The organism is bacterium (assembly GCA_020440705.1).
In the GTDB taxonomy this organism is placed as follows: Bacteria; Krumholzibacteriota; Krumholzibacteriia; order LZORAL124-64-63; family LZORAL124-64-63; genus JAGRNP01.
In genome coordinates this window covers 1-57671 of record JAGRNP010000002.1, presented here as the reverse complement: position 1 = coordinate 57671, position 57671 = coordinate 1, and the positions used below count along the sequence as shown (strand labels likewise).

At 71.2% G+C, this 57671-nt stretch carries 50 protein-coding genes (1 of these 50 running past the window's edge); 24 read left to right on the top strand and 26 right to left on the bottom strand.

The features are described from left to right. From KDM41_00735 to KDM41_00725, 3 genes are all read left to right on the top strand, one after another. Positions 1 to 505, top strand: the 3' portion of a protein-coding gene (locus KDM41_00735; protein MCB1181937.1) for a methylated-DNA--[protein]-cysteine S-methyltransferase. 95 nt of this gene lie to the left of the window's left edge; only the last 505 of its 600 coding nucleotides appear in the window; its start codon lies off the left edge, out of view; it ends in the stop codon at positions 503 to 505. Between the two features lie 18 nt (positions 506 to 523). Further along, complete coding sequence (locus KDM41_00730; protein MCB1181936.1) at positions 524 to 2587, top strand: sodium:solute symporter; 2064 nt, start codon at positions 524 to 526, stop codon at positions 2585 to 2587. 87 nt (positions 2588 to 2674) lie between these two features. After that, complete coding sequence (locus KDM41_00725) at positions 2675 to 4000, top strand: hypothetical protein (protein MCB1181935.1); 1326 nt, start codon at positions 2675 to 2677, stop codon at positions 3998 to 4000. A gap of 36 nt (positions 4001 to 4036) precedes the next feature. Here the strand turns inward: KDM41_00725 and KDM41_00720 are convergent, their stop codons facing one another. From KDM41_00720 to KDM41_00710, 3 genes are all read right to left on the bottom strand, one after another. Continuing rightward, complete coding sequence (locus tag KDM41_00720; protein MCB1181934.1) at positions 4037 to 4564, bottom strand: DinB family protein; 528 nt, start codon at positions 4562 to 4564, stop codon at positions 4037 to 4039. Positions 4565 to 4772: 208 nt separating this feature from the next. Further along, positions 4773 to 5312 carry a peptide-methionine (S)-S-oxide reductase MsrA gene (gene msrA, locus KDM41_00715; protein MCB1181933.1) on the bottom strand — a complete coding sequence of 180 codons (540 nt, stop codon included), beginning with the start codon at positions 5310 to 5312 and terminating at the stop codon, positions 4773 to 4775. 220 nt (positions 5313 to 5532) lie between these two features. After that, a complete protein-coding gene (locus KDM41_00710; protein MCB1181932.1) occupies positions 5533 to 6156 on the bottom strand; it encodes a hypothetical protein in 624 nt (207 codons plus the stop codon). A 275-nt stretch (positions 6157 to 6431) separates the two neighbouring features. On the opposite strand from KDM41_00710, the gene KDM41_00705 reads away from it, so the two are divergent. The 8 genes from KDM41_00705 to KDM41_00670 all read left to right on the top strand — a co-directional run bounded on the left by KDM41_00705 (position 6432) and on the right by KDM41_00670 (position 15681). Next, positions 6432 to 7106, top strand: a complete 675-nt coding sequence (locus tag KDM41_00705; GenBank protein MCB1181931.1) for a hypothetical protein — start codon at positions 6432 to 6434, stop codon at positions 7104 to 7106. Positions 7107 to 7136: 30 nt separating this feature from the next. Then, on the top strand, positions 7137 to 7751 hold the full coding sequence (locus tag KDM41_00700) for a hypothetical protein (protein MCB1181930.1): 615 nt from the start codon (positions 7137 to 7139) through the stop codon (positions 7749 to 7751). Between the two features lie 185 nt (positions 7752 to 7936). Further along, a complete protein-coding gene (locus tag KDM41_00695) occupies positions 7937 to 8503 on the top strand; it encodes an RNA polymerase sigma factor (GenBank protein MCB1181929.1) in 567 nt (188 codons plus the stop codon). Further along, on the top strand, positions 8500 to 9318 hold the full coding sequence (locus tag KDM41_00690) for a hypothetical protein (protein MCB1181928.1): 819 nt from the start codon (positions 8500 to 8502) through the stop codon (positions 9316 to 9318). Before KDM41_00695 ends, KDM41_00690 begins: the two co-directional genes overlap by 4 nt. Positions 9319 to 9402: 84 nt before the next feature. After that, the gene (locus KDM41_00685; GenBank protein MCB1181927.1) at positions 9403 to 10575 is read left to right on the top strand and encodes a tetratricopeptide repeat protein; all 1173 of its coding nucleotides are present in this window, start codon (positions 9403 to 9405) and stop codon (positions 10573 to 10575) included. 116 nt (positions 10576 to 10691) lie between these two features. Beyond that, positions 10692 to 12530 carry a glutamine-hydrolyzing GMP synthase gene (gene guaA / locus KDM41_00680; GenBank protein ID MCB1181926.1) on the top strand — a complete coding sequence of 613 codons (1839 nt, stop codon included), beginning with the start codon at positions 10692 to 10694 and terminating at the stop codon, positions 12528 to 12530. Positions 12531 to 12817: 287 nt separating this feature from the next. Then, on the top strand, positions 12818 to 13402 hold the full coding sequence (locus KDM41_00675) for a sigma-70 family RNA polymerase sigma factor (GenBank protein ID MCB1181925.1): 585 nt from the start codon (positions 12818 to 12820) through the stop codon (positions 13400 to 13402). Next, positions 13399 to 15681, top strand: coding sequence for a serine/threonine protein kinase (locus tag KDM41_00670; protein MCB1181924.1), 2283 nt, complete (start codon positions 13399 to 13401; stop codon positions 15679 to 15681). Before KDM41_00675 ends, KDM41_00670 begins: the two co-directional genes overlap by 4 nt. 78 nt (positions 15682 to 15759) lie before the next feature. On the opposite strand, the gene KDM41_00665 is transcribed toward KDM41_00670, so the two are convergent. After that, on the bottom strand, positions 15760 to 17196 hold the full coding sequence (locus KDM41_00665) for an OmpA family protein (GenBank protein ID MCB1181923.1): 1437 nt from the start codon (positions 17194 to 17196) through the stop codon (positions 15760 to 15762). Between the two features lie 149 nt (positions 17197 to 17345). On the opposite strand from KDM41_00665, the gene KDM41_00660 reads away from it, so the two are divergent. Beyond that, on the top strand, positions 17346 to 18359 hold the full coding sequence (locus tag KDM41_00660; protein ID MCB1181922.1) for a 3'(2'),5'-bisphosphate nucleotidase: 1014 nt from the start codon (positions 17346 to 17348) through the stop codon (positions 18357 to 18359). 18 nt (positions 18360 to 18377) lie between these two features. On the opposite strand, the gene KDM41_00655 is transcribed toward KDM41_00660, so the two are convergent. Then, positions 18378 to 18845 (bottom strand): hypothetical protein, encoded by a 468-nt coding sequence (locus KDM41_00655; protein MCB1181921.1) that lies wholly within the window; start codon positions 18843 to 18845, stop codon positions 18378 to 18380. A gap of 110 nt (positions 18846 to 18955) precedes the next feature. On the opposite strand from KDM41_00655, the gene KDM41_00650 reads away from it, so the two are divergent. Beyond that, positions 18956 to 20194 carry an NAD(P)/FAD-dependent oxidoreductase gene (locus KDM41_00650; protein MCB1181920.1) on the top strand — a complete coding sequence of 413 codons (1239 nt, stop codon included), beginning with the start codon at positions 18956 to 18958 and terminating at the stop codon, positions 20192 to 20194. Continuing rightward, positions 20191 to 20634 carry an arsenate reductase ArsC gene (locus KDM41_00645; GenBank protein MCB1181919.1) on the top strand — a complete coding sequence of 148 codons (444 nt, stop codon included), beginning with the start codon at positions 20191 to 20193 and terminating at the stop codon, positions 20632 to 20634. The genes KDM41_00650 and KDM41_00645 overlap by 4 nt, the downstream gene beginning before the upstream one ends. Positions 20635 to 20686: 52 nt before the next feature. On the opposite strand, the gene KDM41_00640 is transcribed toward KDM41_00645, so the two are convergent. Both KDM41_00640 and KDM41_00635 read right to left on the bottom strand, forming a co-directional pair. Next, positions 20687 to 21193, bottom strand: a complete 507-nt coding sequence (locus tag KDM41_00640; protein MCB1181918.1) for a response regulator — start codon at positions 21191 to 21193, stop codon at positions 20687 to 20689. A gap of 225 nt (positions 21194 to 21418) precedes the next feature. Then, entirely contained in the window at positions 21419 to 23494 is a 2076-nt protein-coding gene (locus KDM41_00635; protein ID MCB1181917.1) for a S9 family peptidase, read from the bottom strand. Positions 23495 to 23616: 122 nt separating this feature from the next. Between KDM41_00635 and KDM41_00630 the strand changes: the two genes are divergently transcribed. Next, positions 23617 to 24669, top strand: coding sequence for a DUF481 domain-containing protein (locus KDM41_00630; GenBank protein MCB1181916.1), 1053 nt, complete (start codon positions 23617 to 23619; stop codon positions 24667 to 24669). Between the two features lie 23 nt (positions 24670 to 24692). Next, positions 24693 to 25238 (top strand): PaaI family thioesterase, encoded by a 546-nt coding sequence (locus KDM41_00625; protein MCB1181915.1) that lies wholly within the window; start codon positions 24693 to 24695, stop codon positions 25236 to 25238. Here the strand turns inward: KDM41_00625 and KDM41_00620 are convergent. Beyond that, positions 25235 to 25750: a MarR family transcriptional regulator gene (locus tag KDM41_00620; protein MCB1181914.1), complete on the bottom strand. Its 516-nt coding sequence runs from the start codon at positions 25748 to 25750 to the stop codon at positions 25235 to 25237. The two genes, KDM41_00625 and KDM41_00620, sit on opposite strands and share 4 nt — an antisense overlap. Before the next feature lie 356 nt (positions 25751 to 26106). On the opposite strand from KDM41_00620, the gene KDM41_00615 reads away from it, so the two are divergent. Beyond that, on the top strand, positions 26107 to 26925 hold the full coding sequence (locus KDM41_00615; protein MCB1181913.1) for a carbon-nitrogen hydrolase family protein: 819 nt from the start codon (positions 26107 to 26109) through the stop codon (positions 26923 to 26925). A 17-nt stretch (positions 26926 to 26942) separates the two neighbouring features. On the opposite strand, the gene KDM41_00610 is transcribed toward KDM41_00615, so the two are convergent. From KDM41_00610 to KDM41_00590, 5 genes are all read right to left on the bottom strand, one after another. Continuing rightward, complete coding sequence (locus tag KDM41_00610; GenBank protein MCB1181912.1) at positions 26943 to 27743, bottom strand: class I SAM-dependent methyltransferase; 801 nt, start codon at positions 27741 to 27743, stop codon at positions 26943 to 26945. Between the two features lie 43 nt (positions 27744 to 27786). Continuing rightward, on the bottom strand, positions 27787 to 28374 hold the full coding sequence (locus tag KDM41_00605; GenBank protein ID MCB1181911.1) for a hypothetical protein: 588 nt from the start codon (positions 28372 to 28374) through the stop codon (positions 27787 to 27789). Between the two features lie 112 nt (positions 28375 to 28486). Next, positions 28487 to 30466 (bottom strand): PAS domain-containing protein, encoded by a 1980-nt coding sequence (locus tag KDM41_00600; GenBank protein ID MCB1181910.1) that lies wholly within the window; start codon positions 30464 to 30466, stop codon positions 28487 to 28489. Between the two features lie 55 nt (positions 30467 to 30521). Next, the gene (locus tag KDM41_00595; protein MCB1181909.1) at positions 30522 to 31505 is read right to left on the bottom strand and encodes an alpha/beta fold hydrolase; all 984 of its coding nucleotides are present in this window, start codon (positions 31503 to 31505) and stop codon (positions 30522 to 30524) included. Between the two features lie 2 nt (positions 31506 to 31507). After that, entirely contained in the window at positions 31508 to 31948 is a 441-nt protein-coding gene (locus KDM41_00590) for a hypothetical protein (GenBank protein ID MCB1181908.1), read from the bottom strand. Between the two features lie 287 nt (positions 31949 to 32235). Here KDM41_00590 and KDM41_00585 point away from each other — a divergent pair, with 287 nt between their 5' ends. Next, on the top strand, positions 32236 to 33117 hold the full coding sequence (locus KDM41_00585; GenBank protein ID MCB1181907.1) for a hypothetical protein: 882 nt from the start codon (positions 32236 to 32238) through the stop codon (positions 33115 to 33117). 91 nt (positions 33118 to 33208) lie between these two features. Here the strand turns inward: KDM41_00585 and KDM41_00580 are convergent, their stop codons facing one another. After that, positions 33209 to 33346 carry a hypothetical protein gene (locus KDM41_00580; GenBank protein MCB1181906.1) on the bottom strand — a complete coding sequence of 46 codons (138 nt, stop codon included), beginning with the start codon at positions 33344 to 33346 and terminating at the stop codon, positions 33209 to 33211. Positions 33347 to 33583: 237 nt separating this feature from the next. On the opposite strand from KDM41_00580, the gene KDM41_00575 reads away from it, so the two are divergent. After that, complete coding sequence (locus KDM41_00575) at positions 33584 to 36301, top strand: PD40 domain-containing protein (protein MCB1181905.1); 2718 nt, start codon at positions 33584 to 33586, stop codon at positions 36299 to 36301. An 18-nt stretch (positions 36302 to 36319) separates the two neighbouring features. On the opposite strand, the gene KDM41_00570 is transcribed toward KDM41_00575, so the two are convergent. From KDM41_00570 to KDM41_00545, 6 genes are all read right to left on the bottom strand, one after another. Further along, on the bottom strand, positions 36320 to 37804 hold the full coding sequence (locus KDM41_00570; GenBank protein MCB1181904.1) for a serine/threonine protein kinase: 1485 nt from the start codon (positions 37802 to 37804) through the stop codon (positions 36320 to 36322). A 1-nt stretch (position 37805) separates the two neighbouring features. Next, positions 37806 to 38681 (bottom strand): DUF3365 domain-containing protein, encoded by an 876-nt coding sequence (locus KDM41_00565; protein ID MCB1181903.1) that lies wholly within the window; start codon positions 38679 to 38681, stop codon positions 37806 to 37808. A 179-nt stretch (positions 38682 to 38860) separates the two neighbouring features. Then, positions 38861 to 40861 (bottom strand): endonuclease, encoded by a 2001-nt coding sequence (locus KDM41_00560; GenBank protein MCB1181902.1) that lies wholly within the window; start codon positions 40859 to 40861, stop codon positions 38861 to 38863. Positions 40862 to 41162: 301 nt separating this feature from the next. Then, positions 41163 to 41471 carry an RNA-binding protein gene (locus KDM41_00555; GenBank protein ID MCB1181901.1) on the bottom strand — a complete coding sequence of 103 codons (309 nt, stop codon included), beginning with the start codon at positions 41469 to 41471 and terminating at the stop codon, positions 41163 to 41165. Between the two features lie 261 nt (positions 41472 to 41732). After that, positions 41733 to 42851 (bottom strand): DUF1624 domain-containing protein, encoded by a 1119-nt coding sequence (locus KDM41_00550; protein ID MCB1181900.1) that lies wholly within the window; start codon positions 42849 to 42851, stop codon positions 41733 to 41735. Positions 42852 to 42925: 74 nt separating this feature from the next. Beyond that, positions 42926 to 44374 (bottom strand): hypothetical protein, encoded by a 1449-nt coding sequence (locus KDM41_00545; GenBank protein MCB1181899.1) that lies wholly within the window; start codon positions 44372 to 44374, stop codon positions 42926 to 42928. A gap of 162 nt (positions 44375 to 44536) precedes the next feature. On the opposite strand from KDM41_00545, the gene KDM41_00540 reads away from it, so the two are divergent. After that, on the top strand, positions 44537 to 45589 hold the full coding sequence (locus tag KDM41_00540) for a DUF1028 domain-containing protein (protein ID MCB1181898.1): 1053 nt from the start codon (positions 44537 to 44539) through the stop codon (positions 45587 to 45589). A 1-nt stretch (position 45590) separates the two neighbouring features. Next, positions 45591 to 46592, top strand: coding sequence for a hypothetical protein (locus KDM41_00535; GenBank protein ID MCB1181897.1), 1002 nt, complete (start codon positions 45591 to 45593; stop codon positions 46590 to 46592). A gap of 24 nt (positions 46593 to 46616) precedes the next feature. Here KDM41_00535 and KDM41_00530 read toward each other — a convergent pair whose 3' ends face one another. The 4 genes from KDM41_00530 to KDM41_00515 form a co-directional block, all read right to left on the bottom strand. Further along, a complete protein-coding gene (locus KDM41_00530; GenBank protein MCB1181896.1) occupies positions 46617 to 47360 on the bottom strand; it encodes a hypothetical protein in 744 nt (247 codons plus the stop codon). Between the two features lie 74 nt (positions 47361 to 47434). Beyond that, complete coding sequence (locus tag KDM41_00525) at positions 47435 to 48679, bottom strand: MFS transporter (protein MCB1181895.1); 1245 nt, start codon at positions 48677 to 48679, stop codon at positions 47435 to 47437. A 64-nt stretch (positions 48680 to 48743) separates the two neighbouring features. Further along, positions 48744 to 49079 carry a hypothetical protein gene (locus KDM41_00520; protein ID MCB1181894.1) on the bottom strand — a complete coding sequence of 112 codons (336 nt, stop codon included), beginning with the start codon at positions 49077 to 49079 and terminating at the stop codon, positions 48744 to 48746. Then, positions 49076 to 49639, bottom strand: a complete 564-nt coding sequence (locus KDM41_00515) for a DinB family protein (protein MCB1181893.1) — start codon at positions 49637 to 49639, stop codon at positions 49076 to 49078. The genes KDM41_00520 and KDM41_00515 overlap by 4 nt, the downstream gene beginning before the upstream one ends. Positions 49640 to 49707: 68 nt before the next feature. On the opposite strand from KDM41_00515, the gene KDM41_00510 reads away from it, so the two are divergent. Further along, positions 49708 to 50127, top strand: coding sequence for a peptidylprolyl isomerase (locus KDM41_00510; GenBank protein ID MCB1181892.1), 420 nt, complete (start codon positions 49708 to 49710; stop codon positions 50125 to 50127). Positions 50128 to 50318: 191 nt separating this feature from the next. Then, the gene (locus tag KDM41_00505; GenBank protein ID MCB1181891.1) at positions 50319 to 54539 is read left to right on the top strand and encodes a response regulator; all 4221 of its coding nucleotides are present in this window, start codon (positions 50319 to 50321) and stop codon (positions 54537 to 54539) included. Between the two features lie 84 nt (positions 54540 to 54623). On the opposite strand, the gene KDM41_00500 is transcribed toward KDM41_00505, so the two are convergent. Together KDM41_00500 and KDM41_00495 are read right to left on the bottom strand one after the other, a co-directional pair. Next, complete coding sequence (locus KDM41_00500) at positions 54624 to 55547, bottom strand: hypothetical protein (protein ID MCB1181890.1); 924 nt, start codon at positions 55545 to 55547, stop codon at positions 54624 to 54626. A gap of 92 nt (positions 55548 to 55639) precedes the next feature. Further along, positions 55640 to 56563, bottom strand: a complete 924-nt coding sequence (locus tag KDM41_00495) for a GAF domain-containing protein (GenBank protein MCB1181889.1) — start codon at positions 56561 to 56563, stop codon at positions 55640 to 55642. 240 nt (positions 56564 to 56803) lie between these two features. Here KDM41_00495 and KDM41_00490 point away from each other — a divergent pair. Next, the coding region (locus KDM41_00490; GenBank protein ID MCB1181888.1) for a hypothetical protein at positions 56804 to 57671 on the top strand (868 nt) is incomplete at its 3' end.

Sequence of the window (57671 nt, the reverse complement as noted above, 5' to 3'; positions counted from 1 at the left end):
GTCTTCCGGCTCGTCTTCCGGAGTGTCTTCCGGAGTGGCATCCGAAGCGGCATCCGAAGCGGCGGCCGATGCAGCGGCCGCGGGCGGCGAGACCGCGCCCACGACCCTCCCGGTGCGCGAAGACCCGGCCGCCTTCGCCGAGCTGACCGACCAGCTCGCCGCCTATTTCGTGGGCCGCCGCACGGCGTTCGATCTCGCGCTCGACCTGCGGGGCACGGCGTTCCAGGTGCGGGTGTGGCGCGAGCTGCTGAAGATCCCGTACGGCAAGACGCGCACCTACGGCGAGGTGGCGCGGGCCCTGCAGCAGCCCAAGGCCACGCGGGCGGTGGGCCAGGCCGCGGGCCACAACCCCCTGCCCATCGTGGTGCCCTGCCACCGCGTCGTCGGACAGGACGGCACCCTGGTGGGCTTCGCCGCCGGCATCACCACCAAGGCCCGCCTGCTGCGGCTCGAGGGCCACACCCTGGGCGACAGCGCCCGTCTCGAGGAGCCGCGACTCTTCTGACATGGATCCGGACCCGCCATGACCCTCTTCGACTGGGCCATCGTCGTCGTCATGTACGCCGCGATCATCCTCGTCGTGCAGCGCACGCGTTCGCGCATGCGCGGTGTCGCCGACTACCTGGCGGCCGGCCGCCTCGCCGGACGCTACCTGCTGACCGTCGCCCAGGGCATCGCCGCGCTCGGCGCCATCACCGTGGTGGCCTACCTCGAGATGGGCTACGAGGCCGGCTTCGCCCAGTACTGGTGGGGCTTCACCACCGCCCTGGTGAACCTGGCCGTGATGGTGACGGGCTGGGTCACCTACCGCTTCCGCCGCACCCGCGCCCTGACCCTCGCCGAGTTCTTCGAACGCCGCTACTCGCGCCGCTTCCGCGTGGTCGCCGGCACCGTCGCCTTCGGGGCGGGCCTGATCAACTTCGGCATCTTCCCCGCCGTCGGGGCGCGCTTCTTCATCCAGTACCTGGGCCTGCCCGAGGTGTGGCATCTGGGCCCGCTGGCGCTGCCCGCCTTCCCCGCGCTCATGGCGCTGCTGCTGGCCACGGCCGTGTGGTTCGTCTTCGCGGGCGGCCAGGTGGCCGTGATGCTGACCGACTTCATCCAGGGCGCCTTCGCCAGCCTCGTCTTCCTGGCGGTGTCGCTGTTCCTGCTGTTGAAGATCGGCTGGCACGACGTGGGCGAGGTCATGGTGCAGGCGCCGGCGGGCATGTCGAAGATCAATCCGTTCGACACGGGCCAGGTCGGCGACTTCAACTTCGGCTACTTCGCCATCGGGGCCATCGGTCTGCTCTACGGCGCCATGAGCTGGCAGGGCACCCAGGCCTACTACGCCTCGGCGCGCACGGCCCACGAGGGCAAGATGGGCGGCGTGCTCTCCCTGTGGCGCATCCGGGCCCAGGAGACGTTCCTGACCCTCATCCCCATCCTCATCTTCACCGTGATGCACCATCCGGACTGGAGCGGCGTGGCCGAGCAGGTGCGCGCCTCCCTCGCCCCCCTCGACAACGACGCCGTGCGCAGCCAGATGCGGGGACCGGTCGTCCTGGCCACGCTGCTGCCCGCGGGCCTGCTCGGCGCCTTCGCGGCCATGATGGTGGGCGCCTTCATCTCGACCCACAACACGTACCTGCATTCGTGGAGCAGCATCTTCGTGCAGGACGTGGTGATGCCCTTCCGCCGCGAACCGCTCTCGCCGCGCGCCCACCTGCGCCTGCTGCGCGGGGCGGTGGTCGGCGTGGCCCTGTTCATCTTCGTGTTCAGCCTCTTCTACAAGCAGAGCCAGGCGATCATGCTCTTCTTCGCCCTGACCGGCGCCATCTTCGCGGGGTGGTCGGGCGCCGTGATCATCGGCGGCCTGTACACGAGCTGGGGCACCACGGCGGCGGCCTGGACCGCCTGCACCGCCGGCGTGACCCTCACCCTGACCGGCTTCGTGCTCGAGCAGGCCCAGCGCGTGTGGCGCGACGACGGGGTCGCGTTCTGGGGCCTGCTCGACGGGCTCGGCGCCGAGCGCGCCGGCGCGGCGGCGGCCTGGGTCGAGGCCCACCTGCCCAACGGCCAGGAGATGTGGGGCTGGTCCATGTGGGTGTGCTCGGCGCTGTACGTGCTGGTCTCCCTCGGCCAGAAGTACCTGGGCCGGCAGGAGCCCTTCGACCTCGATCGCCTGCTGCACCGCGGCGCCCACGAGATCGCGGGCGAGGTCGAGCGCGGCGCCGGCGCGGTGGCGCGGGGCTGGCGCGCCCTGGCCGTCACCGACGAGTTCAGCCGCCGCGACAAGGTGCTGTACGTGCTGACCTACGGCTGGAGCCTGCTGTGGGTGGTGGTCTTCGCCGTCGGCACGGTCTTCATGCTCTCGCGCCATGCCGCCGGCGCGGCCTGGGCGAACTACGACTCGGCCTGGCTCGCCTTCTGGCACACGAAGCTGTGGCTCGAGCTCGTCGTGGCCGCCGCGCTGCTGGTGTGGTTCACCTGGGGCGGCGTGCGCGACGTGCGGGCGCTGCTGCGGGGCCTGGCCGCCCGGACGGACGAGGATCCGGCCGCCCAGGACGACGGGTTCATTGCCACGGGCGATTCCGATTCCCTATAATCATCCCCGTGGAGCGTCCGGCTTCACGAAAGGGGATCGCTCATGTCATGCCGCCCGTTCGTGCGCCGTCGTCCCCGGACGTCTGGCGTGATCGTCTGCCTGCTGGTGGTTCTCGCCGGCGGAGCCGCCGCCTGGGACTGCGCCGTCTGGACGAGCGAATACGCCCCGACCGCCTGGACGATCCGCTCCTACGTGCATTGGCTGGACGAGCCGACGGCCCAGGTTTACGCCGCCGACCGCGCGATCATCGGCGGCTTCGACGTCAACGGCTGGGGCCCGGACTATCCCTTCCTCAGCATCTTCGGGCCGGAGACCGGGGGCAATCCGGTGCGGGAACTGCAGGCCCAGCTGGCGCTCGCGGTGTTTCCCGAGGCGATCGTGCTGGCCGGCGACGCGGCCTATGTGGCGGCCGGCCCCGGGGGCATCCTCGTGGTCGACCTGGCGAACCTGGCCGCTCCGGTGCTGGTCGCGACGCTCCCCACCAACGGCTCGTGCCGGGACATCGCCTGGGACGCCGAACGCGACGTGCTGGTGAGCGCGGAGTGGGATTCGATCCGCACCTGGTCGACGGCGAACCGCACCGCGCCCGAGCGCATCGGCGCCCTGCGCGTGGGCCAGGCCATGGCGGTGGAGCTGCGCGACGAGACGGCGTTCGTGGCCAACGGCACGCTGGGCCTGGCGGTGCTCGACCTGACCCTGCCCGAGGCGCCGACGCTGCTCGGCCAGGCGCCCGCCGGCGGGAACGCCTACGACGTGGCCCTGTGGGGCGACCAGGCCCTGCTCGCCAGCCCCACGGCCGGACTCGTGCGCATCGACATCACCGACCCCGCGCTGCCCACGTGGCGCAGCGTCTCGCCCCTTTCCGGCGAGGGCGTCCAGGTGCTCGTGCACGGCGACTTCGCCTACGTGCTGAGCGCGCGGGTCGAGCCGTTCGGGGTCGACTACCTCGACGACGTGCAGCTCTTCCAGCTCGCCGAGGGCCGCCGGCCGGTGCTGCTGGCCACGGTGCTGCACGCCCCCCTGCAGAAGCTCGCCAAGGCCGGCGACTTCCTGGCGGTGGCCAAGGGCGCCGACGTCCTGGGCCTGCCCTGGCGCTGCCCCATCGTCGTGCCCGTGCCCGACCAGCCCGCGTCCGGCGGGCTCGACCAGCCCTTCCCGAACCCCTTCAACCCGGCGGCGACCTTCCGCTTCGCCCTGCCCGCCGGCCACCGCGGTCGCGTCGAGATCTGCGACGCCCGCGGCCGCCGGATCACCACCCTGTGGCGGGGCGAAGGCGACGCCCGGCCGCACGAGGCGACCTGGCGGGGCACCGACGCGCAGGGGCGCGCGGTGGCCAGCGGCACCTACGTCTTCGTGCTGCGCGACGAGACCGACGGCACCACCCGGACGCGACGGGCCAGCCTCCTGAAGTAGGCCGGCCCGTCGTCGCGTCGCGGGAAGTCGCGGGGACTACATGCCCCACAGGGTCATGGTGTCGACCTTGCGCCCCATGAGTTTCAGGTAGTAGAAGAGCTGCGATTTGTGGCTGGCCAGATGCTGCACCATGATCAGCAGGTGATGGCCCAGGAGGCGGGTGTTGTCGGGCTCCCAGGGTGCGGCCGTCTCGAGGGTGTCGAGGTTCTGCTCGCCCGCCTTCTCCACCATCTGCAGGGCCACCTTGCGGTCGGCCTCGAGGGCCGCCCGGGCGGCGGCGACGCTCGTGGCGGCCGGGAGCTGCGCCGCCGTGGGCAGCTGGGGCTCGGCTCCCTCGGGCTTGTCGCCGCAGTCGTCCGGCATGCCCCAATCGCCGGTCACGAAACCCTGGCAGCACATGCCGCACGCGGTCTCGAGATGCTTGAGGAGTTGGCCGGCCGTCATCCAGTTCTCGCCGGTGGCCGGCTTCCAGCCGAGGTCGGCGTCGGTGAGCAGGCCCATCATCCGGTCGGTGGCGGCGTAGGTGGCGTTGATCTCACTGGTCAGAAGTGCGGTCCAGTTCATTTTCTTCGTCCTGTTTCCTGGGGAAGGCTCTCGCCGCGGCCGCCGGAAGTCGACGCGCCGCACCCCGCCAGGGGGCGGGGGTCGGATCAGGATAGCACAACCAATGGCGAAAACAAGGCGAAAATACTCCCGCCGCCTCAAACGGGAACGGCCCCTCCGCCGGGGAGGCGGAGGGGCCGTCCGGGGACGCCGCGCGGCGCGGTCCGGTCTACTTCAGCTTGTCGGCGAACTCCTTGCGGAACTTGGCCATCTTCGGCGAGATGACCGCCTGGCAGTAGCCCTGCTGCTTGTTGTTCCGGTAGTAGTCCTGGTGGTAGTCCTCGGCCGCATGGAAGCCTTCGTACGGCGCGATCTCGGTGACGATCGGCTTGTCGAAGACCTTCTCCGCCGTCAGGATCGAGATGGCCTCGGTGGCCAGCTTCTTCTGCTCGGCGTCGTGCACGAAGATGACGCTGCGGTACTGGGTGCCGCGGTCGGCGCCCTGCCGGTTCAGCGTTGTCGGATCGTGGGTGCGGAAGAAGACCGTCAGGATGTCGCGGTAGCCGATCTTCTCGGGGTCGTAGGTGATCTGCACGCATTCGGCATGGCCGGTCGTGCCCGAGCAGACGGCCTTGTAGTCGGCGGGACCGTCGCCGCCGGCGTAGCCGGACACGACCTTCTTCACGCCGTCGACCTCCTCGAACACCGCCTCGGTGCACCAGAAGCAGCCGCCGCCGAGGGTGGCGACCTCCGTCTTCGATCCGGCCATGGCATTCGTCCTTCCGAGTACGATCGCGGCGAGCAAGGCGGCCGCGAGCAGGTGGCGATTGCGATTCATGGGAGCGCCCTTTCCGGGTGGGGATGTCTCGTGTCTTCTGCCCTCGGATATGCGGGCGCGCGGCCGGCTGTGACAACCGGCGCGGCAGGGCACATGATAGGGTGGGGTCAGGGACCCGGCAATCGGTCCGGCGTCCGGCACGGCGACGGGATCAGGGCGATCCGTCGCCCGCCCCGGCCGCGCGCACCGGATGGGTGCGCATGAAGACCAGCAGCACGACGAGACCCATGAGCAGGTTCACGAGGCCGAGGCCGAGCGCCCAGCGCTTGAGGCCCTCGTAGGCGCTCGGCACCGCCATCAGGGAGCAGGCCACGCCCCAGCCCAGGCACACGACGACCAGGAACCAGTGGCGCGCGAAGCCGGTGCGCTGGGCCATGTGCACGAAGCCGCCCGAGCAGAATCCGGCCACCAGCAGCGGCAGCCACTTCATCCAGCTGCGCCAGCTCGTGATGTCGCCGAATATCCACTGGAACGAGGCCATGAGGAAGATCACCGCGGCCAGGTAGGCCAGCACGCCGCGGCCGAAGTCGGGCCTCTCCTCGCTGCGCAGCTTCACGTAGCCGATGCGCGGCCAGGTGATGCGCTCCTTGAAGAAGCGCAGGCCGAAGCGCATGGGAAAGACGAGCATGGCCGGCACCCAGGCCAGGTGCGGCGACTCGATGGACCGGGCCACGACGAAGAGCATCACGCCGGCGAGGAACTCGGTCAGGCCGTCCTGGGCGTCGTAGCGGAAGGCGCTGTTCGGCAACTGGTCGAGGTCGGCGGCGGCGTTCATGGCGGCTCCCTGGGTCCACGTCGAGTACCGGAGTGATTCGTCAGTCATATCGATCCGCGCGACAAACTTTCAAGCAAAAACGCGAGCAGGCCCGGCCGGCTGTCGCCGGCCCGACAGAACCCATTGCCTGGCAACACCTTGAGCTACAGGAAGCAAAAACGCGACAAAATCGCTCCCGCGGGAACTTTCGCAGCGTCCGGATTCGTTCTCCCTCCGATGCGACACGCCGCCCCGGACGGGCGGCGCACCCGAACCCCATCCGGAGGACACCGCGCATGACCTTTGTAACGCGCAAGATCGTTGTCCCGGCCCTGGCCCTCGTGGCCCTGGTGTCGGGCGCCGGCACGGCCCACGCCGCCGCCGTCGACTACGTCGGTTTCGCCTGGGAGACCGGCACCCTCGCCCCGAGCAACCCGGGCGACGTGCTGGCCGCGGCCGCCGTCGTCACCCAGATCGACCCCCTCTTCGAGGTCGACCTCGGCGGCGTCGAGGGCACCCTCTTCATCGACGGCCTGGTCAGCACCGGCGGCTACGTGGACGGCCTCGGCCGCACCGTCATCGGCTACGTCGGCGGCGGCATCAGCGTCTACGCCGACCCGGCGCACAACGCCGACTGGGGCGTCAACCCGGCCAACGGCACCGTCCCGGGCACCTTCGTCGACGGCGACCTGGTGTTCTCCGGCAACTTCACGAGCTTCACCCTGATCCTCGACCCGAGCGGCGGCGGCGTCTTCGAAGGCTACGTCGACGGCACCGGCGGTTCGGCCCTGGCCGGCCCGTGCTCGGGCTGCGCCTACACGTTCTCCGGCACCTTCGCGGCCCCGACCGGCGCCCAGATCCCCGCGGGCTACGACCTGCAGATCGACGGCGTCCTGGACGTCGAGTCGACCGTGTCGGTCGAGTCCATGAGCTGGGGCGCGGTCAAGAACCTCTACAACCCGGGCCGCTAGCAAACCGGCTTCAGATCAGGAGAAGACACCATGAAGAAGATCGTGATCGTTTCCGCGCTGCTGGCCCAGATCGCCTTCGCCGCGACCGCCGGCGCCGTGCAGCTCTTCGACTTCGACGCCCAGGCGATCCTGCCGGCCGCGCCCGGCGGCACCGCCGAGGTGTACGGCGTGATCGTCAACGGCACCGCCGTGGCCACGCCGATCCCCCTGGACTTCGGCGGCTTCCAGTACACCATCGTGGTCACGGGCCTGACGCTGGACAGCAGCGGCACCGTCAGCGCGTACTCGGGCGGCAGCGTCGCCATCTACGAGGACGCCGCGACGACCGCCGATTGGGCCCTGCCGGCGACCTTCGCCGACGGCACGGCCATCCTCACCGGCACCCTCGACCCGTTCCAGCACACGCTGTACACGGCGACCCTGGGCAGCGGCACCGGCTATGTGACCTGGACCGGAGGCACGCGCCTGAACGACCTGGCCCCCGCGGACCAGGCGGGCTGGCCGTTCCTGACGGGCATCTCGCGCGCGGCGACCCAGGTCGAGCCCGGCTACACCGAGCGCTGGGACGGCAAGATCGAGCCCACCGGCGAGGTCGTGGCCACCGAGCAGTCGAGCTGGGCCGGCGTAAAGGCCCTCTACCGGTAGTCCGGTGCGCGAGCGGAGCGGAGCCCCATGGGGCCTGGTCGGGATCCCTGCCCTGGGCAGAGGATGAGCAGCGGGGATCCGGCATCGGGTCCCGACCACCGTTCCCTCAAAATGACAGACAAAACCTGAAAATTGATGTAGAATTGCAGAAAGTCAGGATTCCCCCGTCGAAAGACTCTCGCCCGGTGTCTCCCCTTTCTGCAGCCGAGAAACGGCGTTTCGAGGCGGAAATCGTTCCGCATCTGGACCTGCTGTACCGGATGGCCCGCAGCGTGTGCTGCGACCTCGACCGCGCCGAAGACGTGGCCCACGAGTCGTTCCTGAAGGCCCTGCGGGGCTTCGGCGGACTCGAGCCCGACAGCAATGCCCGCGGATGGCTCGCCCGCATCGTCCACAACACCTGCCGCGACGCCTGGCGCAAGCAGGCCCGGCAGGGTGAAGTGGACTGGGACGACGACTTCGAAGCCATCGCCATCGAGCCCGTGCGCGAAGGCGAATGGGAGCCGGCGGTGGTGCGCGACGCCTTCGACGACGAGATCGAGGCGGCCCTGGCCGCGCTCCCTCCGCGCTGGCGGTCGGCGGTCCTGCTCGTCGACGTCGAAGGCTGGAGCTACGACGAGGCCGCCGCGAGCCTCGGGATCGCCGCCGGATCGCTGCGCTCGGCGCTGCATCGGGCGCGCAGGGTCCTCTACGGAAGCCTGCGGGACGCGGCCCGCCAACGGAACCTAAGACAGGGAGAATCGGCCAGTTGACCACCACCTCCGGCATGTGCCACGACGTCCAGCTCGACCCCCGGCAAGAGGTCTGGACCCCCGAGATGCACGACCACGTGGCCGGCTGCGCCGCCTGCCGTTCCTTCCTGGACGGCCTGCGCGAGATGGGCCACCGGCTGCGCGGCCTGCCCGGTGCCGGCCGCCCCATGCCCGACGCCATGCGTCAGCGGCTGCTGCAGGAACTCGAAGCCCCGGCCGCGGCCGCCGTGGTGCCCCTGGCCCGCCGCCGCGGGGCCGGCCTGATGAAGGTGCTCGTGCCCGCGGCCATGGCCGCGTCGCTGGTCCTGGGCGTGGGGCTCGAGAAAGCCTTCCACTTCGGCGCGCCGGCCCATCCGGCCGAGGTCGAGCGCAACATCGGCATGTACATCGAGGACGTCACCCACGACCACTACCTGCTCGAACGCATCGGCCGGCCCCTCGAGGTCGCCATGACCGATCCGGGCGAGCTCTCGGGCTGGCTCAGCCACTCCCTCGCCTTCGATTTCGAGGTGCCCGCCGCGACGGAGGGCCTGGCTCTCGAAGGCGGGCGCGTGTGGCACACGGTGGGCCGTCTGTCGGCCCTGGCGTCGTACCGCACCCCGACCGGCGAACGCGTGGTGCTCTTCGCCGTGCCGGCGGCCAACCTCGACCTGGCCGGCGCCGAGCGCACCGAGGTGGCCGGACACGAGGTCTTCCGCGGCACCGGCTGGGAGCGCGAGGCCCGGGTGTGGCTCGAAGGCGACCTGGCCCTGGCCCTCGTGGCCGCCGACGGCGCCCTGCCCGACGGCTGGGCCGGCAACTTCCTCGTCCACTGATCTCCCGGCGCACGTTTGCCGCCTCCGGTCCGGCGCCGTAGGTTGATGGTCCCCCGACGGCCCCCGCACCGGAGTCGTCCGCCCATGAAGTCGAGCCTCGTTCTCGCCCTGCTGCTCCTCGCGGCCCGGCCCGCCGCCGCGGGCGAAGCCGTGCGCGTCGATCCGCCGACACCCGACGTCACCAGCCACACGGGCGTGCTGCACTCGCGGATTCTCGCGGAGGAGCGCCCCTTCACCGTCTACCTGCCGCGGGGCTTCGACCGCCAGCCCGACCGCACCTACCCCGTGATGATCGTGCTCGACGGGGGCGCCTACGGCGGCCTGATGGCCGAGACCCTGCACCTGATGCGCATCCGGGGCGGTGCGCCCGCGGTGATCACCGTGGCCGTGCCCAACATCGACCGCCGGCGCGACTTCCTGCCCTTTCCGGTCGACTACCTGCCCACCAGCGGCGGAGCCGGTCCCTTCCTCAGCTTCCTGGCCGACGAACTGGTGCCCTGGATCGAGTCCGAGTACCGCGGCAACGGCTACCGCATCCTCTTCGGCCACAGCTTCGGCGGGTTGCTGGCCACCTACGCCCTGGTCTGCCGGCCCGAGGTGTGCCAGGCGGCGCTGGCCGCGAGTCCGGCCCTGTACTACGACCGCGGCCGCACCCTGCGCACCATCGAGAAGATCCTCACCAGCCGGCCTCCCGCGGGGCCGCGCTATCTCTTCCTGTCCATGGCCGACGAGCTGATCTACGCCGAATCGATCGACTTCCTGCAGGGGCGTCTGGACTCGCTCGCCACCGGGTGGCTGCGCAGGGACGAGATCCGCTACCCCGGGGAGTCGCACGTGTCGATGGTGCTGCACGCCCTGCCCGATGCCCTGGAGGGCCTCTTCGCGGGCTGGAACCTTCCCCCGGAGGTGGAAGCGCAGGGGCGCGAGCCGATCCGGGCCCACTTCGCGGAGCTGACGGCGCGGATGGGCTACGAGGTCGAGGTTCCGGAGGAGCTCGTCAACCGGCTGGGCTACGCGGCCCTCGGGCGGGGCGAGACCGACGCGGCGCTGGACCTCTTCCGCTGGAACACGGAGCGCTTCCCGGCCTCGGCCAACACCTGGGACAGCCTCGCCGAGGCGCTGCTCGCGGCCGGCGACCGGGACGGCGCCGTGGCCCGGTACCGGCAGGCGCTGGCGGTGGATCCGGACTTCGCGCCGTCGCGGGAGGCGCTGGCGCGGCTGGGCGCGGCGGGCGGAACGCCCGGGCCGGGCGGCTGAGCGGGGGGCGCGGCGGCGGCCTTGCCCCGTCGGGCCCCATCTGTTACATATCCCCCCATCCCAGCCCCGGAACGCCGGGTTCCGGGCCGCCCCCAACCCTCCACCGGGACGGTCCCATGTCGCAGCAGATCCACAATCACGACAAGATCGCGGTCGTCGATTTCGGCGGGCAGTACGCCCACCTGATCGCCACCAAGGTGCGCCGGGCCCACGTGCTTGCCGAGATCCGGCAGCCCGAGGACGCCACCGCGGACTTCGCCGGCTACAAGGGCGTCATCCTCTCGGGCAGCCCCGCCCTGGCCTCCTTCGGCGAGGACGACGACTGGAACAAGGGCATCCTCGACCTCGACGTGCCCGTCCTCGGCTTCTGCTTCGGCCACCAGGAGATCGCCAAGCACTACGGCGGCACGGTGATCAACGGCGCCCAGGAGTGGGGCCATGCCGACCTGCACATCGTGCGCGAGCATCCGCTGTTCAAGGGTCTGGGCCGGGTCGAGCAGGTGTGGATGAGCCACTTCGACTCGGTCACGGCGGTGGGGCCGGACTTCGAGGAGCTGGGCTACTCGATCCTGGGCGAAGGCGGCCAGCCGCACCGGTTCGCCGCGATCGGATCGGACAAACTCCGCCGCTACGGCTTCCAGTACCACCCCGAGGTCGACGACACCCTGCACGGCGACGACATGATCGCCAACTTCGTGCTGGAGATCTGCGGCTGCGCGCCCACCTGGACCATGGACAGCTACGTCGAGGAGCAGGTGGCCAGGATCCGCGCCCAGGTGGGCGACGGGTCGGTCTTCCTGCTGGCCTCGGGCGGCGTCGACTCGACGGTGGCGGCGAAGCTCTTCGCCGAGGCGCTCGGTCCGGACCGCCTGAAGCTGCTGCACGTGGACAACGGCCTGATGCGCAAGGACGAGTCCAGGGCCGTGGTCGAGATGTTCACGGACCTGGGCCTGGGCGGGAACTTCCACTTCATCGACGCCACGGACACGTTCCTGGCCGCGCTCGCGGGGAAGATCGAGCCCGAGGCCAAGCGGCGCGCCATCGGCGACACCTTCATCGAGGTCTTCGAGAGCGAGGCGCGGCGGCTGGGCATCACCGACCACCTGCTGGGCCAGGGCACCATCTACCCGGACACCATCGAGACCGGCGGCACCAAGCGCTCGGACACCATCAAGACCCACCACAACCGCGTGCCCATCATCGAGGAGATGATCGCCGCGGGGAAGGTCGTCGAGCCCCTGGCCGACCTCTACAAGGTCGAGGTGCGCGAGCTGGGCGAGATGATGGGCATCCCCCACGACATGATCTGGCGGCACCCGTTCCCGGGCCCCGGCCTGGGCGTGCGGCTGCTGTGCAGCGACGGCACGGTCGACGGCGCCGAGCAGCTGGCGGCCATCGCACCGGCCCTGGACGACGCCCTCGGGAAGCACGGGCTGCAGGGCGCCGCGTTGCCCATCAAGTCGGTGGGCGTGAAGGCCGACCTGCGCTCGTACGAGCATCCGGCGCTGATTCACGGCGAGGCCGACTGGGACACGCTGGCCGAGGCCTCGGGAACCGTGTTCAAGACCATCGGCGGGCTGAACCGCACGGTGTGGAACCTGGCGCCGGAGATGCCGCAGGCGTACCGGCCGCTGGCCGCCGGCATGACGAAGGACCGCCTGGACCTGCTGCGCGAGTGCGACTTCATCATGATGGACGCGCTGCGGCGCCACGGCTGGTACGAGAAGGTGTGGCAGTGCCCGACGGTGCTGGTGCCCCTGGAGATCGACGGCAAGGGTCGCGAACTGTGCATCCTGCGGCCGATCCAGAGCGAGCGGGCCATGACGGCCACGGCCTCGCGGCTGCCGCTGGAGATCCTGCACGAGGTGCGCGACCGCGTGCTGCGGCTGCCGGGGATCAGCGGGTTGGCCTACGACCTGACGTCGAAGCCGCCGGGAACGATCGAGTGGGAATAGGCGCGGCCGACCGACGCCCGGACCGAAGGCGGTCCGGGCGTTTTTTTTCGAGCCCGGAGCCGGCGCGGCGACGCTGGCCGGATTCCCCGCCGGAGCGCGCATGATCCGGGGAAACCCGTGACCAGGAGCGTGCCATGGCGAGAATCCCCGGTTGCCCCATCCCCCTGCGGCGACTCACCCGCGTTTCCCCGGCCCTATTGACGCTGATCGCGCTGGTGTGTCACAGTGGCGGGGTGGGGAACGCCCCCGACCGCCGCCATTTCGACCACCCACTGCCGGGAGACGCCATGGCCCAGGACGACCGCGGCGCCGACCGTCCCGCCGAGCAATCGCGCCCCGCGGCGGACGCGGGCCCCGAGCAGGTCGCCGCAACCGTCGCCGAGCTCTACGACAGCCTGCGCGCCCTGGCCGCCGGCTACCTGCGGCGGGAGCGCCCGGACCACACCCTCCAGCCCACCGCCCTCGTCCACGAAGCCTACATGAAGCTGTCGCAGCAGGACGGCCTGCGGTGGAACGACCGGCTGCACTTCTTCCACATCGCCTCGGCCCAGATCCGGCGCATCCTCGTCGACCACGCCCGCACCCGGGGGCGCCACAAGCGGGGCGGCCAGTTCGTGCGGGTCACCTTCGACGAGAACCTCGTCGGCGACGACGGCGGGTTCGATCTCGTCGACCTGGACCATGTGCTCGACCGCCTGGACCGGGAGTCGGCCACCGACCGCCAGATCGTCGAACTGAAGTTCTTCGGCGGCCTGACCGAGCCCGAGATCGGCGAGGTGCTCGGCATCAGCGAGCGCACGGTGCGCCGCCGCTGGCTCTTCGCGCGCACCTGGCTGCTGCGCGAGCTGTCGCGCGACGGGGGTCCGGCGTGAAGGGGCGCTACGAGCGCCTGCGCGAGCTCTTCGATGCGGCCGAGCCCCTCGGCCCCGACGAGCGGACCGCGTTCCTCGCCCGCGAGTGCGCCGACGATCCGGAACTGCAGCGGGACCTCACCGAACTCCTCTCCACGCGCGAGCGCGTGGGCGGCTTCCTGCAGCAGGGCGCCGTCGCGTGGTCCGGGCGGCGCATCGGCCGCTACGTGATCGAGGACGTCATCGCCGAGGGGGGCATGGGGCTCGTGCTGCGCGCGCGGCAGGAGAACCCCGACCGCCGGGTCGCCCTGAAGATCGTGCGCGGCGCCCTGGTCGGCGACCGCCTCAAGCAGCGCTTCGAGCTGGAGGCGCGCACGCTCGCCCGCCTCGGGCATCCCGGCATCGCCCAGATCTTCGAGGCCGGCACTTTCGACGCGGGCGGCGAGACGCAGCCGTTCTTCGCCATGGAACTGGTCGACGGGCAGCCGCTGACCGGCTACGTGCGCCAGGCGAATCTCGACCCCCGGGCCTGCCTGCGGCTGTTCATCCGCATCTGCGAAGCCGTCCACCACGCCCATCTGCGCGGGGTCATCCACCGCGACCTGAAGCCCTCGAACATCCTGGTGCGCCGGGACGGCAATCCCAAGATCCTGGACTTCGGCGTGGCGCGCCTGACGGACGTCGACGCCCGGCTGACGACCATCGGCGAAGAGACGGGCCGCATCGTCGGGACGCTGGCCTACATGAGTCCCGAGCAGGTGCGCGGCGACCTCGACGGCACCGATGTGCGCGCGGATGTCTACGCCCTCGGCGCCCTGCTCTACGAGACGCTGTCCGGACGGCTGCCCCACGAGATCGACGGCAGGGACTTCCTCGCCGCCGCCCGCATCGTCGGCGAGGAGACGCCCGGACCCATGGGGCGGCCGGGCGCGGCCCTGCCCGCCGATCTCGAGACCATCGTCGCCACCTGCCTGCGCCACGAGCCGGACCGGCGCTACGGCTCGGCCGCCGAACTGGCCGACGACCTGAAGCGGTTCCTCAGCGACGAGCCCATCGCCGCGCGGCCGCCGAGCACGGTCTACCATCTGGCCAAGTTCGCCCGCCGGAACCGCGGCGCGGTGATCGCCTCGACGGTCACCGTGATCGCCCTGGCGGCCGGGCTGGTGGTCTCGCTGCTGGGCTGGGCGGAGGCGCGCCGGGCCGGTCGCGCCGCCACCCTGGCGGCCGACGAATCGGAGGCCGTGACCGGCTTCCTCACCGACATCCTGACCGCCTCGGACCCCTACCACGACGGCACCGAGGTGCGCGTCGTCGAGGTCCTGGATCGGGCGGCCGAGCGCCTCGCGGACGAGTTCGCCGGACGCCCCGAGCTGGCGTCGCGCCTGCACGGCGTGCTGGGCGAGACCTACCGTGGCCTGGGCCAGTACGAGGCCACCGACCGCCAGCTGCGCCTGGCCGTGGCCCGCGCCGAGGAGACCGCAACCGGGCCCGACGATCCGGTGCTGGCCTGGCCCCTGGTGCTGCTCGGCGACCACCTGCTCGACGGCGACGACCTCGCGGCCGCCGACTCGACGGCGGCGCTCGCGGCCCGGGCGGCCGCCGGCCTGCCGTCCGACAGCCCCGTGATCTGCCGCATCCAGCTCCAGCGGGGCTTCATCGCCGAGTGGTCGGGCGACCTCGCCGGGGCCGCGGCGCTCTTCGACGAGGGCCTGACCCTGGCGGAGGACCGGCTCGATCCGGCCGCCGAGGTCCGCCTGGACCTGCAGGTCGCCCTGGGCAACGTGCTCGGGCAGCTCGGCGAGCTCGACCGGGCGCGCGACCTCCTGGCCGACGGCGTGGCCCGCATGCGCGCGAGCCTCGGCGCGGAGAACCCGACGGTGCTTTCGGTCCAGGGCAACCTGGCCGGGGTGCACGAGCAGCTCGGCGAGTTCGAGCGGGCGTTGGTCCTGCGGGAGTCCTCGCTGGCGATCAGGCGCCGGGTGCTGGGCGACGACCACCCCGACACGGCCGTCGGCGAACACAACCTCGCCCACCTGTACCGCGAGATGGGACGCCCCGCCGAGGCCGTGCCCCACCACGAGGCCGCCCTCGCGATCTTCGCCGACGCCGGACCGGAGCGGGCGGTGCTGACGGCCATGTTCCGGGCGGGATACGGCAAGACCCTCGTGGCCCTGCAGCGCGACGCCGCGGCCCTCGCCGAATTCGACGCCGCCTACGTCGTCCTGGAAGAGGCCTTCGGCGCGGACCACCCCCGCGTCCGGGCCATCGCCGCGGACCGGGACTCCCTCCGCGGGAACTGATTCCCTGCCCGGACGCCAAGGAGCCCGGACCGATCCCGGCCCGGGCTCCTTCGCATCGCCGACGGTCGACCGGGCCGGCTAGTTGGTCCGCACCAGTTCCACCCGCCGGTTCGCCGCGCGGCCCTCGCGGGTGCCGTTGTCGGCGATGGGCTGGCCTTCGCCGTAGCCCACGGCCGTCAGGCGGCTCGACGCGATGCCGCGGCCGACGAGGAAGAGGCGCACGGTGACGGCGCGCCGGCTCGAGATGTCCAGGTTGTACTCGGCCGAGCCCGTGCTGTCGGTGTGACCCTGGATCTCGATGTTGACCTCCGGGTACGCCTTCAGCGACTCGACCACCTTCTCGAGGACGGCGAACGACTCGGGCGTCAGCTCGTCGGAATTGGTGGCGAAGCTCACGCCCTCGAGCACCATCTCGGCCTTGATCTCCGCGACCACCGGGCAGCCGTTCGCATCGACCTCGACACCGGCGGGCGTGTCGGGGCACTGGTCGTCGGCGTCGAGCACGCCGTCCATGTCGTTGTCCGGATCGGGACAGCCGTCCTCGTCCTGGAAGCCGTCCATGTCCTCGGCCTGGTCGGGGCAGCCGTCCTTCGTGTCGATGATGCCGTCCATGTCGTTGTCGGGGTCGGGGCAGCCGTCGTTGTCCTGGAAGCCGTCGAGGTCTTCGGCGTCGTCGGGGCAGCTGTCGTCGGCATCCCACAGGCCGTCGCCGTCGTTGTCCACGTCGGGGCAGCCGTCCTCGTCACGGAAGCCGTCGAAGTCCTCGGCCTCGTTGGGGCAGTTGTCCACCTTGTCCTCGAGGCCGTCCTTGTCCGAGTCGCGCGAGCCGCCGAACCACAGGGTGCCGCCCAGGAAGAACTCCCAGCGGCCGGTGTTGATGTCGGCCTCGGCGGGGCCCCACAGGGCGCTGCTGCCCACGTTGTCGCGGTCCATGCCGAAGAGGAACGAGTGGCGGGCGCCCACCTCGAGGGCCACCGTGCGGGACAGGTGGTACTCCGCGCCGAGGGTCAGCGAGGCCAGCAGGCTCGTGCCCTCGAGGGGCACCGTGGCGCCGTTCTCGTCGGCCCCGTCGACCGTCGGGCCGCCGGGGAAGACGCCGAAGTCGCCGCCGTTCTCGTCGCGCACCTGCCAGTCCATGAAGCCGAGGCGGCCGCCCAGGTAGGGCACGAAACGGCTCTCGGGCGCCAGATGCCAGCGCGCCCCCGCGAAGCCCGTGAGCTGGGTGGTGTAGAAGGCGTGCACCGAGTCGAAGGTGAAGCCCGCGTCCTCGCCCTGCAGGGCGCCGGGGCGGGTCCAGCCGTAGTGGACACCCAGTTCGCCGGACCAGCGCGGCGAGAAGCCGCGACGCAGCCAGAGGCCGATGTTCTGGTCGACGTTGGAATAGTCGTGGTCGCCGCCGACCAGCTTCTGGATGCCGAGCTGGCCCCCGATGCCGGTGCGGCCGGTGAGGTCGTCGGCGGAGGCCGTCGCGGCGAAAGCGACGACGAGGAGGAACAGGACGATGGATCGCTTCATGGCTTTGTCTCCCGGACGAATCAATCCCCAAACGTTCGACTGCGGGCATCGGATGCGCTGATGAAGCCACAAGATCTTGCCGGTCCCGGCCCGGCTGTCTAGACTAACGCCCGCCGCCGATCCAGGCAAGCGACACCACAGGAGATCCCATGACGCCGTTCCGCACCGACCTGCCCCTCGCCGCCGAACTCGCCGCCGCCGTGACCGCCGTGCGCCAGGCCGCCGCCCTGTGCCGGGAGGTGCAGGCCGCCATCGACCCGGGGGCCCTGGCCAAATCCGACCGCAGCCCCGTCACCGTGGCCGATTTCGGCAGCCAGGCCCTGGTTTGCCGCATTCTCGGGCAGGCCTTCCCGGACGACCCCGTCATCGGCGAGGAGGACGCCGCCGCCCTGCGCGATCCGGCCCACGCGGCCCTGCGCGACCGGGTGGTCGGGCTGGTCGCGACGCAGACGGGCGACGCCGACGCCGCGCGGGTCCTGACGTGGATCGACCGCGGCGACGCCAAGGAGGCGAGCCCCCGTTTCTGGACCCTCGACCCCATCGACGGCACCAAGGGCTTCCTGCGGGGGGGGCAGTACGCCATCGCCCTGGCCCTGATCCTCGACGGCGAGATCGCCCTCGCGGCCCTCGGTTGCCCCAACCTCGGCGCGCGCCTGGACGGCCCCTGCGGCGACGGCACCCTGCTGTGCGCCGTCCGGGGCGAGGGCACCTGGGAGCTGCCCCTGCTGGGCGAGGGCGAGCCGCGCCGCGTGCAGGTGAGCGCCGAGTCGGCGACGGCGGGCATCCGGTTCTGCGAGTCGGTGGAGTCGGGGCATTCGGCCCACGGCGAGTCGGCCCGCCTGGCCGCGCACCTGGGCATCACGGCCGAGCCGGTGCGCCTGGACAGCCAGGCCAAGTACGCGGTGGTGGCGCGGGGCGAGGCCGAAGCCTACCTGCGCCTGCCGCGCGACGACGTCTATCGCGAGAAGATCTGGGACCACGCCGCCGGCGTGCTGTGCGTGACCGAGGCCGGCGGCCGGGTCACCGACGTGCTGGGCCGCGACCTGGACTTCGCCCGGGGCTACCGGCTGGAAGGCAACCGGGGCGTGGCGGTGGCCAACGGCCCCCTGCACACGCCCCTGGTCGAGGCCATGGCGGACCTGGGCATCGGCCGCTTCGCCTAGCCGCGGCCGCGGTCCCGCCTAGAAGAAGAATCCCAGCCGGATCGCGTAGAACTCGCCGTCGCCGGTGGGCTTGTAGCGGACCGAGAGGTCGATCAGGTCCTTGCGGAAGCCGGCGTTGGCCATGACGCCCCACTCGTCGATCTCGGTCCAGTAGCCGCCCTCGACGCCCACGTACAGGGCCTTGAGATCGAACTGCGGTCCGGCGGCGAACTCCCACATGGTGGTCGAGTCGGTCTCGATGTTGGTGCCCTCGATGAGCGTGATGCCCGAGAAGCGGTACCAGCCGAGCGAGCCGGTGATGTCGACGTAGCCCGTCATGGGATAGTCGAAGATGGCCGACAGGCCGTAGCCGTCGCCGACGAGCTTGTCGAAGAGCCCCTGGGGCGCGGCGTAGCTCAGGGCCAGGCCGCCGTGCTTCTCGACGGCCAGGGCGGGGCCGGCCAGGGCCAGGGTGAGGGCCAGGGTCAGCCACAGGGTCCGTTTCATGGCGCATTCCTCCGCGCGGTTCGGGTCGCATCCGTGCCGGGTTCGAATTGCCGGGATTTTTCCACGGCGGCGCGATATTCTCAAGCCTCGCTTCGCATCCGGGAGGATCCATGCTCGTCGTCATCGGAGGCGGGCCGGCCGGCTTCTTCGCCGCGATCCGGGCCCGCGAGATCGCCCCCGACCGCCCGCTCGTGCTGCTCGAGCGCGGCGGCCGCGTGCTGCGCAAGGTCGCCGTCAGCGGTGGTGGGCGCTGCAACGTGACCCACGCCTGCTTCGACCCGCGCGAGCTGGTGACCCGCTACCCGCGTGGCGGCCGCGAGCTGCGCGGGCCCCTGCACGGGTTCGGTCCGGGCGAAACCGTCGCCTGGTTCGCCGCCCGCGGCGTCGAGCTGAAGACCGAGGACGACGGCCGCATGTTCCCGGTGACCGATTCGTCGGCCACCATCGTCGAGGCCCTCGAGCGCGCCGCGCGCGAGGCCGGCGTCGCGGTGCGGACCCGCGCCGCGGTCGCGTCCCTGGCCGCCGACGGCCCGCAGTGGCGGGTCGAACTGGCCGACGGCGATCCCCTCGTGGCCGACGCGGTGCTGCTGGCCACGGGCGGGCAGGCCGCGGGGGCGGGTGTCGACGGGCTCGCCCTGGCCGCCGGCTGCGGGCACACGGTCGTGCCGCCCGTCCCGTCGCTCTTCACGCTGAACATCGCCGACCCCCTGCCCGGCGACCTGGCCGGCGTCAGCGTGCCGGCCGGACGCATCCGCGTCCCCGGCGCCAAGGCTCTGACCGAGACGGGGCCTATCCTCATCACCCACTGGGGGCTGAGCGGCCCCGCGGTGCTGCGCCTGTCGGCCTGGGGCGCCCGCCACTTCGCCGACCACGGCTACGAGCTCACGGTCGAGGTGAACTGGACCGGCGACCGCACGCCGGACGCCATGGACGCCGAACTGCAGGCGACGGCGCTCACCCACGGGCGCCAGGCCGTGCGCTCGACGCCCCTCGCCGGGCTGCCCCGCCGCCTGTGGGCTGCCCTCGCCGACGCCGCCGGCCTGGACCCCGAACGCCGCTGGGGCGACCTGGGCAAGGCCGAGCGCCGCGCCCTGGCCGTCCGCGCGACCGCCTGCCCGTTCGCCGTCGAAGGCCTGACGTCGTACAAGGAGGAGTTCGTCACCTGCGGCGGCGTGGCCCTGCCCGAGGTCGACTTCCGCAACATGGCCAGCCGGGTCGCGCCGGGGCTGTTCCTCGCCGGGGAGGTCCTCGACGTCGACGGCGTCACCGGCGGCTTCAACTTCCAGAACTGCTGGACGACCGGCTGGCTCGCCGGCGCCGGCCTCGCCTCTCATGGAGCGTCGACATGACCAGCGATCCCGCCGACCCGCGCGCGAAGGTGCTCTTCCTCTGCACCGGCAACAGCTGCCGCAGCCAGATGGCCGAAGGCTGGGCCCGGGCCCTGCGATCCGACGACATCGCCGCCTGGTCGGCCGGCGTCGAGACCCACGGCCTGAACCCGCGCGCGGTGCAGGTCATGGCCGAGGCGGGCGTCGACATCAGCGGCCACCGCTCCGAACTGGTCGACGACCTGCTGCACGTCCCCTTCGACCTGGTGGTGACGGTGTGCGGCCACGCCCACGAGAGCTGCCCGGTGTTCCCCGGCGGCGCGCGCGTGGTGCACCACGGCTTCGACGACCCGCCGGCCCTGGCGCGGCAGGCCACGAGCGAGGACGAGGTGCTGGCGTGCTACCGAAGGGTGCGGGACGAGATCAGGGCGTTCGTGGCGGCGCTGCGGGTGGGCGGCTGAGGACTTCGGCGACGGGGCGGCGCCGGAGCGCCGCCCCCGTCTTTCTCCCCGTTCAATCCCCGCTGGGAATCGTCTCACGGTCGGAGATCTGCGCCGATTCCTTGGCCACCGCGAAGATGTTGTCCAGGACCCGGTTCATGTCGAAGGGCCGGAAGATCTCGCTGCGGGCGCAGTCGAGAATGCCCGCGAGGCGGGTGATGAGCGTCGGCACGTGCACCGGTTTGTCGATGACGGCGTCGAGGCCCCGCAGACTCGTCGTCCCCTCGGCGATCCACGAGCCCGTGTCGACGAGCGCCACCAGCGGCAGGATGCCGCCGACGTGGTTCCGCCGCAGGGCGTTCACCGTGTCGGTCCACTCCGCCCGGCCGAGCCTGGCATCGATCAGCACGAGATCGAAGTAGTTGCGCCGCACCAGCCCGCGGGCCTCCAGGCCGGTGCCCACCACGGTCACGTTCAGGCCGTACTGGGCCAGCAGTCCGCGCATGTTGAGGGCCGAGACCGGATCCGGATCGACCAACAGGAACGTCTTGCCCACCAGGATTTCCGGCAGTCGCATCATGTTGCAACCTCGCTTTCGCCGCGATCCCCAAATTTCCCCCCGGGCTTGCGAAATCCGGGCCGGACGGTGCCATCCCCGTTATCGGCCCCTGTGTGGAAAACTTGAGTTATTATACGCTATCATGACGCATGAAACGCTACGGGCGATCTGCAGTCGGGCCGTTCGCCGGCCATGAAAAGGGGCCCCTGTGCGGGGCCCCGGGGTGGCGTTTCGCCCGGCCGGCGGCTAGTCGTCGAGCAGGCCCATCTCCGCGCTGAGGTCCAGCGGCGGCATCGCGCCGTCGCGCGGGTGGCCCTGCAGCAGGTACCAGTCGAACCAGGCCACGGTGCGCGCGAGGTAGTCGGCGCGGCCGAAACGCTTGCTGTTGCCGTGCCCCTCGCCCGGGTAGTAGATCAGGCGCACGGCCGGATGCCCCGCCATCTGCAGCGCGCGGTACATGACCTGCGACTGGGTGAAGTGCACGCGGTGGTCGCGGTCGCCGTGGAGGATGAGCAGCGGGGTCGTGCTCTGCGGCGCGTGGAAGACCGGACTGCGCTCGGTCATCAGCTCCCACTGCTCGCGCACGGGGCCGCCCATGTGCACCCACTCGTCCTCGTAGGGGATGTTGGTCAGGAAACGCTTGCTGATCTGCTCGCTCGAGCCGACGAAGCTGACGCCGGCGGCGAAGCGGTCGCTGGAGACCGTGCTCAGCCAGTTCGTGGCGTAGCCGCCGTAGCTGCCGCCCGTGACGCCGACCCGGTCGCCGTCGACGAGGCCGGCGGCGATCAGGTGGTCGACGCCGTCGACGATGTCGTCGAACTCGGCCCCGGCGGGATCGCCGTAGGCCAGGCCGGCGAACTCGACGCCGCGCCCGGTGCTGCCGCGGTAGTTCACCAGCAGGGTGCCGATGCCCAGGCCGGCCAGCACCTGTCCCGGCTCCGCGTAGCGGCTGTACCAGCCATTGGTCTCGTTCGACTCGGGCCCGCCGTGCACCTGCACCACGAGCGGGAAGCGCGCGCCCGCCGCCCAGCCGACGGGGTAGGTCAGCACGCCTTCGATGGCGAGGCCGTCCCGCGCGTTCCAGGTCACGACCTCCTGCCTGCCGAGTTCGACGTCGGCCAGGAAGGCGTTGTGGTGGGTGAGCCGCTCGGCGCCGCCCCGGGCCGGCCAGCGGAACAGTTCGGCCGGCATGGTCGGGGTGCTGCCGGCGAAGACGATGTCCTTCACGCCCGGCTGCGCGGCGAAGCCCGCGATGATCACGCCCGACTCGGCGCCGTCGATGAGCACCGTCCGCGCGGCGGCGCGCTTGCCGATCTTCTGGAGGCTGAGCTTCGGGTAGCAGCCCTCGTCCGAATTGTAGATCAGGGTCTCGGCGTCGCGCCAGGCCACGGTGCGGATGTGGCCGGGGAAGTCGGCCGGCGTGATGCTGGCGTTGTGGGAGCCGTCGAGGCCGCACTGGAAGAGGGTGCTCGTGGCGTGGTCCTGCCGGGTGGCGGCGCCGGTCCAGGCCAGGTACCTGCTGTCGGGGCTGATGGCGTAGTTGCCCAGCTTGCCCGGCGTGTCGACGATCAGCACGGGCTCGCCGCCCTGCAGGTCGAGCCGGTAGAGGTCCTGCATCACGTACTGCTCGTCGACGAGATTGCGCGCGCTCGCGCCGAACACGGCCCAGCGGCCGTCGGGGCTGATCTGCACGCTCCACACGGCGAGCCCCTCGACCAGGGTCTCGGCCTCGCCGGGCTCTTCGCCGCGCGCGAAGGCGACCCGGCGCAGCACGCGGTCCTTGAGGCCCTCCTCGAAGCCCTCGAGCAGCCAGCCCTTCTTCTTCAGCTTCTTTTCGCGGGCGTCGGGAGCGGCGGTGTCGATGTAGCAGAGCGACGCCCCGTCGGGCGCCCAGGCATAGTCGGCCACGCCGGTGGGGCTGGCCGTGGCGACCGTCGCCTCGCCGCCGTCGACGGGCAGCACCCAGACCTGGGACTTGGCGTCGGTGCCGCGGGTGGCCGTGAAGGAGACCAGGCGGCCGTCGGGCGAGAACCGCACGTGCCCCACCGTCGTCCGGCCGGACACGAACGGCCGGACGGTGCCGGTCTTCAGGTCGGCGACCTCGAGGCCCACCCACGCGCCCCCGGCCTCGTCGTCGAGGGTGCGGTTGCGGCTGACGGTGCAGGCGGCGAAACGGCCGTCCGGCGACAGGGCGACCGAGCGCACCTGCTCCAGGTCGAGCAGCTGCTCCTGGGTGAGGGGCGCGGCGGCGGCCGGACGGGGCAGCGCGGCGGCGGCCAGGGCCAGCACGAGGCAGGCAAAGAGCGGGGAACGGCGGGTCATGGGATCTCCTCGTCGGGTCGGATCTGTTCCGGGTGGATGCGGTCGGAACATGATACAGCCTCCGCCGGACCGCGGCCAAGGGCCTTGACCCCATCGGCGGGCGAATCCATCTTCACGGGACGATGCGTTCCCCCCACGGCATGTTCCGCCCGCTGCTGCCGCTGCTCTTCCTCTGGGTCGCGTTGGTGGCGGCCGCGCCCGTCCGGGCCGGCGACAAGACCGACGTGCTGGTCATCCGCAACGGCGACCGGATCACCTGCGAGATTCGCGAGATGTCCCTCGGCATGCTCAAGGTGAAGACCGACGACATGGGCACCCTCGCCGTGAAGTGGGACAAGGTGCACCGCCTGACGAGCACGGCGCCGTTCCTCGTGCGCCGCCACTCGGGCCGGGTCCATTTCGGCCCCCTCGGCGAGGCCGGCGCCGACGGCCGTCTGGTGGTGGTCACCGCCGCCGGCCCGGTCGAGTTGCCCATGGTCGAGGTGGCCACCCTGGAGGCGGTGCGCGCGGACTTGTGGGACCGGCTGAACGTCTCGCTCTCGGCCGGCTTCAACTGGACCAAGGCCAGCGAGACGAGCCAGGCCAACCTCAGCGGCGAGGTGCGCTACAAGGGGCGGGTGTACGGCTCGGGCGTGTACGGCACCGGCACCACGACCACCGAGCGCGACGGCCGCACGACCCGCCGGTGGGACGTCACCATCTACGGCTCGAAGGACGTTTCGGGGCGGCTGCTCGCCGAGGTCGACCTGGGCGCCGGACGCAACGACCAGCTCGGCCTGCGCCTGCGCAACGCCACCAGCCTCTCCCTGGGCTACCGCCTGCTCACGAGCCGGCATTTCGAGCTGAAGTTCAAGGGCGGCGTGGCGGGCAACCGCGAGTACCCGTCCGGCGACGAACCGCCCGTCAACTCGACCGAGGGCGTCGCCACGGTGAGCTTCACCTTCTTCCGCTACGACAGCCCCAAGTCGGACCTGAGCTTCCGCGCGTCGGTGTACCCGAGCCTGTCGGTGGACGAACGCGTGCGCGTGGAACTGGACACGAGCCTGCGGCACGAGGTCTTCAGCGACTTCTTCGCGGAGTTCAAGTACTACGAGAGCAAGGACAACCGGCCGCCCGCCGGGGCCGCGGCCACCTCCGACCGGGGCGTGGTGTTCGGACTGGGCTGGTCGAAGTAGATCCGCATCCCGGAGGAGTCGCCATGGCCGACGCGCGCGAAGACTGGCTGGACGCCCCGGACCCGGGCCAGCGCCCGGCCGAGCTGCCCTTCCTCGCCCTCGAGGACACCTTCGTCTCCGGCGACCGCACGGGCCGCCGCTTCCGCATCCGCTACTACCGCGGCGCGGACGACGACCGCCTGTGGGGGAAGATCCTCTTCGGCGCCGGCGCCCAGGGCCCGCCCGACCACGTGCACGGCGGCGCCATGGCCGCGATCCTCGACGAGGCCATGGGCGGCGCCGCCTGGCAGTCCGGGCATCCGGTGGTGGCCGCGAACCTGGACATCAGCTTCCGGCACATGCTGCCCCTGGACGCGGCCTGCGTGGTCGAAGCGCGCATCACCGCCGCCGACGGGCGCAAGATCACCACGACGGCCACGCTGCGCGATCGCGACGGCGGCCAGGTCTTCGCCGAGGGGCGGGGCGTGTTCGTGGTGCTCGAGAAACGTCACCTGGACGCCATGTCGGGCAAGGCCGACGTGATCGTCGAGCGGATGCGGCGGCTGCGGGAGCCGGAGAAGGACGACTAGGCCTCGGCTTCGCGGGCCCGGGCCGGCGGGGTGACCGCGGACGCGGACGGCGCGGCATTCTCCGCCGGCGCCTCCCGCCGCACCGCCTGCTGCACGAGCGCGAGGGTCTCGGTCGCCTGCTGGAGCTCCGGCGCCTCGAGGTCGCGCGCCATCTCGGCCAGCAGATCCCCTTCCCGCCGCATGGCCCGCCGCACGAGATCGACCCCCGCCTCGGTCAAGCCCAGCCGGACCGAACGCCGGTGCCGCGGATTCGGCAGCCGTTCGAGCAGCCCCCGCGCGAGCAGCGGGTTGGCGGTGGTCTGGGTCGCCTGGCGGCTGATCGCGCGGGCCCGGGCCAGCTCCGGCACGGTGCGGGGCCCGTTGCGCCGCAGTTCGAGCATCAGCGCCCGCTCGGCCACGCTCAGCTCGCTGTCGGCGTGCAGCGCCGCCGCCAGATCGCGCAGGTCGTCCGCCAGGGCGCGGGTCGTCATGATCAGGGTGTTCAGGGCGAAGACGGTCTGGCGATCGGCCATGGCGGGGGCTCCCGGGTTGGGGTTGCCGGGAGACTAGGGCACGGACCGCAGTTCGACAAGATGATTGTCGAGTTGGCGAAGGCGACCGGGCGAAGCGGTCCGGAACCGTCATCGGCAACCTGATTGTCATGAATCGCACCCGCACACGTCGCGCCAGTCATAGATGACAATACTATTGTCAAAATTGATCAAGCTGTTTCGGGGCAGACGTTTCTGATGCAGTCGAGCGGGCTTGGCCGCGCTGCCGCCATCCGTGCAACCGGGTTGTCATTGTCCCTGTGTCAAGGCTTGCCACCGTGGAGCGGCTCGCCTATGCTCGCCGCGCACCGCCGGAACCCCAACGCGAGGACACCTCCATGCGCCTGGCCCTCATCCAGCAGCACGCCACCTGGGACAAGGACGCCAACGTGGCCCGTGGTCTCGCCGCCGCCCGGGAAGCCGCCGCCCGGGGCGCCGACGTGATCGCCTTCGCCGAGCTGGCCTTCGAGCGCTTTTACCCGCAGGTGACGGCCACCCCCGACCTCCTCGCCCGCGCCGAGACCGTGCCCGGCCCGATCACGACGGCGTTCCAGGCTTTGGCCCGGGAGCTGGGCGTCGTCGTGGTGCTGAACCTCTTCGAGGCCGCCGACGGCCGCACCTGGGACTCCTCGCCCGTCATCGACGCCGACGGCACCCTGCTCGGCGTCACCCGGATGGTCCACATCACCGACTACGCGCACTTCCACGAACGGGGCTTCTACGCGCCCGGCGATCGGGGCGCGCCGGTCTACGCCACGCGGTTCGGTCGCATCGGCGTCGCCATCTGCTACGACCGGCACTATCCGGAGTACATGCGCGCCCTGGCCCTGCAGGGTGCCGAACTCGTGGTCGTGCCCCAGGCGGGCGCCGTGGGCGAATGGCCGGACGGCCTGTACGAGGCGGAGATGCAGGTGGCCGCGTTCCAGAACGGCACCTTCACCGCCCTGTGCAACCGGGTGGGCGAGGAGGAGCACCTGACCTTCAGCGGGGAGAGTTTCGTGTGCGGGCCGGACGGCCGCGTGCTGGCGCGGGCCGCCGAGGGGCGCGATGCGATCCTGGACGTCGAACTCGACCTCGCCGCCTGCGCGGCGTCCCCCGCGCGGACCCTCTTCCTGCGGGATCGCCGACCCGAGCTGTACGGCGACTGGCTGGGCTGACCCCGCGTCGCGGGCCGCTACTTCCGGCGACCGACCACGACCAGGGCGTTGCCCAGCCGCAGCTGGTCGAGGACCCCCTCCTTCACCCGGGCCGCCACGCGCCGCCACCCCGCCTCCAGGCCCGTGCCGCTGATGGTGCCGAGGCTCACGACCTCGTAGCCCGTGCGCCCGAGGGCCCCGACCAGGCCGCGAGCCGTGTAGAGGTTCACGTGCTGCCGCGGATCCCGCATGTCCCAGCGCGGTCCCTCGAGCCGGTGCCGCAGGCCCTCGGCGTTGGGGGTCTGCAACAGCAGGAGACCGCCGCGCCGCAGGTGGGCGCCGCAGTTGCGCAGCAGGTCGTCGGGGGCGAGCACGTGCTCGATGACGTCGAGGGCCAGGACGGCGTCGTAGTCGGCCCGGCCGACGGTGGGGTCGGTGATGTCGCCGCAGGTGATCTCGGCGTCGGGGTTGGCCGCGCGGGCGCAGGCGACCAGCTCGGGCGAGAGTTCGATGGCATCGGCGCGCCACCCCCGCTCGCGGGCCAGGGAGAGCAGCACGCCCGAGCCGCAGCCGATCTCCAGCAGGCGCCAGTTCTGCACCGTCGCGTCCATGCGGCGCTCGATGCGGACCAGGTGGCGGGCGAAGTAGGCGCGCCGGCCCGCCTCGATCTCGGCCTGGCGGGCGACGCCCTCGGGGCCTTCGAAGACGACGTTGGACTGGACGGCCGGATAGGGGTCGAGGAAGACGCCGCCGCAGTGGCTGCAGCGCCGGTAGGGGTCCGCCCCGGCGGCCGGAGCCGCCGGGGCGGAGAGGTCCGTCTGGCACATGGCGCAACGCACGGGCGTCTCCTCCGGCACGGCCCCGCGCTCCGGGGCCGGCCCGTCAATGCGACTTGTCCGGCAGGCGCAGACCCGGCCGCGGCAGCCCGCCGGCAGACGCGGGCCCCCGCGCCACCGCCTCCGGCACCAGGGGCGCCGGCAGCTCGGTGACCGTCACCGGCGGCGTGGCGCCGGGCAGGGCCGCGAGCTGGTAGTCCAGTTCCCGCAGGCGGTCCTGCAGCCGGGCGCGCTCGGCCTGGAGCACGTCGCGGTGGACCTGCATGGCCTGGCGGCTGCCCGCCTCGGCCCGCTCGGCGGCCGCGGCCACGCTCTCGAGATCGGCCAGGGCGAGCTGCAGCTGCCCCTGGATTCCCTCGAAGCGGGTGCGGACCTCGGCCACGGCGACGGCCGTGGCCCGGTTCTCGTCCGCGAGGTCGGCAATGGCCGCGCCGAGCTCCCGGTCCATGGCCTCGAGCCGGCCGCCGACGGCGGCCAGGCGCCCGTCCAGGGCGGCGGACTGGTCGGCGAGGCGGTCGGTGAATTCCGCGTCCTGCCGTTCCAGCTCGCCCTTGGTGGCGATGCCGAAGACCGAGCAACCCGCGAGAGCCCCCAGCGCCAGCACCAGGATCATTCCACAGAGAATGGTGCGCATGAAAAAACCTCCAACTGATCGCGGGCAGGGGTCCCCGCCGTTACCGGGCGGATCCGTCCGTTCTTCGATCCATCAGGGGTTGGAGTCATGATCCGGAAAAGGGCGGCCGGCGTCAAGCGTGGGGCGGCGGGGCGTCGAGATAGCCGCGCAGGCTGCGCAGCAGGTCGGTGGGGCGGATCGGTTTGGCGATGAAGGCCGTGCCGGCGTCGAGGACGCCCCGGTGCACGATGGCGTTGTCGGTGTAGCCCGACATGTAGACGATGCGGACGTGCGGCCAGCCGGCCTGGACCGCCTCGGCCAGTTCGCGGCCGCCGCGCCCGGGCAGGACCACGTCGGTCAGCAGCAGGCCGATCCGGTCGCCGTGGGCCCGGCACAGCTCCAGCGCCTCCTCGGCGCGACCGGCGGTCAGCACCTCGTAGCCCGCGCCGGCCAGGACGCGCTTGATCAGCCGCCGCACCGCGTGCTCGTCCTCGACCAGCAGGATCGTCTCGTCGCCGCCGACCTCGGGGCCCCGGGCGGGCTCCGCCCGACGGGGCGCGACCGGCGCCCCCGCCCGCGGGAAGTACAGCTTGAAGGTGCTGCCGTGGCCCGGCTCGCTGTAGGCCCAGATGTGCCCGCCCGACTGCCGGACGACGCCGTACACCGTGGCCAGGCCGAGCCCCGTGCCCTTGCCCAGGGCCTTCGTCGAGAAGAACGGCTCGAAGAGGTGCGGCATCACCTCGGGCGGGATGCCCTCGCCCGTGTCCGACACGGCGAGCAGAACGTGCGGCCCCGGCTCGACCTCGGCGTGCTCGCGGGCGTAGGCGGCGTCGAGCTCGACGTTCCGCGTCTCGATGGTGAGCTGCCCCCCGGCCGGCATGGCGTCGCGCGCGTTCAGGGCCAGGTTGACGACGACCTGCTCCACCTGCACCGGGTCGACCTCGACCGGGCCGAGATCGTCGGCCAGGACGGTGACCAGGTCGACGTCCTCGCCCAGGGTGCGGCGCAGCATGCGGTCGAGGTCTTCGACGATGCCGTTCAGGTCGAGCACGCGCGGCTGCAGCACCTGGCGGCGGCTGAAGGCCAGCAGCTGCCGGGTCAGCTCGGTGGCCCGGGCGGCGGCCTTGCCGATCTCCTCGAGCCCCTCGCCGACGACGCCGCCGGGCCCTTCGGCGGCGGCCATGCTGCAGTAGCCGCCGATGACCGTGAGCATGTTGTTGAAGTCGTGGGCGATGCCGCCGGCGAGACGCCCCACGCTCTCGAGCCGCTGCCCCTCCTCGAGACGACGCGTGAGGGCCAGTTCGGCGGTCATGTCGCGGAAGACGAGCACGACGCCGCCGACCACCCCGTCGGTGCCGCGCAGCAGGGCCCCGGTGGCGTCGACGGCCGTGCGCCCGCCGTCACCGGCGACGAGATCGAACTCGCCGAGGGATCCCGGCGCCAGCTCGCCGGCGAGCAGGCCGGCCGCCGGATCGGCGGGGGCCGGATGGCCGGGGCGGGCCTCGATCCGCACCGTGTCGGCCAGCGGACGGCCCACGGCCTGCGCCGGGGTGCAGCGGCAGAGGGCCACCGCGGCCGGGTTGAGGGAGGTGACCAGGCCGTCGGTGCCGGTGGTGATCACGGCGTCGGCCATGCAGGCGAGGGTGGTCGCGAGGTCGGCCTGCGAACGCTCGAGCTCGGCGAGGGCCGCCCGCTCGCGGGTGACGTCGACCGAGAGGATCAGCACGCCCAGTTCGACCGGCGACAGGCGCAGATCGAACCAGCCGGCGGAGCCGTCGGGAAACTCGAAACGGTTGAGCAGGCGGTCGGCCTTCCGTTCGGCCAGGCAGCGCCCGATGACGCGGTGGACCTCGGTCTGTTCGATGCCCGGATAGGCCTCTTCCATGCGCCGGCCGACCAGTTCGGCCACGGGCCGGCGGCCGTGCTCGGCGGCGGTGCGGTTGAGATAGACGTAGCGGAAATCGCGGTCGATGATCTGGATGCCCTCGAACATGTGATCGAAGAGCATGCCCAACTCGGCGGCGGCGTCGCGGTCGGCCACGCGGGACCTCAAGGCGGCGATTTCCGCCTGCAGGCGGGCGATCTCCGCAGCCCTGTCGTGGCCGTCACCCATGCCGGGATCCTTTCGGAGGCCCCTTCCCCCGAAGCGGCCTCCGGCCTCATCATACTCAAGGCGCGGAATTCGACAAGTCGGCCGCGGCGGGGGCGACCCGGTCCAGGAAGCGGACCGCCTGCCGTTCCGACCAGTAGACGCCGCCCGGTGCGCGGAACCCGTTGTGGCCGCCCCAGCGGGTGACCAGGAGGTGGAAGGCGGCGGACGATCCGGCCGCCTCGGCGGGAAAGCACCCGGCGCCCAGCAGCGGGTCGTCGGCGGCGGTCAGCAGCAGGGTCGGCACCCGGATGGCGGGCAGGCGGGCGCCCGAGGAGCAGCGCTCGTAGTAGTCGGCGGCATCGGCGAAGCCGTGGAGCGGCGCGGTGTAGAGGTCGTCGAAGTCGATGAGGGTGCGCACGCGCGCGAGGCCCGCGGGATCGACCAGACCCGGGCGGGCGGCGGCCTTGGCCCGGATCTTCCGCCGCAGCTTGCGCAGGAAGCGGTCGTGGTAGATCCGGTTGCGCGGCGCGACGAGACGCGCGGCGGTGCCGGCCAGGTCGACCGGCGCCGAGACGGCGATGGCCGCCGCGACGCGGTCCGGCACGGTGGCCGGCTCCTCGCCGAGATAGTTCAGGATGAGGTTGCCCCCGAGGCTGAAGCCGACCAGGGCGAGCGTCGGCGCGTCGAGATGGGCGACCACGGCCCGCAGGTCGTCGGTGGCGCCGTTGTGGTAGAAGCGCGCCAGCCGGTTGGGCTCGGCGCTGCAACCGCGGAGGTTCAGCGCGGCCACGTCCCAGCCGGCCGCGTTCAGGGCCCGCGCCATGCCGCGCATGTAGGGACGCTCGCTGTTGCCCTCGAGGCCGTGGCAGAGCAGCGCGGTGCGGCCGGCGCCGACGCGGCTCCAGTCCAGGTCGACGAAGTCGCCGTCGGGCAGTTCGACCCGTTCGCGGACGTACGGCAACGCCGGCACCCTCCTCAGCGCACTGGGGATGATGGTGCCGGCGTCGGCGTTGCGGAACGGCCACGCGGGCCGGTACTCGTCTCCGGGCAGCAGGGGCAAGGCTACTGCTGGACGGTCAGGCCCTTGGGCGCGAAGTACGAGTAGATGACGGGCTTGTAGAAGCCGTCCTTCACGTGCTTCGAGGCGTGGATGATGTTCCAGGCCTCGGTCTTGGTCTCGACGTTCAGGATGATGATGAACTCGACATCGGTCTCGTCGTTGACCAGGCCGGCCGAGACGACGACGCCGTTCTTCGCGCCCTTCTTGATGGCGTCGATGACTTCCATCCGCACGTTCATGCCCTCGTCCGAACCCTGGCTCTTCCAGTTGGGGCCGTGCTCGGCGAGCACGATGTGGTACATCTGCATCTCGCCGGTCCGGTTGGCGTGGCTGAGTTCGCCCTTGGCGGCGTCGGTGGCGGCCTGGGCCTGGTCGGCGACGGCCGGCACGGCCAGCACGACCGCGATGGCCAGGGTCAGCAGGATCGTCAGGGAGCGCTTCATCTCTTCTCCGTTCTCCGGTTGGCCGGGCGGCCCGCACGGCCGCCGGAATCTCTCGTCGCCGGGCAATCTACCACAACCGACGCGGGGCTGTCAGCCCGCAGACGATCGGGGGGCGGCCCGAACGGGCCCCGGATCCCGCGACAGGGCCTTCTCGCCGCGCCGAACCCGGGACATCATGAATCCAAAATGAGAACCATGGCGCAAAACTGGCCCTTTGATTGCACCGACCCGATTGAATCGAGGTCGCCTGCTCCCCCAGGGGAAAGGCAAAACCGGGAGAAGTAGCCATGAGGAAGATCACTCTCGCATCCGCCCTTCTCATTTTGCTCGCCACGCCGCAGTTCACCTCGGCGTTCACGCTCGACGCCCTCTCCGGGAGCGCCGATTGCAACGGGTGGAACGCCAACGTGGACATCGTGGTCCGCGACGGCGCCTTCATGGGCCAGCTCGAGTACGCGGTTGTGCTGCGGGACGCCGACGGGTTCGAGGTGCAGCGCTTCGACTACAGCGGAATGCTCGACCCGCTCGCCGGCCCCATGCTCAGCTTCCTGGTGGGCGGCGACTGGGATGCGCCCCTGGACGGGACCTACACCGTGGAAGGCCAGTTCTGGGTGTACGACATCACGGCCGGCGGCAACAACACGACCAGCGACGGCTTCAGCATCGACCCGGGCTGCAGCGGCGCCGTCGATCCGGCGGGCGACGGCTGCACGCACACGGCCGACTTCTGGCTGGAGAATCCGGGTCTGTGGCCCGTGGACCGCCTCGTGGTGGGCGATCGCGAGATGGACCGGAGCGAGCTGGAGAGCGTGCTGCAGATGAGGCGCCACTGCCTGCTGATGTTCGCCCTCATGCGCGAGCAGATCGTGGCCAAGCTGAATCTGGCCTCGGGCGCGCCCGACCTGATCGCCGGGACGGTCGACAAGACGGACGCCTTCCTCGCGTCGGCCGCGACGCCGCGCCGGGGCCATCGGGGCCGCGGCCACGGCGGCCGCGAGTACGGCCAGGCCATGCGCCTGCAGGCCGAGCTGCACCGTTACAACCGCTCGGGCTGTCCGGACGGGAGCGGCATCCTGACCCTGACCTACGACGACGTCGAATACGGCGTGGTCGGGAAGGCCGCCGTCGAGGACATGAGCCTCGGCACGGTGAAGGCCATGTACCGCTAGTCCGAACCGACTCCCGACCCGATTCGCACGCAAAAAAACCCCGGACCAGGTCCGGGGTTTTTTGCGACTCACCCACAGAGGGGGGAATGCGTCAGATGTTCAGTGCCAGCAGGGGCACCGCGATGCAGACGGTCAGGAATCCCACCACGAGCATGCCCCACACGCCGACCTGAAGGCAGACGTCCTTGATGCAGATCCGGTCGCGGGTCTCGTTGGCGGGGGTGTTCATCGTTCTCGGCTCCTGCTCGTCTTGCGATGTGGTTTTCAGTGCGCCCCTAAATCCTACTCGGTGGTGGGGCGATGGGCAAGGAAAACTTGTTTATTTTTTAACTATGAAAATGAGGACATTTTTCACCTGTGATGCCAACCTCATCGGCGGATGCACGATCGCCCGATTCCCTGTATGCTGCCCCCCGAAGTCGCCCCGCCCTGAGGGTGGCCGCAGCCTCCAGCGAAACGGATCTCCATGCAGAGCGGACTGGTCCTGGGCCACTACACCATCGAGGACCGTCTGGGTGTCGGCGGCATGGGCGAGGTCTGGGCGGCCGTCGACAACCGTCTCGGCCGCCGCGTCGCCCTCAAGTTCCTGCCCCCCGCCTTCACGGCCGACCCCGGCCGCCACGCCCGCTTCCACGCCGAGGCCAAGGCCCTGGCCGCCTTCAGCCACCCCCACGTGGCCGGGATCCACAGCCTCGAGGAGATGGACGGCCATCACTTCCTGGTGATGGAGCTGGTCGCGGGGGCCGACCTGTCCGAACGCCTGGCCGCGGGCGCCCTGTCCGAGGGCCGCGCCCTGGCCATCGCGCGCCAGATCGCCCTGGCCCTGGAGGCCGCCCACGGCAAGGGCATCGTCCACCGCGACCTGAAGCCCGCCAACGTGAAGGTGGGCGACGACGACCGGGTGAAGGTGCTCGACTTCGGCCTGGCCAAGATCTACCAGGGCGACGATGCGGCCGCGCCCGATCCGGGCAGCCTGCCGACCGTCACCTCCGAGATGACGGTGGCCGGGTCGGTGCTGGGCACGGCGGCCTACATGTCGCCCGAGCAGGCCCGCGGCAAGGCCGTCGACCGGCGCACCGACATCTGGGCCTTCGGCTGCGTGCTGTTCGAGATGCTCACCGGCGTGCGGGCCCATCCCGGCGAGACGGCGAGCGACACCATCGCCGCCGTGCTGCGCGGCGAGCCCGACTGGTCGGGCCTGCCGGACGGACTGTCGCCCGGAGTGCGCCGCCTGCTGCGGCGCTGCCTGCGCAAGGACCCGACCGAGCGCCTGCACGACATCGCCGACGCCCGGCTGGAGATCGACGCGGTGCTCGGCGGCGAGGACGACGGGGCGACGGACGGCCCCGCCGCGGGCGACGACGCCCCACCGGCGCGGTCGCGCCGCGGCGTGGTCATCGCGGCGGTCGTCGGCTGGGTCGCGGTGGCCGCCCTCGTCGGGCTGAAGCTGGGCTCGCCGGCGGCGGAGACGCCCGTGCCCGCCCGCATCCTCAACCTGACCTACTCCGGCCGCGACTGGGCGCCCGACGCCTCGCCCGACGGCAAGACGATCGCCTTCGTCTCAGACCGCGACGGCCGCACGCGCATCTGGATCAAGCAGCTGGCCACGGGCAACGAGGCCCCGCTCACGCAGGGCGCCGACGACCGGCCCCGCTTCTCGCCCGACGGCTCGCACATCCTCTTCGCCCGCGACGAGGGCTTCCAGCGCGACCTCTACCGCCAGGCCCTGCTCGGCGGCAACCCGCGGCGCCTGATGAGCGACGTCGTCGAGGCCGACTGGTCGCCCGACGGCAACCAGGTCGTGTTCAGCCGCATGACGCCCGTCGACGGCAACAACATCGTCACCATCGGCGTCGCCGACATCCAGTCCGGCGAGGAGCGCATCGTCCGCACCATCGAGAATCGCCTCGTGTACGGGCTGCGCTGGGTGCCGGGGAGCCGGCGCATCTCCTTCTCCGAGACCTCCCTGACCGGGAACAAGATGATCGCCAACGTCTTCTGGCTGCACGATCTCGACACGGGCGACGAGCGCACCGTCGAGGCCACGCCGTGGACGGGAGCCTTCACCGGCCCGCACTGGTCGGCCGACGGGTCGTCGGTGCTCGTGGGCCAGGGCATCGACCTGCTCAGCTTCATGTCCGGCGCGCCGGCCCTGGCCATGCAGATCGACGTCGAGGCCGGCACGAGTCGTCCCCTGTTCTGGTCGACGTTCCGCATGCCGCGCGGCGGCTGGGGCTACACCTCCATCGACGCCATCAACGACCACCAGGTCGTTTTCGACGAGCACGAGCAGTATTCCGAGCTGATGATCGTCGACCTGGTGGACGGACGCCCGGCCGGCCCGGCCCGGCTGCTCACCGCGAGCATGGGCCGCGACCGCCAGCCCGTCTTCTCGCCCGACGGCACCAAGGTGCTGTTCTCGTCGAACCGGGCGGGCAACATCGACCTCTGGACCGTCGACCTGGCCACGCGCGAGGTGCGCCAGGTGACCGACGATCCGGCCCACGACTGGGATCCGGCCTACACGCCCGACGGGCGGCACCTGCTGTGGAGCTCGGACCGGGGCGGCCACATGGAGGTGTGGATGGCCAACGCCGACGCCGGCAACGCACGCCAGGTGACCAACGACGGCGAGGACGCCGAAAACCCGACCATGACCCCGGACGGCGAGTGGGTCGTCCACTCGAGCGGCGCCAGCGCCAAGATCGGCATCTGGCGCATCCGGCCCGACGGCAGCGAGGCCTCGATCATCGCGCCGGGCGCGAACCTGCTGCCGGAGGTGTCGCCCGACGGGCGCTACGCCCTGTACTCGGTGGTGCGCAGCCTCGACTTCGTGATCAAGGTCGTGGAGATCGCCACGGGCGAGGACGTCGACTTCGAGGTCGTGATCCCGGTGCTGAAGCGCGACCGCGACGTGGTCTACGGACGGGCCCGCTGGGCGGCCGACGGCCGCGGCATCGTCTACATCGGGCAGTCGCCCGAGGGCACCAGCGGCATCTTCTGGCAGGAGTTCCGCATCGGCCACGACACCCTGGACACCCGCATTCCCCTGGCGGGCTTCGCCGAGCGCTACGAGACCGAGTCGCTGGGCGTGGCGCCGGACGGCAGCGCAGTCGTGTTCGCGGCCCAGCGCAACCGGCGGATCGTGAAGCTGGTGGAGGACGTGCGGCTGGTGAAGTGGTAGGCGGGCGCCGACGGCCGCTCAGCCCAGCCCGCGCACCAGGCTCGTGAAGGCGGCCTGGGCACCGGCGTCGTCGACGTTGCTGCCCAGCCGCGTGGCCAGGTCCCCCAGATCCCGTGCCTGCTTCAGCTCCCGTTTCACCAGCACCTTCGCCACCGGCCCCACGTGGGCCGCCAGGGCCGCCACGACGCGGGCTTCGGTGGCGGCGTCGAGGCGGAAGACCGGCGGCACGGCGGCGTCGAGGCGGCCGGCGGCGGTGATCTCGGTGGTGGGCATGGCGACGGTGGCCCCCGGGTCGGCGCCGGTGTCGGGGTCGGCGGCGGGCAGGGGCTGGGTCAGGTCCAGGCCGGTGGGCAGGAGGGTCGTCTCGCCGCCTGCGGCCAGGCGCTCGCACTTGGCGCGGAAGGTGTCGCGGCCGGCGGCGGCGGGGATCTGGTCGGCCAGGCGGTCGACGAGTTCGGCCCGCGTGGACGCGGTGCGGCAGGCCTGCTTCACCAGCGCCGGCGCCACCGGGCCCACGTGGCGGGCCAGGGCGTCGGCCATGCGGCGCAGCTCGTCCTGGTCCCAGCTGGGCAGGGGCGGCGCGCCGATGCCCGTGTCGTGGTCGGAAGCGAGGTCGGGCGACGAGATGAAGATCGTCTCCTCGACGGCCGAGGCGACGGGCCCCACCGGCCCCAGGTCGGCCCCGCGCTGCAGGCGCAGCAGGTCGGCGTCGACGTCGGCCACGGTCTGGTAGCGATCGAGGGTCGACTTGGCCATCATGCGGCCCAGCACCCGGCAGAAGCCCGCGCCGAGATCGGGCGCCTTGAGCCGCGGATCGGGCAGCGGGTCGTTGAGGTGGCGGCTCATGATGTGCGGACCGCTCGAGCCCTCGAAGGGCACCGCACCGGTGGCCAGGTAGTAGAGGGTGGCGCCCAGGGAATAGATGTCGGCCCGCGCGTCGACCTCGCCCTGGCCGAGGATCTGCTCGGGCGAGATGAAGTGGGGCGTGCCCATGCTCTGGCCCGTCATGGTGTGGCCGCTGTCGTCGCTGAGGCGCTTGGCCAGGCCCAGGTCGACCAGCTTGAGGCGGCCGTCGCGGGTGAACATGATGTTGTCGGGCTTGATGTCGCGGTGCACGACGTTGGCCGCGTGGGCCACCGCGAGCGCGGCGCAGGCCTGGCGCGCCAGCGCGATGGTCTGGGCCTCGGTGAAGCGGCCGCGGCGTTTGAGCTCGGCCTTGAGGCTGGGGCCGTCGACGAGCTCCATGGCCAGGAAGTGGCCGCCCCCCGTCTGGCCGAACTCGTAGATCTGGACGATGTGCGGGTGGTTCAGGCTGGCCGCGGCCCGCGCCTCGGTGGTGAAGCGCTGCACGAACTGCGGGTCGTCGGCCACCTTGTCCGAAAGCACCTTCAGGGCCACCTGGCGGTCGAGGATGCGGTCGCGCGCGTGGTACACCGTGCCCATGCCCCCCTCGCCGAGGGTGCCGATGATCTCGTACTTCTCGGGCAGGCACACCGGGCGCACGTCAGTCCTCCCCGAGCAGGCCGAGGGCCTTCACCAGGCTGATGCGCATGCGGTTGAACGAATCGGCCAGCACGCCCAACTCGTCGCCGCCGCCGAGGCGCACCTCGTCGGCCTCCAGGTCGCCGCGGCTGACGGCGTCGGCCATCTGCGCCAGGCGCCGGATCGGCCGCACCACGAGCAGCTGCAGCAGCACGTTCAGCAGCAGCAGCACGACCACGAAGATGCCCACCAGGGTGAGCATGAGGGTGCGGAAGGCGTCGTCGGCCATGGCGATGGGAGTCGTCATGGGCACCTGCACGATCTGGGCGCCGATGGTCTCGTTCATCTTCCAGCCGAAGCCGTTGTTCTCGCCGTACAGGGCCAGCATGGACGGCGGCGCGGCGGCCGGCGTCGTGTGGCAGGAGAGGCACGCCGCGTCGCTGACCCGGATGGGGTGGCTGAGGTACAGCGCCGGACCGAGGGGCGTGTCGCGCTCGCCCACCAGTTCGGCCGTCTGCGCGTCGCGGCGGAACTCGTTGACCAGGTCGGTCTCCCAGTCGACGGCCCGGTTGCGCGGGTTGGTCGGGTTGAGCGTGGCTTCCTTGTAGGTGTAGTCGGGATTGCTCTCGCGCAGCGTGTTGAAGATCTCCGTCGCCGAGTAGGCGGGCACCGTCTGGGGCAGGAAGGTGCGGTCGAGCTGGTCGGCGAGGAGCGGCTTGACCTGCTGGACGGTGTAGCTGCGCATGGCCATGGCCGTTTCCATCATGATGCGGGCGTTGGCCACGACCTGGTCGCGGGCGTTGGCCCGCAACTGGCCGCGCAGCACGTAGCCGGCGGGCACCAGGCCCAGGGCAAACGTCACCACCAGGATGAGATTGAGCTTCGCGTGCAGCTTCATGGGCACCTGTCGGGGCGGCGAGATGGGAAGCGGACCGGTTCCGGTCTCCCATTGTAGCGCAACGGGGGCCAAAAAGAACCAGATTTCTCCTGTTTCGCGGCCGACAGGGCGGTTTCCCGTGCGAAGACGGGGAGCCCCTGCGGGCTCCCCGTCGACGTGCCTCGTGTTCGCGCGTCCGGCTACTTCAGCAGCAGCAGCGGCCGCGTGTCGACCTGGCCCCCGCCGGCGATGCGGCAGAAGTAGGCCCCGCTGGGGGCCATGCGGCCGGCGTCGGAGAGGCCGTTCCAGCGCAGCTCGAACTCGCCCGCGGCGTGGCTCTCGTCGAGCAGCGTGCGCACCAGCTCGCCCTTCACGTTGAAGATGGCGATGCGCACGTGGCCGGGACGGGCCAGGGTCCAGCGGATGTTGGTGGCCGGGTTGAACGGGTTCGGGTAGGCCGCGGAGATCGCCACCGCGCCGCGCCCGGGCACGTCGCCCACCGCCGAGACGCCGATGAAGGTCTGGCCGGTGTTGGGCTGGTCCGGGGTCTCGGCGATGGCCGACGACCAGGTGAAGTCGTCGTAGGAGCTGCCCGAGCCGACCAGCTGCAGCGAGAAGCCCGCGGGCGTGGCGCTGGTCTCGGTCACGCCGACGTCGATCGACTGCAGGCCCGACGCCGCGCCGTCCGCGGCGGTGAAGGTGCCCTCGTAGCTGAGGAACTGCACGACCTGGCCCATGTCGTCGACCAGCGCGAAGCCGTCCGGCGCACCGTTCTGCAGGCCGGGCATGAGGAAGCTCCTGGTGCCGTAGCCGTTCTGCTGGTCGGGCAGCACGCCCGACAGCGGGATCGTGTCGTAGAGCAGGCCGCCGTTGCCGCTGTAGCCGATCAGCGACCAGCCGGCGAGGCTGGTGCCCGCGGTGCCGGCGATCTCGAAGAACTCGCCCACGTCGGTGCTGGCGTTGTCGTAGTGGAACTCGTTCACCCACACGACCGGGCCGCCGGTGCCGCTGCCGGCCGGCGTCACCGAGGTCTCCGTCGAGAAGCCGGACTCGTTGCCCGACAGGTCGGTGGCGGTGACCACGTAGAAGTAGGTGCTGCCGTTCAGGACGGCGTTGTCGTCGTACTGGCTCGCGCCGACCAGGCCGACGTTCTGCTTCGAGTAGGGGCCGCCCGTCACGGTGGAGCGGTAGACCGAGTAGCCGGCCAGGTCGCCCTCGCCGTTGTCGTTCCAGTCGAGGTGGGCCACGCCGTTGCCGGGGGCGCCGACCAGGCCGGCCGGGATCGCGGGAGGCGTCACGTCGCCGCCGCCGCAACCGGTGCCGAAGAGGCACTCGGCCCAATCGGGGTGGTCGACGAAGGGGTTCCGGTTGCCCTGGAAGCCGTAGACGATGTCGTTGCGCAGCATCTCGCCCGCGTCGACGGGATCCGCGAGGTGCCACTGCAGGAGCACCGAGAGCAGCCCCATGTAGGCCGTCGTCTCGTTGCTGCCGGTGTTCGAATTCTCGATGAGGGTCAGGTTGTCGGTCAGGATCAGGTCGGGCTCCACGGCGCCACTGTTGCCGTTGGTGCCGCCCTCGTAGCGCACGTCCATGTAGAACATGGCGCGGGCGATGTCGCCGCGGCGATCGGCCCACACCTCCCAGTAGGTGCCGTCGGCCCAGTTGGACCAGCCCGGATACACGCCCGAACCGCCGCCGACGCCGTCGTTCACGAGAGTCGTGTACTCGGTGCCCGAGGCGCCGACCGCGCCGAAGGGCTTGTTGCCGCGCGAGCCGTTGCGGCTGCCGTCGCAGAGGAAGAGCTGGTGGCAGTCCGTGTACGGATAGACGTTGGTTCCGTCGTTGGGAAAGCCGTAGCTCTTGGGCCAGGTGTGCTCACGGTCGTAGTCGACGTTGCCCGCGCCCCACTTCTGGTAGCTCGCGTTCAGGTACAGGTCGAGGATCCGGCTCGAGTCGTTGGGATCCTCGTCGGCCGCCTCGAGCACGTCCCAGGTGTCGGTGCTCGTGGCGGTGTAGGGGATCTTCGTGTGGTCGTCGATGACGTCGTGCAGGGTCGAGCGCAGGTTGAGGGCATTCGAGGCGTCGACCGTGTCGTAGTAGCCGGCCGGAGCGTCCGCCAGGGCGACGACGCCCGTCACCATGAGCGCGGTGAAGACGAGCAGGGCCGGCCGAAGCGACGGGCGGAGAGAAGTGATGCGCACGATGGTACTCCCTCGAACTGGAATGGTGCAGATCGGAATCCGGATTGGCGGTAGGCGGCATTCCGGCACGGAGCCGGCCGCGCGGTCATCCCCCGAACCGCTCAATTATACAACAATTTCTGAGTTGATTTGACAAAAATCCAGTTCGAATTCGGTGAGAGGACGGAAAAACCCCGCCTTCCGGAGAAGACGGGGTTCCCGACGGGAAGCGGGCCCGAACACGGGCTCCGCGAGTCCTGGGAGGGGGCGCGGCGATCGCCGGATCACGCTGCCCCCTGGGTCGCGCTGCGGACAGTCCGGACTACCAGCGCCCGCCGCCACCACCGCCGCCGCCGTAGCCCCGGCCACCGCCGCCGCCACCGCCGCGCTGACGCTCCTGGGCCTCGTTCACGCGCAGGGCCCGACCGCCCATGTCGGCGCCGTCGAGAGCCTGCATGGCGGCCACGGCCGCGTCGTCATCCATCTCCACGAAGCCGAAGCCCCGGGGACGGCCGGTCTCCCGATCGTTGATCAGGGCCACGCTGTGCACGTTGCCGTGCTGGCCGAACAGGTTGCGGAGCTCGTCGTCGGTGGCGCTGAAGGGCAGGTTGCCCACGTACAGTTTCTTCATCTTCCATCTCTCCAGGTGCCGGTCTTCCGGCAAACACAAGCGTCGCGGGCCACCGGCCAAATCCGGGAGACCCCTCTCGCTTCGAACCAGCCCGGCACGGCGCCGGACTCCTTCCCCCGGCCGTCGGGGGAAATCGGGAACCGTCCCGACCCGGACCCGGATCGCGACGGCCGCCTGACGAAAATTTCCCGGGAGCAAAACAATGCGACGGGGCTCATCGAGGCCCGTGCACCATAACCGCGGCCCAAAACGGAGGCAAGGTCAGATCCGCACGAAGATCCCCCGCCGATGCAGCTCCCGCAGCAGCGCCCACCACAGCACCACCGTGCCCAGGGCGAACACCAGCGACCCGTTCACCGGCCCCGCCCACGCGGCGCAGAGATGGCGGTAGAGCCACGTCCTGAGGCTGACGGCGGCGTCCCCGTCGTCCACCCGGATCAGCGCCAGCACGCGGGCCAGCAGACCCGAGCCGACGAAGGCGAGCAGGGCATTGCTGCCGAACACGAGGGCGGGCGCGGTGCCGCGACGCCAGCCCCGCACGTCGAGGGCCCAGGCGCAGGCCGCCAGCAGGAGCGCCGCCAGGCCCGACGTCAGGACGGTGTAGCTGACCGTCCAGAGCTGCTTGTTGACCGGCTCGAGACGGCCGAGGGCCAGACCGGTCCCGGTCGCGACGACGCCGGCGAGGGCGAGGCGGCGCAGGCGGCCGGCGAGGGGATCGGGGGCGCGCAGCAGGTCGCCGGCGAAGACGCCGGCGAGGGTGCCCGCCACCGTCGGCAGGGTCGAGACCAGGCCCTCCGGATCGAAGGGCACGCCGGCCCCCGCGTAGAGGTGGGCCGCGCCGGGCCACCGCAGGTCGACCCAGCGGACGAAGTTGTCGGCGAGGGCGAAGCTGCCGCCGCCCCAGCCGGCGACGAGGGGCAGGCGCATGAGGAGTTCGTAGGCGAGCAGGGCGGCGCCGGCGACGGCGAGCCGGCGCCGCGTGTCCGCCGTGGCGACGACCACGAGGGCCGCCGCGCCGTAGCAGAGGGCGATGCGCTGCAGCACGCCCCACCAGCGCCAATGGGCGGGTTCGGTGTAGGGGAATCCGTTCAGGAGCAGGCCCACGACGAAGATGGCCGCCGTGCGCACGGCGATCTTGCGGCGCAGGTCGGCGGGCGTGGCCCCGTGGGCGCGGCGGCGCGCGAAAGCCAGGCTGATGGCGGCGCCGACGGCGAAGAGGAAGAACGGGAAGACCAGATCGGTGGGCGTCCAGCCGTGCCAGGCGGCGTGGCGCAGCGGCGGGTGGATGTGGGCCCACGAGCCGGGGTTGTTGACGAGGATCATCAGGGCCACGGTCAGGCCCCGGAAGACGTCGAGGGAGAGCAGGCGTTCGGTCTTCATGGGCCGAGTCTGCCTGCTCTCCCCCGGGTTGACGAGGAGAGATTTCCCGGGCGTGGCCGGGAGCGTCGCGTCCGCTACTTGCCGGGCGCCGACGAGTCGGGCGCCGAACCGCGCGCGCCCTTCATCATGGCCCCGAGGTACCAGGTGGCGTTCAGGCCCACCGGCAGGGGCTCGATCTTCTCGACCACCGGCTCGGCCGGCGGCGCCGCCGTGACCTCGACCGCCGGCGCGGCGGTCTCGACCGTGCGGGTCGGCTCGGTGCGCACCTGGACCGGCGTCTCGACCGCGGCCGCCCGGGCCGGCCGCGTGCGGGTCGGTTCCGCGCGGGCGAGGCCGAACTCGCTGACCGCCTCGCGCTGCACCAGGGCCACGTAGCGGCCGAGGTTGGCGTCGAGCTGGGCCCGCATGGCGTCGGCCTGCTCGTGGGCGCCGAGTTCGCTGTACAGGTCCATGGCCTGCAGGGCGTACTCGACCCGGGCCGGATCGAGGCGCGCCGAGAGCAGGCTCAGTTCGAGGGGGATCGCGCGGAAGCCCTCTTCGCGCAGGATGTGGCCGCCGGTGTCGATCTGGCGGGCGAGCTGGGCCGGGTTCGCCACCACGACCAGGGCCAGGGCGAAGGCCATGACCGCCACGGCGTAGTAGTCGCCCTTGACGCGCGTCTTCAGGCCGGGCTCGACCATCACCTGGCGGACGCCCTCGAGGGCCTGGGCCACGTAGCCGAGGAAGCCCAGGGCGACCACGGCGGCGACGGCGATCAGGCCGCGCTCGAGCAGGACGCCGTGGTCGGCGAGCCAGCCGGCCGTCTCGTGGTGGCGCCACAGGGACAGGCCGTTCCGCAGCAGCACCGCCGCGGCCACCACGGGCCAGGCGCCCCACAGCACCAGGGCCGCGCGGCCGGCGCGACCGCTCATGAGCAGGCCGGAACCGGGAGCCACCAGGCCGAGACCGCTGACGGTCCAGGCGCGGCGCACCCACCAGGGCAGCTTGTTCACGCTCGGGATGCCCTCGGCACCGATCAGGTGCAGGGCGCGCGCCCAGGCCGTGAAGCCGCCGGCCACGGCCAGCACCACGAGTCCGAGCCAGGCCCAGACGGTCGCCGGTCGCGAGGCGTCGACGATGCCGTCGAAGCCCAGCCCCGCCAGCAGCGCCGTGGCGCCGACCGCCAGGCCGGCCACGGCCACCCAGCCCTTCTGCCGGCGCCCGCGGGGCGTCAGGAAGAGCGCGAGGGGTCCGAGCACGTACGTCAGCAGCGCCAGCGGGGCAAACTGCAACTTCCCCTTGGCCGGCGGCGCGGGCTTTTTGCGACGCGGGGCGGGCTCGCCGGGCGTGGCGACCGCCGTCAGCGGCCGGATGGGCACGCCCGTGGCCGCCAAGGCCGGGCGCTGGCTCGCCGGCGCGGGCGGGATGTTGCCGATCTTCACCTCGGCGCGCGGGCGCGGCGCGGGTTGCGTCGGTTTCCTGTCGGGGGTCATGACTTCCAGGACGTCCCCGGCCTCGATCAACCAAGTCTTGTCGTCGTTCATGGCGCTACCAACCGTGTATCGGGTTGCCTGCTTGCACGGCGTCAATCTGCAACGTGCCTGCGGTCTTCTCGGACCGGAGTTGCAAGCGGTGTACCGTTGAGCGCGCCCGGACGGGAGTGTAGAGTGGCGGCGGCCCCTCCCACTCGCCGAAAGGAACCGAACATGCGCCACGTTCCGCGCCCCGCGCGCCTCGCCCCGCCGGCAGCGGCCCTGCTGCTCGTCCTCGTTCTCGCCCTCGCCCCCGCCGACGGCGTGGCCGTGCCCCCGTCGCCCCTGCGGCCGGTGACGACCTACTCGATCGTCGCCCGCGACCTGGAGACCGGCGAACTGGGCGTGGCCGTCCAGTCGCACTGGTTCAGCGTCGGGGCCCTGGTGCCCTGGGCCGAGGCCGGCGTCGGCGCGGTGGCGACCCAGTCGATGGTCGATCCGAGCTACGGGCCGCGCGGGCTGGCGCTCATGCGCCAGGGCCTGCGGGCGCCGATCGCCCTGTCGGAACTGCTCGAGCAGGACGAGAACGCGGCCATCCGGCAGGTGGCCTTCGTCGACGCGACGGGCGAGGCCGCCGCCCACACGGGCGGGCGCTGCATCGCCGAGGCCGGCCAGTACGTGGGTCGGGGCTTCTCGGTGCAGGCGAACCTGATGGCGAACGGGACGGTGCCGGCGGCCATGGCGGCGGCCTTCGAGCAGACGCGGGGGCCCCTGGCGGAGCGGCTGGTGGCGGCCCTGGCCGCGGCCGAGGGCGCGGGGGGCGACATCCGCGGCCGGCAATCGGCGGCGCTGCTCGTCGTGGCGGCCGAGGCCACGGGCAACGTCTGGCAGGACGTGCTGGTCGACCTGCGCGTGGAGGACCACCCCGACCCCGTGGCCGAGCTGACCCGCCTGCTCGGCCTGCACCGGGGCTACGAGATGATGAACGCGGGCGACCTGGCCGTCGAGGCGGGCGACCAGCGGGCCGCCGACCACCACTACGGCGAGGCCGAGCGTCTGCTCGCCGGCAACCTCGAGGCGCGCTACTGGCACGCCGTGGCCCTGGCCAACTCGGGGCGCGTCGACAAGGCGCTGAACATCTTCGGCGAAGTCTTCCTCGCCGACGAGAACTGGCGCACCCTGACCCCGCGCCTGGTGCCGCCGGGCTTCCTCGCCGTCGACGCCGCCACCCTCGACCGCATCCTGTCCGTGGTGCCGCCCGCCGCGGCGAACGAAGGGAACCGCTAGCATGTCCGACCGGATCGCCACCCTGGCCTGCGGGCTCGCCCTGCTCGTCCTCGCCGGCTGCGGCGAGCGCATCGAGGCCCCGGCCCCGCACACGCTCACCCTGTGGGACGACGCCGTCATCCACTTCGCGCCGGACGACTCCCTTGCCTACGAAGCGCCCTTCGCCGACCCGCGGGACAGCGGCCGCGTGAACCGCACCTACCGGGAACTGCCGCCCCTGGCCGGACCGCAGCAGGTGACGCTGCGGCTGAAGGTGTCGCCCATGCGCAAGGACATCCGGAACATGCACGACCGCTGGGACCGCGCGGGCTGGGTGCGGCTGGTGAAGCCGGGCATGGCGCCCGTCGAGCTGTGCCGGTTCATGACGGCCTACGGCGGCGAGATCACCCACGTGGTCGACGTGACGCGGGCCTGGCCCCTGCTCACCGGGCACTGCGAATTCGAGGTCTTCATCGACACGTGGGTCACGCCGGCCTGGACCGTGGACGTCGACCTGGTCTTCACGCCCGACGCGGTGGGCGCGGTCGACCCGCCGCGCTGGACCACGGGACTCGTGTTTCCCGCCGGCGGCCTGACCGCCGTCGCGCCCGAGGCGACGACCACCCTGACCGTGCCGCCGCGCACGCGCTACGTCGAGGTGGCGGCCATCACCACGGGGCACTGCACCGACGGCTCGGGGGCCGACGAGTTCATCACCAAGGACAACGTGATCCTGGTCGACGGGGTCGAGGTCCACCGCTGGCGGCCCTGGCGCGACGACTGCGGCGACTTCCGGGCGGTGAACCCGTACTGCGCCAAGTGGGGCGACGGCTCGTGGAGCAGCGACTACCCGCGCAGCGGCTGGTGTCCCGGCGACGTGACGCGGCCGACCTTCATCGACCTGAGCGACGTGCTCACGCCGGGCGAACACACGGTGACGTGGCGGGTCGAGGACATCCGGCCCGCCGACGCCGAGGGCAACCACGGGTACTGGCGGGTGTCGGCGGCCGCGAGCGGCTGGTAGGCGCCGCGGCCGCCGGGATGAGGGTCAGGGCGTGCGGGTGGCGGTGATCCGGGAGACGCTCACCGGGCACGTGCTCGCGCCCGCGATCGGGCCCCAGTCCCAGTCCTCGAGCCCCGACATGAGGTTCGGGGTGTAGACGACCAGGTTGTGGGTGCCGGTGGTGAAGCCGCCGTCCTCGGGATAGGTGCCCGTCAGGGTGAGCCGGTTGCCGTTCCAGGTGCCGGCCACCTGGTTGGCGTCGTCGCCCAGCAGACCCTTCAGCGTGACCGCGGTGCCCGTGCGGGTGATCGTCACCCCGTAGGTGGTCTCGTCGCCCTCCTCGCCGTCGCAACCGCCGTTCGCCACCGTGACCAGGGTGTGGTAGCTCCAGCCGCCGACCGGATCGAACGATCCCGCCACCACCACCGTCACCACCGTCGAGGCCGTGGCCTTGTCGGCGTCGGTGACGGTCAGCGGGATGGTGAAGGTGCCCGCGGCGGTCGGCACGCCGCCCAGCCCGAAGGCCGTGGCGGTGCTCTGGTCGGCCAGGCCCGCCGGCAGGTCGGCCGCGTCGAAGGCGAAGACGTAGGGCGTGCGGCCGCCGGTGACGCCGAGGGTCTCGCCGTAGGTGGCGCCGAGCAGGCCGAGGGGCAGACGGTCGCCGGCGAAGACGAGGGTGGCCGGCGCGGTCGTGTTCTTGTCCGGTCCTTCCGACTCGCAGCCGGACAGGGCCAGCAGGGTCAGCAGGGTCAGGAATGCCGGGAGCCGCGGCCGTCGCAGACGGGTCATGGTGGATCCTCCGCGTTGATGGTGGGGCGAGGGTTCGTCCGCCAGTGTAGCACAAACCCCACCGGGCCGGTGGGTTATCGGGGTCGCGAGGCCGTCCGGATCCGGCCGCCGGTCAGGACCATCAGCAGGGCCAGGCCGGCGCCCACGGCCGCGACGACCCAGAAGCCGCCGTTCTCGCCCCCGACGCCGACCGTGTCGACGAGCCATCCCACGGCCGGAGCCAGCACCATGGCGGCGATCCCCTTGGCCTGGTTCTCCACCGAGAGGATGGTGGCGCCGCTGGCGTCGTCGCTGAACTCGTCGAAGCGGCTGACGTGCATGGGCCGGAAGAGGTTCTGCAGCAGGTGCATGAGGATGAAGACGGCGATGGCCGCGAACGTGCGGCCGAAATACAGCAGCGGCGCCATGACGACGTAGCCGCCGAGCATGCCCAGCCAGACGACCCGCACGCCCGCCTCCTCGCCCCCGCGCCACGCCGCCAGCCGGTGCGAGTTGCGGCTGGCCCACGCCGCCAGCAGGTTCACCAGCAGGTAGACCACGCCGACGAGGACCGCCGTGCGCTTGTCCTGCGCGAGGGCCGCCAGCAGCGGCAGGGCCAGGGCGGCCTGCTGCACCATGGGCTGCAGGTAGTCCTTCGCCACCTTGAACACGCCCTCGAAGCCCATGGACTCGGCCACCAGGCGCCGCAGGTGCGGGATGCGCAGCACGTCGCCGAAGGCGTGCTGCAGGTGCCGCACGACCTCGCGCGGGGAGGCCGAGCCGTCGCCGTCGCCGTCGAGGGAGGCCGGATAGGCCAGGAATTTCGCGATGCCCGCCACGTAGGGGACGATCGACAGCCAGAACACCCAGCGGTACTCCTCCAGCCACACCACCAGCGCCGTGGCGACGACGATGCTCAGGGCCGAACCCAGCTTCGACCACGAGCGGGTGAAGCCGTAGACGCGGGTCTTCTCGTCGAGGCGGCCCTCCTCGCGCAACCAGCTGAAGATCATGGCCTTGTGGGTGCCGGTGCGGAAGGCGTCGCCCACCGCATAGAGCACCATGGCCGGTGCGAACTCCCAGAACGAGCGGGCCGAGGCGAAGATCAGGAACGACGCGATGTAGGCCACGAACGAGGTGATCATGGCCCGGCGGCGGCCGAAGAGGTCGGCCACCGCCCCGGACGGGATCTCCATGAGGTTGGCCGCGAACTCGCGGATCGCGACCAGGAAGCCGATCGCCGTGTAGTCGAGTCCCTTGTCCAGGAAGTTCAGCACCAGGAAGGGCTCGAAGTAGCGCTGGTTCTTGAGGAAGCCGTACAGGGAGAAGCGGAAGATCACGTCGGGTCCTGTCGGGTTCGGAGGTCGGGATCGGGGAAGGGGCCGAAACGCGCGCCGGGGCCGGCTACCACACCATGGGCACGTAGCCGTCGCGGATCAGGTTCGAGATCCGCTCGCCCACATAGATCACCTCGACGCCGAGTTCCGTCAGCCCCTCGCGGACGCCGGAACGGTCGGCCACGAAGCGGCAGGCCAGGGCGGTGCCCTCCTGCCGGCCGTATTCCAGGACCATCTCCTGCAGGTCCTCGTCGGCCAGGAGCAGCGCCTCGCTCGGGCCGAAGAAGACGAGCTGGACGTCGGCGAGCCAGCCGTACTTGCGGGCGTTCACGGCGTACATGGTCCCGGCGAGGGCCTTGTCCCGCTCGCCGGTGCCGATGATGACGACGACGCGGTCGCTCATTCCGCGCCCTCCTGCTCCCGGTAGCCGAGCCAGTCGAGGCCGTAGCGGTCGCGCAGCACCTCGAGGTGGTGGCGCTCGTGGCCGGCGATCAGCCAGGGCAGGGCGTTGACCGTGACCGGGGCGCCGTTGGCCTCGCCGCGCCGGGCGATGGCCGCGGCGTCGAAAGAGCGGAAGAGGTAGAGATGGTTGGTGCGGGCCACGTGGTGCTCCTTCCACAGCTCGGGCCGGGAGCGCACGCCGGCGTTGCTGTGGGCGGCCCAGACGTTCTCGTCCATGCCCGGCTGGGGCGCCGGCTCGCCCCGGGCGATCCACAGGGCCCGGAAGGCGAACAGGCGCTCGGTGTCGATGAGGTGGCCCACCAGCTCGCGCACCGACCATTTGCCCTCGGCGTAGCGGTAGCCCGCCTGTTCGTCGGTGATGGATTTGAGCCCTTCGAGCACGCAATAGCCCGATTCCCGCAGCACATGCAGCACGTCGCGCCCGTCGTCAGGGACCTTCGCCAGGTAGGACGCGTAGAAGGGGGCGAACTCGTCGGCGGCGGGGCGCTTGTAGCGAATCATTGGCTTTCTCACTCCCAGCGCGTAGTTTTGGGGCGAAACCCATCAGGATCCCAATGCGAGGACGAGCCATGATTGAAGCAGGAAAGACGGTCCAGGTCCACTACAAGGGCACCCTCGGCGACGGCACGGTGTTCGACAGCTCGGAGGGCCGCGACCCCATCGCGTTCGAGGTCGGCAGCGGGCAGGTGATTCCCGGTTTCGAGGCGGCCGTGGTGGGCATGGCGGTCGGCGACTCCCAGACCGTGAACATCCCCTGCGCCGAGGCCTACGGCGAGCCGCGCGAGGAGATGATCGGCCAGGTGCCCCGCTCGGAGCTGCCCGAGGGGCTCGAGCCCAAGGTCGACATGGTGCTCGCCATGCAGTCCCCCGAGGGCGAGATGCCCGTGCGGGTGATCGAGGTGGCCGAGGACACCATCACCCTCGACGCGAACCACCCCCTGGCCGGCCACGATCTCACCTTCGAACTGACGCTGGTCGCGATCCTCTGATCCGGCCGGAACCGTCGGCGCCGCTGCGGGCCGGTTCCCCAGGGGGGACCGGCCCTTCCCGTTGTTCCCCGCGAGCCCGTTTTCCGCGTGATAATCCCGTTCAAGTCCCCATCCCGCAGGCCGATAGAAAATTCGAAAACCTATTCTTACCACCCGGGGGGCCGCGGCCCCGCAGCCGGAGAAATATCTGCATGTCCCGTAGACACCTGCTCGCCTTCCTGGTGTTGTTCCGGTTCCTGGCGTCCTCGCCGGCAACCGCCCGGGCCGATTCCGAACTGCCGTACCGCTTCCACCGCCTGATGCTCGAGGACGGCCTTTCCCAGAGCTCCATCGTCTCGATCCACCAGGACAGCCGCGGCTTCGTGTGGATGGGCACCCAGGACGGGTTGAACCGCTATGACGGGTCGAAATTCATCACCTACAAGACCGATCCGGACAGCCCGCACAGCCTGAGCGACCCGAACATCACCTGCATCGCCGAGGACCCCCGCGGCGACCTGTGGCTGGGCACCGAGGGCGGCGGCTTCAACGTCTACTCCCGGAACCTCGACCTGTTCACCCCCTACCGCAACGACCCGTCCCAGTCGAGCAAGCACCACTACTTCGACGTGCGCGACGTGCTCGTGGGCGAAGACGGCCGCATCTGGCTGGCCACCCTGGGCGACGGCCTGATGGCCTTCACGCCGGGGACGGGAACGTTCGAGACCTTCCTGCACGATCCCAAGGTGCCCGAGAGCCTCGCCTCGAACGAGGTGCACAGCCTGCTGGCGGCGCCCGACGGCACCCTGTGGGTGGGCACCTCTCGCGGCCTGTCCCACTTCGACCCCCGCACCGGCCTGTGCCGCAACGAGATCCACGATCCGGCCGACGACGACTCGATCCTGCCGGGCGAGATCCACGTGGTCGCCGCCGGCAGCGACGGACAGCTGTGGCTCGGCTCGACCATCGGGCTCGGCCGCTACGACCCCGCGACCGACCGCTTCACCCGCTTCGACCTGTGCCCCGCCGGGGCCGCGCCGCTGACCGAAATGTCGGTGACGGCCGCCCTCGAGGTGGCCGACGGCAGCGTCTGGGTGGGCACCGAGCACCGCGGCCTGTACCTGCTCGACCCGCTCACCGGCCGCTGCCGCGGCTTCCAGAACGACCCCCAGGACGAGACCAGCCTGAGCGACAACGAGGTCATGAGCATCATGCTCGACCGCACGGGCGTGCTCTGGGTGGGCACCAGCAACGGCGCCAACCGCCTCGACACCAAGGCGAAGCAGTTCTACCACGTGTTCAGCCAGCCCGGCAGCCCCGCCAGCCTCAGCCACGACTGCGTGTGGGCCATCTGGGAGGACCGCACCAACGACGTGTGGGCCGTGACCGAGGAGGGCGTGAACATCTACCACCCCGAGACGAACTCGGTGGAGCAGATCACGGCCGACCCGGACAATCCCTTCGCCCCCAGCTACAACAGCTTCATCGAGCTCTACGAGGACGCCGACGGCGGCATCTGGATGGCCGCCCGGGACGGCGCCCTGAACCGCTTCGATCCGCGCACCCGGCGTTTCAAGCGCTTCCCCGCCGATCCGGACTCGGCCGCCCTGCCGGCCACCGACCGCATCTTCGCCATGGAGGGCGACGGCAAGGGCCGCATCTGGATGGGCTCCATGGACGGCATCGAGATCTACGACATGGTCACGGGCACCTTCAGCTCGCTGCGGAACGACCCGACCAACCCCTACAGCCTGCCGCAGGGCAGCATCCGGGCCCTCGTGTTCGACCACGCCGGCCGCATGTGGGTCAGCGCCTGGGGCAACGGCATCTCGTACCGGGATCCGGTGACGGGGCTCTTCCACCATTTCCGCCACCGGCCCGACGACACCACGAGCCTGAGCGGCAACGTGGCCCTGTGCATCTTCGAGGACAGCAAGGAGCGCATCTGGGTGGGCACGAGCTCGGGCCTGAACCTGCTGAACGCGGACACGGGCGAATGCCTGTGGTTCACCGAGCGCGACGGCCTGCCCAACAACACCATCTACGGCATCCAGGAGGACGACGCCGGACGCCTCTGGTTCAGCACCAACTACGGCCTGGCCCAGTTCGACCCCGACTCGGGCGTCATCCAGAGCTACACCGCGCGCGAGGGCATCCAGGACAACGAGTTCAACATGGGGGCCTACCACACCGGGCGCAGCGGCAAGATGTACTTCGGCGGCATCCGGGGCTTCACGGCGTTCTATCCGGACAGCATCCGGCACAACCCCTACGTGCCGGCGGTGGTGCTGACCGACTTCCGCATCTTCAATCGTCCGGTGCGTCCGGGGCCCGACGCCGACGGCCGCGTGATCATGGAGCGCTCGATCAGCGAGGCCGACAAGATCGACCTGACCCACCGCGACAACGTGATCAGCTTCGAGTTCGCGGTGCTGCACTTCGCGTCGCCCGAGAAGAACCGCTTCGCCTACAAGCTCGAGGGCTTCGAGGACCGCTGGAACGACGTGGGCACGCGCAACCACGCCACCTACACGAACCTGCCGCCGGGGCACTACACCTTCCGGGTGCGGGGCACCAACAACGACGGCGTGTGGAACTCCGAGGGCGCCTCGATCGACATCTTCGTGCACCCGCCCTTCTACCGGCAGGCCTGGTTCATCGCCCTGGCGATCACGCTGCTGGGCAGCACGATCTACGGCGCGCACCGCTACCGCATGCGCCTGCTGGACATCAAGAACCGGCTGCTCGAGCGGCGCGTGACCGAGCGCACCGAGGACCTCACCCGCGCCAACCAGCACCTGCAGCAGGAGATCGCGGTGCGGCGGCGCATCGAGGAGGAGCTGCGCGAGGCCAAGGACTCGGCCGAGGCCGCGACCCAGGCCAAGAGCGACTTCCTGGCCAACATGAGCCACGAGATCCGGACGCCCATGAACGGCGTGCTGGGCATGACCTCGATCATGCTCGACACCGAGCTGACGCCCGAGCAGCGCGAGTACAGCGAGATGATCTACTCGAGCGCCCGCAACCTGCTGGTCGTCATCAACGACATCCTGGACTTCTCGAAGATCGAGGCCGGCAAGCTCGACCTCGAGGACATCGAGTTCGACCTCTGCCGGGTCGTGGACGACGTGGCCGACGTGATCTCGCTGAAGGCCCGCGAGAAGCAGCTGGACCTGAGCTGCATGATCGAGCCCGGCGTGGCGCGCTACCTGCGCGGCGATCCGGGCCGGCTGCGGCAGGTGCTGACGAATCTCGCCAACAACGCGGTGAAGTTCACCGACGCGGGCGAGGTGCAGGTGGTCGTGACCGCCGAGCAGAGCAAGCCCTTCTGGACCGAGCTGCGCTTCGAGGTGCGCGACACGGGCGTCGGCATTCCCGAGGACCGCAAGGACCGCATCTTCCAGAGCTTCACCCAGGTAGACGCCTCGATCACGCGGCAATACGGCGGCACGGGGCTCGGCCTCGCCATCGTCAAGCAGCTCGTGACGCTGATGGGCGGCCAGACGGGGGTCGAGAGCGAGGTCGGCGAGGGCGCGACGTTCTGGTTCACGGTGGGCTTCCAGGTCGCGCGGCGCGAGTACCTGCGCCCCGAGCACCTGCCCGTGCTGGTGGCCCACGAGTCGGCGCACGTGCGCTACGTCGTGGCCCGCAAGCTCGAGTTCCTGGGCTATCCGGTCATCGAGCGGGATCCGGCGCGGCTGCTGGCCGGCAAGGGTTCGCCCCTGCCCGCGAAGCTCACCGCCACCATCGTGGGTGGCTGCAACGACCCGGCGGCGGTGAAGGAGAAGCTGGGCGAGCTCAAGCGGGCGCTCGACGGTCGCTCGGCGGCGGTCCTGCTCGTGTGCGAGCTCGGTTGCCCGATCGAGAAGGAGGACCTGGCCGGCGTCGGCCTGGACGGCTTCCTGACCCTGCCGCTGCACCACGATCGCCTCGAGGCCGCCCTCGAGCCCGTGGAGAAGGCCCTCGTCGGCGACGATCGGCCGGCCCGGGAGAAGGCCCTCGCGGGCGTTGCGGGTGCGGTCGGCGAGTCGCCGCTCATCCTGCTGGCCGAGGACAACCCCATCAACCAGCGCGTGGCCGGACTGCTGCTCGAGAAGCTGGGCTACCGCGTCGACGTGGCCGGCAACGGCCTCGAGGTGCTCGAGAAGGTGGCCACCGCCGACTACACCGCCATCCTGATGGACGTGCAGATGCCCCAGATGGACGGTCTCGAGGCCGCCCGCCGCATCCGGGCCGCCGACTCGCCGGCGCGCGACCGCCAGGTGCCCATCATCGCCCTGACGGCCCACGCCATGAAGCAGGACCGCCGCCGCAGTCTGGCCGCCGGCATGGACGACCACGTGTCCAAGCCCATGGACTCGGAGATCATCGCCGAGGTGCTGGCGCGCCACATCGCGCGGCGACACGCCCCCGCGGCCGCGCCGGTCGCGTAGGGACGTCCGGGCCGGGCCATCCGCAGACGAACGCCGCCGGCCCCGGGGCCGGCGGCGTCTCGCGTCCGGGGCGGTGCGCCCGCCTCAGTCGATCTCGATCTCGCCCATGCGCGACTTCTGCTCGAGGATCCGCAGCGTGGGTTCGGGCACCTCGACGTCGGTGCGATCGAGGCCGGAGCCGGCCCCCCGGTCGAGGACCAGGTTGCGGGGCACCTCGACCTGCAGGCCGCCCATGACCACCTCGAGCCGCGCGTCGCAGTCGTTGCGCCATTCCCCGGCCAGGTCGGCCGCGGTGCCGCCCATGCGGCAGCGGATGTCGAGCCGGGCCGGGCTCGCGTTCCCCAGCTTGACCAGCTCGCAGCCCCCCATGCGGCCGTTCACCGTGAACGACGCGACCGGCTCGCGCAGGGGTTCGTCGACCTCGACGGCGATGCCGCCCTTGTCGTAGCGCAGGTCGACGGCGGTGAGCCACAGCCCGCCCAGGTCGGCCTCGAGGCCGCCCTCGGTGACCAGGATGTTCAGTTCGAGGGCCAGTTCCGGGTCGACGAAGATGTCGACGCGCGACTGGTGGTTGCCGCCCATGAGCTCGCGCAGCATCGCCTGCAGGCCGGTGATGGTGCGGTGGAAGCGCACCTGGTACACCCAGCTCGAGTCGGCCCAGGTGTGGCGGTACTCGTCGAGCGCGTAGATCGATTCGTCGTAGTTGGCCTCGACCACGATGCCGCTGCCCGGTTGGCCCGGCCGCAGGCGGAACTCGCCCTGGCCCAGCTCGAGCACGAGCCAGCCGTGTCCGGGCGCGGGCTTGCCCTCCTCGGACACGGCGACCGCGGCCCCAACCAGGGGATCGGTGCCGGCGTCCTCGAGGCGGCGGACCTGGTCCTGGATGTTCTCCTCGCCCGACCGCGACGCCACGATGATGGCGTTCACGCCCAGGAAGACGAAGATCAGGACCACGATGCCCAGGCAACCCAGGCATCCGTTCTTCAGGCAACCGCCACCTCGCAGCATCGGGACGCTCCTCCGCGCAGGGAACATGGAAAAAGACTCCGCACCAACGGGATCTGGTACGGAGCCATCCTACAACGGTTGCGTCGGAGTTGTCAGATTTTCTGGACCGAGGCGTCGTCGCGGTCGCGGTCGCGGTCGCGGTACTGCTCGATGGTCTGGCGCATCCACTCGGTGCGCTCGGCGTGGTGGATGCAGGTGCCGGCGTTGATGGCGAAGACCTCGAGCGCCTGCAGGTCCTCCTCGTCGTAGCGCGTGCCCCGCGAGCGGCTGCTGATGTTCAGCACGCCCACGAGCTCGTCGCGCACGATGATCGGCATCACCATGGCGGCGTGCAGGTCGCGGGTCGGCTTGACCATGCCGGGATAGTTCTCGTGGTCGGAGTCGGGACCGAGCAGCACCGGCGTGCGCGTCTTCGCCACGTAGCCGGCGATGCCCTCGCCGATGGGCTGGGCCACGTCCATCAGGGCGGCGGTGTCGCGGTGGCCCGAGGCGGCCTTCATCTCGAGGCGCGTGCCGTCGGCGCTGACCAGCATCAGGCTGGCCTGCTGGCAGTCGAAGACCTCGAGGCAGGTGCTCGTGACGCCCTGGAAGAGCTTCATGGGCTCGGAGATCGCCCCCATCATGCGCGTCACGTTCAGCAGGGCGTGCAGCCGGATGGCGTTCTGCTTCTGGCGCTCGCCGGCGACGTTCTCCATGGCCTGCACCTGGTACCGCATGCGCGTGACCTTGATCTGCTGCGTGGTGAGGTACAGGACGAGCAGCAGGATCGAGCCGCCCAGCCCGGCGATCAGGACGATGTCGGTGCGGGCGCCGGGCCAGAACTCGCGCAGGGGCCCCTTGAGGGCGGGCGTGACGGCCATGAGCAGGCCGATCGAACTGAGCGCACAGATCGACGCCAGCAGGTACCAGTTCCGCATGGACTGGCGCTCGAGGCGTCTGCGGTCCGCCGAATGGCGCCGATTCTCCTCGCGCCAGCGGGTTTCGGCCTGCGCCGGCGGGTTTCCGGGCGTGGACATGATCTGGCGGTTCTCCCTTGCAGCGTGATGGGCGAAGACGTTCGCAGAGGAACGCTTTCGTTAGTCTTCGGCACGATCCGGGGCTGTTTTAGCGGGATTCGCGCGGGCGCCTTGACACCCGGGCGCCCCCGGCTCCCCTGCCCGCGTCGGTGCTGATGACGGTCGTCACCGCCCGCGTGGCCGGTGTGGTATAGTCATATGTCTCATGACCCAGGCCGAACCTCCGGGGGAAGGATCGTCATGCCCACTCGCCGCACCATGGCCGTCGCACTGCTCGGCGCGTGCCTCCTGGCCACCAACGTCGCCGCCCAATCCGGCTTCCTCAGCGGGCATTTCTGCCCGGCCGAAGGCAACCTCGAGATGACGTTCAGGCTCTACGAGACCGCCACCGTGCGTCTCGACGTGGGCGCCCCGTTCACCGGTCTGCCGCTGCGGACCCTTTTCGATGGCCAGCTGGCCGCCGGAGAGCATCTGTTCATGTTCGACGGTCGCGATGACGCAGGCCAACTCCTCGCACCCGGCATCTACCTCGCCACCCTGGTGGGGCCCGATGGCATCATCGAAGACATCATCGCCATCAATTGCGGCGACGACCTCTCCCTGCAGTCGGGCACCGTCATCGACGGCAAGGAGGTGAACCTGCCGGTGAGCGTGAATCTGGACACCTACGCCGCGGTCGACCTCGGCGTGTACGACGCGACGGGCACCACCCGTCTGGGCACCTTCTGGCAGGGCAACCACAGCGGTACGGTGACGTTCGGGTGGACGTTCCAGCTGGAGGGGGCGCCGTTGCCCGCGGGCGACTACGTGATGCGCATGGCGAGTCCGAACTACAACGAGGACGTCCCCTTCTCCATCGACCCCTACACGCCCCTGCAGATGACGACGATGATGACCGATGCCTCCGGCCTCCCGGTCGAGGACGGCGAGACGGATCCGCGGGCTCAGCTCAAGGGTCCGCTGCAGGAACTCGCGGTGACCTTCGACCGCAAGCTCACTCCCGCGGAGGCCGACTACCTCACGGTGCGGGGTCTCCGGTTCGGTGGCTTCCTCTTCGATTGGGCGCGCCCTGCGGGCGCCGTCGTCGCGCCCGACTCGCTGGGCATCA

Bases quoted from the DNA above. Each gene is read 5' to 3' on its own strand.
- KDM41_00730 (MCB1181936.1), top strand. From the start codon at position 524: ATGACCCTCTTCGACTGGGCCATCGTCGTCGTCATGTACGCCGCGATC.
- KDM41_00720 (MCB1181934.1), bottom strand. From the start codon at position 4,564: ATGAACTGGACCGCACTTCTGACCAGTGAGATCAACGCCACCTACGCC.
- msrA (MCB1181933.1), bottom strand. From the start codon at position 5,312: ATGGCCGGATCGAAGACGGAGGTCGCCACCCTCGGCGGCGGCTGCTTC.
- KDM41_00710 (MCB1181932.1), bottom strand. From the start codon at position 6,156: ATGAACGCCGCCGCCGACCTCGACCAGTTGCCGAACAGCGCCTTCCGC.
- KDM41_00705 (MCB1181931.1), top strand. From the start codon at position 6,432: ATGACCTTTGTAACGCGCAAGATCGTTGTCCCGGCCCTGGCCCTCGTG.
- KDM41_00700 (MCB1181930.1), top strand. From the start codon at position 7,137: ATGAAGAAGATCGTGATCGTTTCCGCGCTGCTGGCCCAGATCGCCTTC.
- KDM41_00685 (MCB1181927.1), top strand. From the start codon at position 9,403: ATGAAGTCGAGCCTCGTTCTCGCCCTGCTGCTCCTCGCGGCCCGGCCC.
- guaA (MCB1181926.1), top strand. From the start codon at position 10,692: ATGTCGCAGCAGATCCACAATCACGACAAGATCGCGGTCGTCGATTTC.
- KDM41_00675 (MCB1181925.1), top strand. From the start codon at position 12,818: ATGGCCCAGGACGACCGCGGCGCCGACCGTCCCGCCGAGCAATCGCGC.
- KDM41_00665 (MCB1181923.1), bottom strand. From the start codon at position 17,196: ATGAAGCGATCCATCGTCCTGTTCCTCCTCGTCGTCGCTTTCGCCGCG.
- KDM41_00660 (MCB1181922.1), top strand. From the start codon at position 17,346: ATGACGCCGTTCCGCACCGACCTGCCCCTCGCCGCCGAACTCGCCGCC.
- KDM41_00655 (MCB1181921.1), bottom strand. From the start codon at position 18,845: ATGAAACGGACCCTGTGGCTGACCCTGGCCCTCACCCTGGCCCTGGCC.
- KDM41_00650 (MCB1181920.1), top strand. From the start codon at position 18,956: ATGCTCGTCGTCATCGGAGGCGGGCCGGCCGGCTTCTTCGCCGCGATC.
- KDM41_00645 (MCB1181919.1), top strand. From the start codon at position 20,191: ATGACCAGCGATCCCGCCGACCCGCGCGCGAAGGTGCTCTTCCTCTGC.
- KDM41_00640 (MCB1181918.1), bottom strand. From the start codon at position 21,193: ATGATGCGACTGCCGGAAATCCTGGTGGGCAAGACGTTCCTGTTGGTC.
- KDM41_00635 (MCB1181917.1), bottom strand. From the start codon at position 23,494: ATGACCCGCCGTTCCCCGCTCTTTGCCTGCCTCGTGCTGGCCCTGGCC.
- KDM41_00630 (MCB1181916.1), top strand. From the start codon at position 23,617: ATGCGTTCCCCCCACGGCATGTTCCGCCCGCTGCTGCCGCTGCTCTTC.
- KDM41_00625 (MCB1181915.1), top strand. From the start codon at position 24,693: ATGGCCGACGCGCGCGAAGACTGGCTGGACGCCCCGGACCCGGGCCAG.
- KDM41_00620 (MCB1181914.1), bottom strand. From the start codon at position 25,750: ATGGCCGATCGCCAGACCGTCTTCGCCCTGAACACCCTGATCATGACG.
- KDM41_00615 (MCB1181913.1), top strand. From the start codon at position 26,107: ATGCGCCTGGCCCTCATCCAGCAGCACGCCACCTGGGACAAGGACGCC.
- KDM41_00605 (MCB1181911.1), bottom strand. From the start codon at position 28,374: ATGCGCACCATTCTCTGTGGAATGATCCTGGTGCTGGCGCTGGGGGCT.
- KDM41_00600 (MCB1181910.1), bottom strand. From the start codon at position 30,466: ATGGGTGACGGCCACGACAGGGCTGCGGAGATCGCCCGCCTGCAGGCG.
- KDM41_00590 (MCB1181908.1), bottom strand. From the start codon at position 31,948: ATGAAGCGCTCCCTGACGATCCTGCTGACCCTGGCCATCGCGGTCGTG.
- KDM41_00585 (MCB1181907.1), top strand. From the start codon at position 32,236: ATGAGGAAGATCACTCTCGCATCCGCCCTTCTCATTTTGCTCGCCACG.
- KDM41_00580 (MCB1181906.1), bottom strand. From the start codon at position 33,346: ATGAACACCCCCGCCAACGAGACCCGCGACCGGATCTGCATCAAGGAC.
- KDM41_00575 (MCB1181905.1), top strand. From the start codon at position 33,584: ATGCAGAGCGGACTGGTCCTGGGCCACTACACCATCGAGGACCGTCTG.
- KDM41_00565 (MCB1181903.1), bottom strand. From the start codon at position 38,681: ATGAAGCTGCACGCGAAGCTCAATCTCATCCTGGTGGTGACGTTTGCC.
- KDM41_00555 (MCB1181901.1), bottom strand. From the start codon at position 41,471: ATGAAGAAACTGTACGTGGGCAACCTGCCCTTCAGCGCCACCGACGAC.
- KDM41_00550 (MCB1181900.1), bottom strand. From the start codon at position 42,851: ATGAAGACCGAACGCCTGCTCTCCCTCGACGTCTTCCGGGGCCTGACC.
- KDM41_00545 (MCB1181899.1), bottom strand. From the start codon at position 44,374: ATGAACGACGACAAGACTTGGTTGATCGAGGCCGGGGACGTCCTGGAA.
- KDM41_00540 (MCB1181898.1), top strand. From the start codon at position 44,537: ATGCGCCACGTTCCGCGCCCCGCGCGCCTCGCCCCGCCGGCAGCGGCC.
- KDM41_00535 (MCB1181897.1), top strand. From the start codon at position 45,591: ATGTCCGACCGGATCGCCACCCTGGCCTGCGGGCTCGCCCTGCTCGTC.
- KDM41_00530 (MCB1181896.1), bottom strand. From the start codon at position 47,360: ATGACCCGTCTGCGACGGCCGCGGCTCCCGGCATTCCTGACCCTGCTG.
- KDM41_00520 (MCB1181894.1), bottom strand. From the start codon at position 49,079: ATGAGCGACCGCGTCGTCGTCATCATCGGCACCGGCGAGCGGGACAAG.
- KDM41_00515 (MCB1181893.1), bottom strand. From the start codon at position 49,639: ATGATTCGCTACAAGCGCCCCGCCGCCGACGAGTTCGCCCCCTTCTAC.
- KDM41_00510 (MCB1181892.1), top strand. From the start codon at position 49,708: ATGATTGAAGCAGGAAAGACGGTCCAGGTCCACTACAAGGGCACCCTC.
- KDM41_00505 (MCB1181891.1), top strand. From the start codon at position 50,319: ATGTCCCGTAGACACCTGCTCGCCTTCCTGGTGTTGTTCCGGTTCCTG.
- KDM41_00500 (MCB1181890.1), bottom strand. From the start codon at position 55,547: ATGCTGCGAGGTGGCGGTTGCCTGAAGAACGGATGCCTGGGTTGCCTG.
- KDM41_00495 (MCB1181889.1), bottom strand. From the start codon at position 56,563: ATGTCCACGCCCGGAAACCCGCCGGCGCAGGCCGAAACCCGCTGGCGC.